Raw genomic sequence first — 57,671 nt, 5'->3', positions numbered from 1 at the left:
CTCATCGCTCCTTCATGAAATTCATTCATTTATGCTTCAAACCCAAACCTATTACATGAAAATCGTGGTGTTAAGAAGATCGCTACGGTGACGGATTATTCTTACGATCGCTGTTGCCCTCAGATTTCTTGATTGTATACCGCCTATAGCGGTTGAAATCCAAGGGCAAAGGCGAACGCTAGCGCTTCTACAGAACAATTCCGTCCTCTTCGCTACGATCAGCATCATCCATTCTTTTCTGCAATCACTTATATTGTTTTAGAGCCTCTTTATTCATATATTTATTCATACGCTACATAATTGCATGATCTCGTTCCAATCAAAAGCAAGGCGGACGATATCCTCTTCGATAAGCTCTGTTCCAGTCTGTATCTCGATAATGTCCATTTCTGTTTCCGCCCGCAGGCTATGCCTAGTGTCCTTGGATATCACCAAGACATCGCCTGAATTTACTGATAAATGCTTGCCGTTAAGAACCATTTCCCCATGACCGGATACGACCGTCCACACCTCATCCCTAAGCGAGTGGTATTGGTAGCTTAAATTCTGACCGGGTGAGACACAGATTCGTTTCGTCAACACTTCTTTTCCATCCGGATATTTCAAATAATCAAGCACACGATAACGTCCCCAGCGCCGCTCCTCATACATAGGTCTTTGATCCGAATGCTTCATTACTTCTTTGATCATTGGGCTTGATGCCTTGTCTGACACCAGAATGCCATCCGGACTAGCGGCTACGACCACGTTAGATAAATTAATCAGTGTAATCGGAATATCAAGTTCATTAATGACATGTGTATTGTGAGAGTCACCAGCAATAATCCCTTTACCGATTAGCGAAGTTTCGATCTCCTCCGTTAGCGTGTTCCACGTTCCAAGATCCTTCCATTCGCCAGCATAAGGTAGTGCTACAATATGACCTGCTTTCTCCACAACCTCATAGTCGAAGCTATTCTTCGGAAGCTTGCTATAATGCCTGGACATCTCGTCATAATGGATCGGGTAATTATTCTCAATCAATATGTTAATGAGGAAATCGAGCTTAAATGCAAAAACACCGCAGTTCCAAAGCGCAGCCTGCTGTATCATGGCTACCGCTTCTTCCTCGCGGGGTTTCTCTCTGAAGCTATGAACGGTTACATAAGGATCTTCCACTTGGGTACCCTTGTTCGGAACGATATAACCGTATTTCTCTGATGGATACGTTGGCTTCACACCCATAAGCGCCAAGTCCGCCCCAGATTCGTTCAGAATCAACTCAAGCTCCTTCGTCTTATGAAAGAACGATTCATTCACGTAAGGATCGACCGGCATAACGACAATCGTCTCATTTAAGCTGACTCCTTGTATTGAATATAAATAAGTTGCTGCCAGTGCAATCGCTGGAAAAGTATCTCTTCTTTCCGGTTCGACGATAATTTCAATCTCGTTACCTAGCTGGCTCTGAATCATCTCAACTTGTGGTTTACTGGTTGCGATATATGCATGCTCACTTAGGCCGGCCTTGGTTATTTGACCCCAAACTCGCTGTACCATCGACTCCCGCTCACCAACATCATTGCGTAGCACCTTCAAAAATTGCTTAGATCGTGACTCGTTCGACAAGGGCCATAGCCGCTTGCCTGAACCTCCTGAAAGAAGAACAATTTTCATGTGGAACCCTCCTAAAAGTTTTGTATAATGATTTACTTCCTGATATAACTTCATACAAAACTCGTTTCGGAAGCATATGCCTAAGTTTTGTTTAATGATATCGCTTCCTGTTATTTCTTCTAACAAAACTTGCTTCGGGAGCATATACCTAAGTTTTGTATAATGATTTACTTCCTGATATTGCTTCTAACAAAACTCACTTCGAAAGCATAGAGTTAACTTTGTTGATCAACGTTTCTTGATATATTTTTGATACAAAATTAACCTCGTGAGGCTTGGCTTCATAGGGTTGGTTATCCACGACAAGTTGAGCTGTTTTGATTCCGCTCGTCCAGGTGTAGTAGTAATTAGAATTTTTACCGTATGAATTATCCAATAGCGTATTGGGCTTGTCCATCAAGCAGGCTAGTATATGACCATGCAACCTTGATGTCTGCACGTTGTGATATCCGCTGAATCGTTTAACCGCTTTATTCACTAAATAATCTGAATAGTTCCCCCAAATAACTTGCATAGGAAGAGGTCCACTGCCTTTTCTCATCATTCGTACAATCAGGTTAATCGACTTTTTCTCGTATCGGTTATACAAGGACGTCCAATCTAAGTAATCTCCACGTCCGTTCAATTCTAGCTGCTCCTGCTCTTTCGTCTTCTCGATGTCAGTACGGAAGAAATATAATAGGTCCTTGTCTGGGCTACTCTTTGGCATAATCGGCCATAACTGGTGCGCCATATCTGGCGATAAATAGACACTGCATTCATGAAATTTCTCGGATGCCTTATCGTGGGATAAGGTGTCTCGAACATAGAGGTGGACATCCTTATGCTTGTTGAAAACTTCAGCCGTTCGATCGAATTCCGACTCTTTAGTATAAAAAATAGTCTGTGGTAGAATAACAACCCGGTTGTGAGGATAGTCAGTAATGATCTTCTCACGTAGCTTTTGATGCACAGGATATAGGTCCCCGAAATTCCCTCCGCCATGAAGAACGATAATGTGGTCTTTCGAAATCTTCAGTTTGTCTGGAAAATCTAGTACGCTGTAACGCGCTTCAACGCGGATATTGTATTCCTTAAAGAAAGCCTCCGTACCTTTCATGATCAGTAGATCTCCGCCGTTACTATGAACGGGATAATCAATATAATATATGCTCGAACCCTGTGGGATCACACTCAGAATCTGGCTAAGTTGTTTCTTCAATCCGTCCATGGGATGAACATTCGGTTTCATTTGCAAGTCAGCCCACTCCTTTACTTTTTGTTTTATCTTTAATCCGCTCTATTAGAAAATGAAAATCGTTCTTATCAAACAACATCCCTCTCATCTTCACCTGAAAGACAATTCGCATCGCCGCCATTGTGACCACCAAACGGATAATCGCACCAATTAGTAAAGCAAGCGCAATGCCGTTCAGTCCATACAGCGGAGTGAACACGAAGAATAACCCAATGGTTACTGCTAATGCGATAAGCTGTCTAACTAGTACGAGTCCGGGTCGTCCCATCGCATTAAACGAAGAGGCTAGTATCCAAGAACCGCCACCGAGAATGCACTCGAACGACAGCAGATAGAATGCTCCGCTTGCCTCGAGGAATGGTGCTCCGAACAGTACCCCCATTAGATAACGACCCACGAACATACTTGGTATGACGACGATCGTCATCAGAAGCATGGACAATCGAAATGCCCGACCGACTGTCGCAATAATCTTGTCCTTATCCATACCCGTTACCTTGGGGAAGATAACATTCGTAATCGCCGTCTGCACAACGTTGAATACACGAGACAAGGCATAAACAACGGTATATAGTCCTAAATCTCTTGCAGTCAGCATCGAAAGTATGATGAGTTTATCGAATTGAGAATATAATGTCCCCAGTAGTTCTACACCGAATACTTTACTTCCATACCCGAACAATGCCTTGGCTGCTATCCTATTCCCCAAACCCTTGAACCAGTTGATTCGAAGCTCATCTCTTACGCTATACAAGGCCCATAGTATGACAAATACACTGGTTATAAGAAAAACCAGTGCAGCAGAATGAAGACTTAAATTTCCAACAGTCCAAAGTACGAGAAGTCCCATAAAGTTCAGCAATGGGAAATATAACCGAACACCGTTGTATACATTGAATTTGCCTGTGCTCTGTGCCAGCGCCGAGATTAGATTGATCGCGAGCAATATAGGTAGCATCAGTACTGTATACCATCTAGCGGTTTGAATAACGGATTCCGGATAATTTCCAAGCCATGTGGGTAGCCAGATCCAAGCGACAATGCCGACAATCAGGCTGACGGGTATTTGGAACAGGAAGCCTGCCCTTACGAAATGAGCTCCATTATCTTTGTGTTGCTTCATATTATATATAAGCGAGGTAGGAAGTCCGAATCCAACGAGCCCTGCAAGTAGCGTTGGCCAAAATAATATGGCCGAGAACTCCCCTTTACCTACGACTCCGAACATCCGCGCTGTTACAATAGAGGTCAAAGTACTAATGACCATAACCAGGAGATTAGTCGCGCTTGTGCGAAGAATCGTTTGTAGAAGTCCATTCCCCCTCCATGCTTTTTGAAATGCGAGTTGTGCCATTGCTTATGTTCAACCCCTACTGTTATAGCGCAAGATGCCCATAAGCGATCCATTGCGGTAACAAATTTTCATGATCTGCCGAATACATGTTTTGAAATGGAAGATGGAAAGCAGAGATGATAGGATCGCCAACAGCATTCGAATCGTATGCTTCACAACTACCAAAAGGCTTGTATCCTGACGTTTCACCGCATCGCTTACGCCTTGCCAGAACATTCGTTTCAAGAACCACTTCTTGGTCGTTCGCTCCTTCGCAATTTTGTGCTGAACAGATGCAAACGGTGTGTAATACACCTTATAGTTCTCGCGAAGCCTTGCGATCAGCTCACTTTCTTCACTAGACAACAGGTTGTTTCCGACCCGTCCTAAATCCTCGCGAAATGGCTTCATATGATGGAATATACTTGTCCGAAAGGCCACATTCGCACCATACGGAATGGAAGGAGATGGCATTTCCTTCACTACATTCGAATAATCGAGAATCGTAAATACGGAACGGTACTCCTTCGGAACCCAGTCCGGTTCCTGACTCTCCCAGATTGGATCAATTCGTCCACCGACACAGCCAATAGTCGGATTGCTTTCGAATACGTCCACAATTTGCTGCACCCACTGGCTTGAGGCCAACGCATCATCATCTAGAAATAGAATATATTCTCCTTGTGCTTCCTTAATCGCTCTGTTACGGGCAACAGATAGTCCAAGCTTTTGTTCGAGAATATACCTTATCCTTGATCCGTGTTGATGACATAGATCATGCACCACCTCAGCTGTATGATCACTCGATTGATTGTCGATCACGAGAATTTCAATGTCACTTTTATCGAAGTTCTGAGCAAGCACGCTTTCAATTGCCTCTCCTGTATCCTTTGCGCGGTTATGAGTACAAATGGCCACTGTCACCTTCATCGTTCATCACCCTCCCCGATAAACGTTTTTGATCTTTTGCGCAATGGCGCTCCACTCTAATTCCTTTAGCACTTCATCATACTTTGGAGCTTCTTGTTTTCCCTTAACGTTTAAGGCCTCTTTCATTGCGTTACCAAGTCCGTTCTCACTCATCGGATCATAGTGGACAACCATGTTTTCTTTGAAATATTCATGGATGAAATCATTGTCTGGCATAACAATCAGCTTCTGGAAAGAGAGTCCAAGTATCGCCGAACCGGAAGTCGTAATTTCTTTATAGGGCATCACCATCACATCCACGGTGTTAATCAGATCCGCGATCTCATCATTGGGGACGAAACGTATGTCCAGAATGATATTCCTCGTGTCCTTCACCTGCTGCAAATAGGACTCCATCTCACTGTCCGCTTTTCCTGCTATGATCAGGTAGGTTTGCTTCGTCTTGATTGTATTAAAGGCTTCGATTAAATCTTCGACCCCTTTATACGCAATGATTGCACCAAGAAATAAATATATTTCTGCGTTCTCACTAATATTATATTTCAGCCGAAAGTCTATTCCCTTCGACTTATACACGCCCAAGTAATGACCATGCTTCACTACGAATAGCTTGCTTTCTGGAACATTGAACTCCTTCATGACCTTCCTCTTGATGGATTCAGAGGCAACGATCAACTTGTTGCAGAATCGGCATATGATCGTTCTTATGAACCTCTCCATTCTCGGATACTTCACATGATGCGGATACAGATTATGAATCGTCCATACCAACTGTACGTTCCTCAGCTTCAAATACAGCATCGTCCATATAAAGATGAATGACTTCAAGATGAACACCAGCAGATTTCGATTCTGGTAAGCATGATGCATCCAGTGAATGTGGACAATATCCCCGGACTTCACTTGACCGACCTTCAACATCAACTTACCATGCCTCAAGTCCATAATGTCCATACCTGCTTCACATAACGAATCGGTTAATAAATCATTGTAGAAATTCAACTTACTTGATTTAGGCCACATCCATACTTTCATCTCTTTACTCTCCTACCCTTTCTAGAATTAAGTCCACCGGATATTCCTTTTAATCACCTTAGCCGGTATCCCTCCTACAAGTGAATAGGGTTCCACATCCTTCGTTACGACGGACCCAGCGGCAACTACAGCACCATTACCAATCGTAACTCCTTTTAGAATGGTAGATTTACAGCCGATCCATACTTCATCGCCAATGACGATGGGCTTCGTCGAAGACGTTCCTACGATTTCATGATAATCCGTATCCGAAATGACCACGTCCCATGAGATCGCGCAGCTTTTACCTATGGTAACCGAAGCCTTGGACATGACTTCTGTCCGACGATTGATGTAAGTACAATCACCAATAATGATTTCTGCCCCCGGCTGATCCAGATAGAAATTCACTTTGTCATAGAGCATGACCCTGTTGCCAATAATCAGCTTCGTATTACTGCATTTCGAAATGATATGAGAACCGGATACCTGGAGATGTGAACCACTTTTTGTCGTTCTGAACCGAAAGAGGAACCCTCTTAGTACACGATCTACTCTCTTGATGACATGCTTCACCTTGTTTAAGCTCAAGCGGATCCTCCTTTCTTGGCATAACCCGCTATTCTATCCCACCTTAATACTTCAGTTGTATCTGCGAATCCATTCATTCGGAACATTGATCTCACGGATAACCTTGGCAGGTGTACCCCCGACCAGTACATTGGCTGGAATATCGCGCGTTACGACACTACCTGCTGCAATCACAGCATTATGTCCAATCGTTACACCAGGTAAGATAAGCACCCCCCTACCAATCCAGACATTATCGGAAATAACAATGTCTTTACTATGGGATCGATCCTCCGTATCTACGGGATGAAAGTTCGTATCAATAATGTTAACCATTGGGCCTATGATCGTATTGCTACCGATCACAATGGATTGCGTGCAGCCAATATCTAAACCGTAGTTGAAAAACACGTTATCTCCCACCCACAGCTTGGCCTGCTTATCGACAGAAATGGATGATGGAAATGGCTTAGCATGAAAGGATACATTCCGTCCAACTATGAACTCGCCTTTATTTCTCACCGTTAGCTTACCTGCTATCCGGCCTAATCGACCTACAGAATTGGTCATGATCGGCAGAATGGCTGCTCCCTTCAGAACAGCGAGTATCTTGCCGATACTCAATTGGTTGTATGAGAACCCCATAGAATCATCTCACCACTCCCGACTTCAACTTCTTCGCCATTAATAATTGGTAGGTGTACTCTACCTTTCGAGCGATTGTATTCATATTGAAGTCATTGATTACGTTCGTATATCCTTGAATTGAAAGCTCCTTATGGTTAATAGCTTTGTCATAGACACGCTGAATCGTCTGATACAGCTCGTCCACATCCCCATCCTTTACAATAAATCCACCACCCGTTAGATGAATAATTTCAGGTGCCCCGCCAGAATCTGACACGATGACAGGCGTTTGCACGAGCAGAGATTCGATAATCACTCTTCCAAATGGCTCATTCAACGAGAAGTTAATCGTCAGATCGCATTCCTTCATCAGATCAAGTGGCTTTTTACTGTATCCATAAAAGATTATGTTCTCTTCTAAGCCATATTCACTGACCTTCTGGACCATATCATTGTAATACTTCTCTGATCCATCGACAGAGGTATCACCCACAATCAGCAGTTTCCAATTATACTTCTTATGATCAGCCAACTTCTTCACAGCCTCGATCACAAGATCGTATCTCTTCCACTCTACGATGCGCCCGAATGTCCCCATAATAAGCGTATCGTCTTCCATGAGACTTCGGCTCTTCATGTTTAAGGAAAGTTCGGGATCAACACCGTTATATATAATCGTCTTATTCGAACCCTGAATCGAATTCGCCACAAAGTGGGAGATACAAATAACCTGATCGAAAAATCGCGGCAACACCTGGTTGAACATCCGCAAATGGGTATAATCACGATGATGCCAAACCAATGTGCAATCGGTTAGAAACTTGAGCGGTGCAGTATACCATGGTGCCCGCCAGCCATTGGCATGAATAATATCAATATGATGTTTCTTTACGAATGCCCTGATGCGAAATACAGTTTCCAAATAGCCAAAACCTAGTTTCTTCTTAATGCTATTTAGTTGGAGTGGAAAGTGCTCATACTTTGTTCTGATTTCGCCTAGATATTCGGCATTCTTGGGACTTAATAAGAATATCCGATATTGTGACGTATCCAAATAATTTATTAAATGAATCAAACTTTGCTCAGCGCCACCCTTTTTCTCCGCATGGGTAACAAATAAGACCTGGATTCTCTCTTTAACCATTCACAACACCTGCTCCATTTGAACACTGACATTCAACGAATTTATGTAGCCTGTTAGCACTTTTTTGTGATCATAATGATTCCTTATATACTTCTGGGACGACTCTAGCAGTGCTTGGGCCTGAGCAGGATTATCGAACAACTGCTTCATGCTGTGATAGAATTCCTCTGGCTTGTCGGCAACCATAATGTGCTTGTTATGAACAAGCCCTGTGCCTTCATAACCAATGGAAGTCGAGATGACCGGTAAACCATTCTGGATCGCTTCGATGGTCTTGAGCTTCACACCAGCACCATTGCGCATCGGATTAACGAATAGATAACCACTACTGTAAATATCGTCCAGACTCTCCGGCGTATCATGTACAACGACATTCGTCATATCATAAGACTCGAGCCAACTTAAACTCTGTTTCCGACTATTCCCAGCTATAATAAATTTGTAATCGGTCTCCTTCAACATCAACGGATGAATATGCGCAAGATACCACTCAATCGCTTCACGATTATTTGGCATGAACAATGATCCAATAAATATGACATTTTTACTTTGAAACGTGTTCGCAAGAAAGGCATCTCTTGTGACTGGTGGAGGTAGAAATAAGCTTTTTGTTGCAGGATGTAGACTTTGAAAGATTTCAAATTCTTTATTGGAGATAAACAAATACTTGTCTACCTTCTGTATCATTCTCTTTTGCAAAGTCTTGAACTTCCAACTTTCCATATGGTAATAGAGCTTGTGAATTCTATTCTTGGTACTTCTAGCTAGCGCCTTGAAGTAAACCGCCTCATCGTTATGAACCCGTAAAATCACATTATTATGATTGATATGCGGGTTACTTAGAATGGGATACACATAATCACCTTCGAGCAGCACATAATCATAATCCTCATCGATATTAACGTATCGAAGTACGTTTCTTGATTGCACCTGCATAGGGATAACATATAGCAAATCTACCAGTTTACTTCGTCTCTCACACAGCTTGATGTCTTCGACATAGCGATATACCACTTTCATATCCGCGTCCGAAGGCATTTGTTTGCCACAAACGACAAGATGGATCTTCCATCCAAGCTCGGCTAGCACCTTAATTCTCCCCCATGTATCCACCCTGCCGCCATGATCGGCGGGATATGGAAAATCACTGCATACAACAAGCATTTTCATTGGTTAACCCCCGACATATTGGATTGGTTTACTTCATTCTTTCCTAGAAAAAAGCTGATAAAGGCAAATAGTAGCCATACCTCATACTTAATCTCAAGTGCTACAAAGAGCAGTGATAATAGGATAAACACGAGTGACAGAAACAGGATAGAGTTCGATTTCACTTTAATGATCAGATCTTTGGCTAACAGATAAAAGAATACGATAGAGAAAACCCCACCAAACATCACCCATTGGAAGAAACCCGATTTAACACCCAAATTCTTAACCGAACCTGAGTATTGCAATAACTCTCCCACATTAATCTGACTCATACCGAAGACGTTATAATAGAAACGGGACATCAATTGAATAGAGTAAGCTACATATTCATTGAAATACATGAGGTAGGCCCCAGTACCAACCCCCAACGGATGATGAAAGACGGTAGCAAGTGCGATAATGATCGTACCCATCCGCGTGTAGGATGATGTGTAATTCTCAATATCGTTACTAAAAGAACTAAACAAACCTGCTGAGAAATAAGCAATAAACAAATACATTGCCACGACAACCGCTATAAGCACAATAAAGTTTCTTTTCTTCCTAAAATTGAGAAATTTGATCATTGTCACGACCAACGTTAGCAGAATTACGATCAAGAACCCTTTCGATCCTGTAACGAATAAACAAAACAGAAAAAAACTAGTAGCATATACAATGGACAGCGTCTTAGCAACCGGGTTTAAATATTGAGAAAGATAGATAAGAATCGAAGAGTACACGACGATAATAGATCCCGTTGTGCTGCTCTCTGAAGTGAGTAACCTCACCCTCCAATAGGGATGACTTCCAGAATGCAAGAAGGTAAGGGCATTCGGCATACTGACCAATTCCACAATCATAATGATTACCAGAAGGCTCATCACCACAAGGAAACAGCTATATAGTAGCTTAAAACTGTTGATTCTTGTGAAGACAAGCTGCATGTGCCTGACATACAGCAAGATAACAACGAAATAAGTTAACACCTTTATCGCCTTACCAAGCAGGTTCTCGGATGCAAAGCTGTAATTGCCCTGCAGGAATTGAATAAGAATATAGACCATACTGATAAAGCTTAAATAGATAATAAAAGCAAACAAGTACTTCTGGAGCTTGGTCACATTCATCAGCTTCTTATATTTAGATAGCATCGCAATCTCGCAAAATATAAAAAGAGGGAATAACAATATAATAGGCGATCTTCCTATCTCACCAATGATATTAACGAGTGGAAAATCCTGATAGACCGTTAGAATTAGTAAGATAATAAGATAACATGCGAGAAAAACCTGATTCACACCCGATTTCTCGGGTAACTCTTTATTTGTCTTAGCCTCATGATTGCCAATTAAACTTACGTTCATCATCCCTTTCATCCCCATAGTACTAGACATATTTATTGACGGTTACGGGATACAAATCGCCTTGTTTCTTCAAAGCGTCCGCATATATTCGCTCGATTTGTTTGTTCATCTTATCTGAATGAAATTTCTCATAAAAGATCTTCTCTCCCGTTTCCCCCATCATTTCTAGCTTGTTTTTATTCAGACCTTGAATTATATTCGCCAACTCTTCCTTGTTGTCGAAGTCAAAGATATACCCGTTCACACCATGCTGGATAATTTCAGGAAGTGCACCGCGGTTGCTTGCGATAACCGGCTTCTTATTCCGTAATGCCTCAATGGCAACGATACCGAATCCTTCCCAGCGTGACGGAACGATAACAGCATCACATGCCCTTATATAACGGTCGATCTCTGAATTGTCCACCCAACCGATCTTTACAGCATTACTCGGATAATCATAATCAAATTCCTTCAATACGGTATCACCCACTAAATACAGAGTAACTTCCATGAATTGATGATCGTTAAATACCTCGAGTAACAAATCAAAACCTTTTTGTCGATCAAATCGACCTACATAAAGTAGATTAATCTTGTCCTTATTGACATTGAACGGCAATAAATGATTATCTGGTGCATCAGATACCCCGTTATAGACAACGACCGATTTCTTGGAAGACAAACCGTAGTTCATCGACATCTGATATTCATACTGCGAAATGTTAATAATGCAATCTGTCCGTAGTGACAGCAACCTCTCTATCCCTGCAAATACCTTCTTCTTCCAAGGCTGTGTGTCCATTAGAAAAGCCCATCCATGTGAACAATAAATCACGATGGGACGTTTTCTTTTCAACAAAAACAACGTTCGTAGGAAGAACCCTGCAAACGTTCCATGCACATGTACGATCTCCGGATTAATCTCTTTGATCATTCTTTGAATACATTGCATGGTTTTGATAAAATATTTTGGACTTCTTTTATAAGGGTATATATGCAATCGATCAGGATCGATTGCAAGTGAATCTAAGTTCGAATCCTGCTGCGATGCCATGAGATAAATATCATGGTTATCACATTGGTACTTCAATACTTCATGAAGATGGGTCTCAATACCGCCCTTTGTAAACTCTGAAATATGAAGGATTCTTGCCATTCTCTCCCCCTCCATTTCTTAGTTAGAATGCATCCTGGGAGCCAACCACGGCCTTCACCGTTCGGAACATAATCTTAATATCGAACCATATACATCTTTTCTCAATATATGAAATATCGAGATCAACCATCTCTTTGAAGCATAGATTATTCCTTCCACTAACCTGCCACAGCCCTGTGCAGCCTGGTATGACGGACAATCGCTTCTTGTCATAAGACGTATATTCCGCAACTTCTCTCGTAAGAGGAGGTCTCGGACCTACTAATGACATTTCTCCTCTAAGTACATTGAATAATTGTGGAAGTTCATCAATACTCATTTTTCGGATAAACCTTCCGACCTTCGTCACACGTGGATCTTCTTTCATTTTGAACATAGCACCGCTTATCTCGTTCTGATGTAGAAGATCCTTTAGTTTTTCTTCGGCATCACTATACATGGAACGAAGCTTGTACATTCGAAACAATCTCTCATTCTTGCCGACCCTCGTCTGATAGAAGAATGCTGAGCCTGAAGGATCTTCCCATTTAATTAATATAACGATAAAGGCAATCAGCGGACTTAATAAAATTAAACCTACCAACGCTCCGATGATATCAATCGTACGTTTGAGCATCGAATACAACGATAGACCTTCTTGCTCAGCCCATTTATTCGAATAGTAATCCGAGACACCTCTCACATATTCATCTCGATATTGTGTATACGTCATCTCAATCTCTCCTTCCAGCAACCAATTTTTTACCAACCTCACGATCCATTACTTCCTGAAGTCCCGACAACAGTTCGTGCCTAAGCTCATTATTTCGGAGTGCAAAGTCGATTGTCGTCATAATGAAACCGAGCTTCTCTCCAACATCATACCGAGTCCCTTGGAAATCGTAGGCGTAGACACCTTTATCCTCATTTAGCTTTTGAATTGCGTCGGTAAGCTGAATCTCACCACCTGCGCCTAACTCGTGTTTGCCTAAATATTCAAAGATATCAGGGGTAAGAATATAACGCCCCATAATAGCCAGATTAGAAGGTGCTTGTCCCTTCGGTGGTTTCTCCACGAAACGATTAACTTGATATAAGTTATCAATTCTTTCACCCGGATCTACAATTCCGTAACGATGCGTCTGATCCACACCTACCGTCTGAACACCGATAACCGAACGTCCGGTACGCTCATACTGCTCTATCAGTTGCTTGATGCATGGAACCTCGGCTTCCACAATATCATCTCCAAGGAGAACAGCGAACGGTTCATTGCCGATGAAATTACGTGCACACCAGACGGCATGTCCTAATCCTCTCGCTTCTTTTTGCCTTATATAATGAAGGTTCACATTGGATGACTTTCTGACTTTCTCGAGGATGTCGAGTTTCCCTTTTTCCAGTAAAATATGTTCAAGCTCAAATGCGATATCAAAGTGGTCCTCGATCGCCCGCTTCCCTTTACCCGTTACAACGATGATATCCTCAACTCCCGATTCAATAGCTTCTTCCACGATGTACTGGATGGTTGGCTTGTCAACAATGGGGAGCATTTCTTTGGGCATTGCTTTCGTTGCAGGTAAGAAGCGTGTACCTAGTCCAGCAGCAGGAATAATAGCTTTCGTTACTTTTTTCATTTTGATTTCACCCTATCCTATTTTTTTTATTCGCATTGTATTGAGTTTCTAAAAGTGCTATGTACAAATAAAACATAAAGGGCATTGAACCCTTCCTCACATCACACCCTTGACGAAGAACGTCTAAGGTCGGCTGACCCACAGCATGACCGAGTGTCTCCAGTGATAGAGGTGCAGGAGACATTACCTTCCTATTTATCTCGCCTATCATTAGGATGAACTGACGCTAAGCGTCGTTTCCTTCTCCGTAATAATAGGTATAGGAATCTGAATGTTTTCGATTAATGTTATTAAGAACAACGCCGATCAACTTGGCGTTCACATGCATAAGGGATGCTTTCGCTTTAAGCACCATTTCTTTCTTCACTTTCCCCGATTCAATGACAAGTACAACGCCATCACTTAAAGTCGCTACGATTTGAGCGTCTGTTACGGACAAGATAGGCGGGGTATCGATAATGATCACATCGTACATTCCCCTAATCGTGTCTAGCAGAGTAGCCATTTGTTTAGAAGACAGTAACTCTGATGGATTGGGTGGAGTAGGTCCAGCTTGAAGGATGGATAGGTTCTCCGTATTGGACTGTTGGATGATCTCACTTAACTCCTTCTGTTTAAACAAAGCAGTAGTTAATCCAATCCGATTGGACTTCCCAAAGATATGATGCTGCGATGGTTTCCGTAGATCCGCATCAATGAGCAGTACTTGTTTATTAGCTTGAGCGAAAGACACGGCTATATTCGCACTCGTCGTACTCTTCCCCTCATTCGGATTAGAAGAAGTGATCATAATGACTTGTAACTGTCGATCTAATGTCGAGAACTCGATATTGGTCCGGAGCATTCGGTATCCTTCAGAGATTGGCGATATTGGATTACTCTCCGTAATAAGGTTCCATTTAGGAATCAAGTGAGACATTGTTTTCCCTCCCAGTCGGTATCGGAGCGTTGTTGTTCCGATCCTCGAAGTCACTTTCTTTAAATCTTGGAATTGAAGTTAATACAGGAACCCCAAGCAGATTCTCAATATCTTCCTCCGTCTTCACCGTGTCATCCAAATAATCGAGTAGAAAGGAAATCCCTACGCCAAACATCAATGCCAACATGAATGCTACAGCAATATTGAGCTTCGCATTCGGTGCTACTGGGTCATGTGATTCTGTTGGATCGGCTTTATCCAAGACTGAAACATTGTCGACCTTCATCAGTTCAGGAATCTTCTGTTGAAATACGACTGCTACCGCGTTGGCGATATTCGCTGCCTTCTCATAGGAATTATCCCTGACAGATATGGACATGACTTGCGTTTCATTAACGGAACTCACGCTTACTTTGCCGATAAGCTCACCATGTGTCACTCCAAGCTCTGGATATTCCTTGACGACAATCTTCATCAATCGAGGTGTTTTGATAATTTCTTTATAAGTTTTAATCAGCCCAATCGTCGTGTTTATAGAGCCAAGGTCTATACTCGGTATCAGTGAGCTACTGTCCTTAGTCTGGTTGACGATTAATTTAGCGGAAGCATCGTACTGTGGTGTAATGAAGTAATAGGAATAGATGCCGATGGACAGACAACTTACCGCAATAATCAATACAATCAACAGCAACCTTCTTTTGACGATTAACCAGTATTGTTTCAATTCCACATTATTTCCTCCGAACTCATTCAAATTTGTATGTATTCTCAATACACTTTATTCATTTCGAATAACCTATTATATTTATTATTCATTTCGCGAACACGAAGGCGTGTTTTACCCATAGATGTATAAATCTCTATGAATAACTATTCCTGATGAATTGGTATAAGTATGTAGTTATTCAATTCGCGAATATTAGGGCACAGTTTTTCATAGAAACATTTAGAACAATACAATACCAGATGATTGATAACTATTTAGCTTCTTACTTCCATGTGTTCATGAAATGATCGATCGACCCGCCCTTCATGACGGATTCCATCAAATCTTCTGAATCGGCTTGAAGACCAATCCTCTTCAGTAGCAGCGATACTAGTTCTGCCATATCAATAGGTCCATCCTTCGGGCGATAACCTGTTAATATCAGATATTCAGATAATGATCTAGATTCTACAACATTATCCTGATTCAATAGTGTAGGATCTTCCGATAGTTTTTCCAAAAATCTCTTCAACTTGATCTTCTTCTGATTTCGATTCGTATCTGTATTCATTTACATCCTCCATTCATCAAATGGCGTTTATCTACATTGATTAATGGAACTTAGCCTTTCTTGTCTGCTACAATTTCAACATATGACAAAATCTTAACTATTGTATAAACAGTATGCCACAAAATGAATTAATTCTTGAGAGAATAAAGACATAGGAGCATTTAGATAATCTTACTCATTTTCAAAACTTTACCATAGGTATGTATTCCTAATCGTTGTGAAAATATGAAGATGTTTTTTCTGTTTTTAGCTCATAAAATGGGTAATGTTGTAATAAATTTGTTTTATTTAGTTTTTTTTGGTAGTTTACTATTTAGACTAATTCATATGTCACCAAAATCCGCTTCAACCCTTATGATATCTAGGATGTTTCATCATTAATGTTCTGTTGATATTTAGAAATATGGAGCAAATTAAGCTCTATTCATGTTCACTTTAGTTATTTGTAATACCCAAAACAGGGACTATTGGCCACCGTCCCAAAAAAAAAGAATGAAATGATATTTTTCGACATATTCCGCAACTTTTTTAGTCAAAAAAAGACCATGAATGTCCGAAAAAATCGGTTTTCTTGGTCTTAAAACGTTACTTTTTTGTGAAAAAGGGTAATAAACGATGCATAATTCGCTCCGACGAAGGCTTTAAATCTGGCATTGGACCAAAAGACTTATCTTCAATCACACACTGCGCGTTGTTTAGAAGATAGTTCTCCCATGGCTCCCCCATACGGTCCCGGATAACATCATAAGCTTCGCGTAGTTGAAATCCTCTGCGTACTACATGATGAGCATCCGATGAAACGATATGAATGAGTCCACTTCTGCATAACGACCATGCTGATTTCTCAATTTGTTTGCCAAAGCTACCAAGTAAGGAATGCGTTGTAACTTGCGCGAAGGCGCCTCTCTCAATGAGCTTGGCCAGCCTTTCTGGATGCTTCACAATTTCCGCATTTCGTTCAGGGTGAGCAATGATAGGCTTTAACTTCATAATATTCAGCTCGTGGATTAATTCATCCATCTCCTTCGGAATGACAGAGGATGGCATCTCAATCAGTACATAATTAGAATTACCCAGCGGAAGTAATTCCTTTCTGAACCAAGCTTCTACTAAATCGCTATGTATCCGAATTTCTTGTCCGGTCACAATAGTAACTGGAACTCCCTCAGCTATTAACCTCTCATTAACTTGACGGGTATGCTCCACAACTTTCTCTGCCACATTCATATATTTCCCATTGGCATGATGCGGTGTTGCAATGATCGTAGTAATACCCTCAGCTACAGCCGCTCTAGCCATATTCAATGTATCATCCCAGCTCGCAGCCCCATCATCAACGAAGGGGAGTATATGTGTATGAATATCTATCATATCAGCCCTCACTTCCTATAAAGGATTCGTACTTTTATCTTAAACGTATTTCATTAAGTATATCTAGTCAAGCGCTCCCTAATAGATCGCATGAGATATACCAACACTTTTAATAAATTTCATTCAAGATACATATTCACTTATTCTTTGGACATCATAAAGTTGATGTGAAATAAAATAGAAGGTGCGTGCATACATGGGTATTTTGAATGGCAATCCAAAAGATGAACCTCTGCATTACGGTGAGATATTTAGCATTTGGTCTGCTTCGATGGTTGCTAAAGGAGCTGTATCCTGCTACCAAGCCTATTTAAATCATGCTGGAGACAAGGATCTTAAGAAAGTGTTAGAAGCTCTAATTGATCAAGCCAAGCTGGAAATTAAGGAATGTGATAAATTGCTCACAGACAACGGAGTTGCTCCCGCTCCAACTATGCCAGATCGCCCTCAAGTGAAGATCGAAGACATCCCTGTAGGGGCAAGATTTGCTGACCCAGAAATAGCCGCTAAAATTGCAGCAGACACTTCTATTGGTTTGGTCGCTTGTAGCCAAGCGATGGGACAATGTATTCGAGAGGATGTCGCCGCATTATATGCCAAATATCATCTTACTATGGCTGCATTAGGAGCTAGAATACTTAAAATGAATAAAGAAAAAGGATGGCTCATTCCTCCCCCACTACAAGTGAACAAACCAGAGTAATCTCCAATTGGATACCATACAAGAAATCCCGCTCATTGAGTGGGATTTCTTGTAATGATTACTCTTGATGTTCTGCGCGGATTCGCGCTTCTAGGAATTATCTTTATTAATATTGAGCAAATAGTTCATGTGAACACAGACATGAGTCCCTTAGATCTCATACTATTCAAAGTGTCAGCTGTCGCGATCAGCCATTCTCATTCTTATCGCTCAAATGATTGGAAGCACACTCTGGTTACGACACTTCCCAATGGGACCTGTTGAATATATATGGCGTGTGGGAACATACGGTAGGATTAAATTGTAGGCAACTTGACTGGATTCTAGAATTCTGAAGACTTAAGAAATACAATCTTCACACCGACAATCTGATTCTGCTGATTAGTGGTCATATATGCCCCATAGGCACCGTCCCCCATACCTGTATGTGACACGACCCCGCCATCTAGAACTCCAGCTTCATGACCACTCTCGGTCATGTCACAACAAGATAAATACCAATCACTATCTGTATCCGCACTTATCTCCGGAGCATTGGAATCAGGGATTCGATACTTGTTAATATCAAAGATCCCTGCTTGCCCACTATCCACACCAACGATAAATGAACACTTTACCCATTCCAAATATTCTTCTTGTTCCGCAACCGAACTATGACAGGCTGTTAATTTGGAACAAGCTTCGCCCCAATCTCTCACTTCCGTCTTCTCCACTTGACCGACCCAAGTTCCATTTAACACATTGTCTAACACACCCATAATAATGGTTGCCGTATCTAGTTCATAACAAGGATCCGATACTACCAATTGGCCGGACGTAATTTCAAAATTACCTAATTGAATTAACATAAGAGTTCCTCCGATAGCTGTATGAGTTTTTTATAACTAGTAAAAACGGCTATGGTGTCCTTTTTCAAGGACGATATCCGTCTCTGCGGAAATATAATAATCGACCTTTTTAATCATACTATAAAACTAACAAAACACGCCTGTTCACTAACTGGATAATGGTGATCTTCCATAAACGTAATTACCAATGCTCCTTAAACTTAATAGTTGAATAGTTGCAGAAAGTACATTTATTTAGAAGAAAAGGTGAGGGCGAAAGGGAATAGTTGTAAAAAGTACAGTTATAGTTGGGGGAAAGGCGAAAAACGAGGTTTTCCCAGTAATTAGATGTAGGTTTTGCAATTAAAATAAGCTGCTGAGTCATTAAGTCGAATTTAGTTGTACTTTATGCAACTGGGGCGAGTAGATAACCCATAAAAACAGTAATTAACAGGCTTACTAATTTAAAACGGATTGGAATCCAATCCGCCTTAAATAGAACCTATTTTCACTATTATCCTTCATATCAACCTGTTCACTTCGATATCTCCAGTAATTTATATCATCTCATTCTGCTTCCTTCTTCTTGATTCTAATCACCGCACTCTGAGGAATCCGTGCATCGTGATACACGACGAAGGCTTCGCTAAAGTGTTGTAGGTAATCAGTTTCATGTGACTTGGGAGACAAGATGATCATCTTACGGGTGAGTTCTTCCTCATATAGGAGGAACGCATTGGATTTCCTGCTCTCATCTAGAGCTCTATCGAATTCATCCAAAATAATATACCCTGGATTGGCCTGAATTGTCTTCAGTAGTGCCAGTGCAAACAACATTGAACTAAGCGACTCCTCGCCGCCAGAGACACCTTTACCTACTCGCCCACCGCGTCCCTTTATGCTAACTTCCTCTAACGATCCCTTATGACCTTGCTTTCGTGCCCTAATATTCAGGAAATACTTCACACTCCCCTGTTTGCCTGATTACATATTCCCTACCCGTTTCCGCAGTCTTGAAGAGACTCTCATTATATTAATCTCGTAACCATGTTCCAACTCATAGAGTGTCTCATGTTCGAACACACAACCTTTATTCAAATAAAATGTAACAAGTTATTAATAGCTGAAGTGTCAAAAAACGCCTTTCGGCGCCATTGGTGAAAGAGTTCATACAGTGGAGAAGTTTACGTTTACGGTGATAGTGATAGTGATACATTGTATCGCTATCAGGTATGAGCTGCAACACCATCACAAATAATCACCTTCCGCCTCCATCATTCACTATTAGGTGCATAAAGTACACTTAGATATGGTCAATCCCCTTTAACACTAATTTTAGTTGCATACAGTACATCTAGATTACTTGAATCCTTGCTTATTACCGTTTTCACCACTTTTAGGTGTAGGTTTTACAACTAATTCCTACTTCATGAACCTTTCCTACTATTTAAATGTACTTTATACATCTATTCTAGCCTCACCTTCACTACCTTCATGCGAAACATTGTTCGTTACTCTAACGTCGTCATTTTATGCCTATTCCACTAAATTACATCTGGAATTTAAGATCTTTCATGGAATATGGATCGAATATGGTCGGTACCGCGGCTCAAGTGATTGATATGTAATAATCTTTAAGGTTTTGCTATTCCATCTGATTCTGGTAAATGTCCGTTTGGGGACTACGAAGCCGCCGTTAAGATCAGTATGATTATCTCCACGTCATTAGGATAAACTCCCAATCCTCTGGGAATCCAATTCTCTTCAACTCAACAACTCCGTTATGTTCAGTAAGTAATGCTTCCAAACGAGTCACAAAATTTGTCCACTTATTTCGATCAGGAATGACTTCTTTCAATATATACAGTAGCTACCCAAACAGGTACTTGTCCCATAAAAAATCCTCCATCAATAGAAAGGCCCACCTTGGTACGCATTGTTAAGAGGCGTGGTGGGAACTGTTAACTTTAACATACAAGGGACGTTGACTATAGTCAACGGGTTCCAACCTTATTACAGACCTTTCAAGTTCCTGTTCTTTAAGACTCCTTCTTCCGCTCATCTAGTCCACGTTCTAACGATTGAATCGTACGCATATTTTCTTTCGATAAGTTACTACAAAGATTGAATACATGAGAGATTCCTCATCATTTAGTAATGGCTATGCTGTAGCACTCAAGTTCATGTTATCATCTTACGTTGGTAGGGTGGCTGCGCCCTCCAGCAACATAAGACCACTGAGCTGAGCACTCAACTGAACGGGTAGTTGCGGTTCCTTCTCCCAAGACGGCCCGCACAGACCGATCTGCTTATTCAAGCCTTCATCCCATAGTCGCTGGGCATTGACCAGAATCACCTCTTTGATCCGCGCACTCTCCGGGCATTGCTGATACAGCTGCACGAAATATCTAATCAGGATGCCTTTGAACAATCCGGTATCGTCAATACCTTCATCGGGAAGCATCAATGTGACCGGATCGCATAGGCGCTTCATACAGGCTTCGGCGGTTCGCTTCGCATCCTCAAGATACTTGCTGTCACCCGTATTTCGATACAGCTCCAAGCCAGCTCCTAGGAATACCCCCTGGCAGTAAGTGAATTCCCAGTCGTAATCAATCTTGCCATCACCAGCTCTGTTCATCCCGTCCCACACAAAACCTGTGGCTGGATCAACTAGATTGGCTTTGTTCCAATCGTAAATACGTATCGCCCATTCTAAATACTCTTCTTCATGAAGTATTCCATACAAGCGGGCGGCAAGAATGGCAGCAGGAGCATTGGCCGGGGTATTCTTATAATCGATCTGATCCTTCTTCCATGCCATCCCACCCCCACAATGATTGTTCCAGGCGGTCTTGATATCAGCCCATAACTCCAGTACATCGCGTTTGTATTCCTCAGCGCCCGTTGCCTTATAAGCCCGCAATAGTGCAAGGGCTGTCCATTCCATATCGTCATAGTAATTATGCAAGAAGGTTCCTTCATTATAGGCACGAAGGCTTCTACTGAGATCCTGAATTCTCTGAGCATATGCTAGTTCACCTGTTCGTTCATAAGCATCGACCAGAACATCAATAACATGGGCTTGCCACCAGTAATAGAAGTTATCAGTCGCCTTATTGTTCTCCTGGGGGTACCATTGGTTCATGATACCAGTCACATCGTTGTAGTAGTTATGATGCAGACATTGCTGAAACCACTCAGCGCGTTCCTTCCAACTTTCCGTTTCCACTGCTATTATGCTGTTTGTCATGGTCTGCACCTCTCTATACTTAGAATGAAGACTCACTTTTATCTATCTTCAGATCGCTTACATCTCCTGGGTTATGATCCTTCATTCCATCCGTTTGCTTAGCTCCGCCATCTTCTCCAATAGCTTGATACCACTGAGCTGAGAACTTAGCGAGATGATACCTGTAGTGGCCGAAGTCCAATCTGTTCCAAATAGGGCCTCATTCGCGGATTTCCCTCTCTCCCAGAGATGCTTGGCATTCGCACCTAGGAATGTGGTAAGCTCCGCCGCTTCAGGATCTACTTTCACCAACTCAGCCATATAGCGGATCAGAATTCCTTTAAAGAGTCCAGCATCGCCATTTCCTTCATCCGGCAGCACACCATACTGTGCATCAGCAAGTTCTCTTACGGCCGCAGCAAAGGTTCTCCGGGCATCCTCTAGATAGACCAATTCGTTCGTGATTCGATAGAGTTCCACAGCTGCTCCAATATACACCCCTTGGCAGTAGGTATACTTCCAATCCTTGTCGATCGATCCATCACCTGTACGGTTCATTCCATCCCATACAAACCCCGTCTTCGCGTCTACCAGATGCTCTTTTTGCCAAGTATAGATGGTATGCGCCCATTCCAGGTCCTTTGGATCGCCGAATGCTTGATACAGACGTGCTGCCAGAATAACTGCGGGCGCATTGGCCGGAGTATTCTTATAATCTAGCTGTGACTTCTGCCACGCAATGCCGCCGCCCATATGTTCGTTCCAGCCGGTCTGAATATCCTTCCACAATACGATCGCCGTTTCTTTATAGGCTTTCAGTCCTGTTGCCTGATAAACACGAAGCCAAGCAAGAGCCATCCACTCCATATCGTCGTACAGCTCATTGGGCCACACCCCGCCATTACGCTGAAGTAGCCCTTCATGAAGAGCTGCAAGTTGCATCGCATAGCGTTCATCGCCTGTTCTTAGCAGACCATCTACCAGCACATCTACCGCATGCGCCATCCACCAATAATGAAAGACCGTGTTGCACTCTCCGTTTGGACAAGGGGTCTCGATGTTGTACATACCGATCGATTCATTCCAAAACAATGTATCCAACGCTTCCTGCGCCTGATCAGCCCGTGTCTCCCAAATGCCAAGTTCCAATAGATTCATATGCTCTCTCTCCCTAGTGTCTAATCTACCGTCTCTCATCCATGCTTCAAGAAGGTAATCTTGCTTAACTTATAACCCCGTCATCTTGTCTATATTCAAATAATTGCCGTTACCCTTGCCCGTATCATAACCAAGCTCAATCGAATTGTAGCCCGCGTTCAAAGCGACGTTCAACGTAACCGTATTCCACGCGCTCCAGCTACTTGTTCCCGTAAAGGATAAATTATTACTGACCACCGTACCATTCACTTTGACATAACGTCCTGCATTACCCGCAGCAGCGGAATACCGGAAGCTGATCGTCTTGGTACTTGTACTATTCTGGTTAACGTTAAATACGATCCGCGTATTATTCGTATTCCACCCGCCCGTGTAGCCTCGCCCAGTAAAACCTGGATGTGTCGATTCATTATTGATACCATACAATCTCGCATTCTCAGCCTCGTATATCCCATTGCCGGCGATGTTTCCGATGTAATTATCGGCAGGGACAAACTGCAGAATCGAAGCCCCAGCTGCCGCAGCTATACTTTGGATATACCCGCTCCGTGCAGGTGCTGTCCAGTCACTGTCGATGATGTCGTCAGACGTACGACGATGATTGAAGGCTTGTGTGGCATTTTGCTGCAGAAAATTCAAGTATGAGGCATTTCCAGTGGCGATTCGCAGCTGGTTCAAGTTACGGGCAAAAACCATCTTGAAGCCGGGTGCGTCATTTTCGCCCTCATACAGTAAGGAATAAGACAACGTCATCTTATCAATCACGTAGTTCGCAGCGTTATTAGCATCGCTCAGATAAGAGCTCGTGCCAGTTGCCTGATTCATAGCCAATGCAGCGCCGAGGAATGTTCCATAATTATAGGTGAAGTCCCAATCCACAACAGTCCCTGAGCCCGTTCCTTCAATATGATCATTCAACTTGCTACCGGAGACAAGCTTGCTTTGGATCCAGGTATACATCGTCTGTGCCTTCGTCAAGTAGTCGGAGTTCCCCGTCGCATTCTTCAACTTGATGGCGGTCATGATCATCGGCGCGTTCGTGGCCATATTCTTCTGTGGTGATGTACCGTCTCGTTTCCACCAAATACCTCCACCATAAGTTGTGTCCCAGTCGCTCCATATTTGATCGAAAAGGAATGACGCGCGGTTGCGGTATTCATCGGTACCTGTCAACTCGTATGCCCGCATACAAGCCAAAGCCCACCAGCCCAAATCATCATTAAAATCATTAACCATCATATCTGGATATTTCGCGTTGAACCCAGTATAAATATCATCGATCATCGTTCGGTATGTGCTACTACCGGTTCGTTGATACGCATCCATCACCGTCTCCCACAGTTGAGCCTCCCACCAGAAATCAGTATATAACCCACCATCCGGACCACTTGCATGCTCAGAATGGATGAGATGGTCGCTGTTGGTATAGAAATATTTGGCTGTCGAATCATAAAAGGTATTAATAAATCCGTTCATAGCCGTATCGGCATTTGCCGCTGTAAAAGCAGATGCGCGGTGATGCCCGCCAAATGGCGTTACCAGAAGTGCAATGGCCAGCATACTGCTTAAGAATATCGATACTTTCTTACTAGACCTTATCAACTCAATCATCTCCCTGATTGGTATTGGTATAAGAATCGTTAGCCTTTGGTACCACTGAACGCAATACCTTGCACAAAATAACGCTGTAGTGTAAGGAACAGCACAAGAATTGGTAGAACTGCCACAAGCGCACCAGCCATCATTGGCCCGTAATCAGTCTGAAAATTATAAGAGAAAGCTTGTAGCCCCATCTGGATGGTTGCCTTTTCCGGATCATTCAGCACAATCATCGGCCACAGAAAGCTGTTCCAGCCCGCCTGAAAAGTAAAGATACTTAGTGTTGCAAGCGCTGGCTTCGTCAAAGGCAAGTAAATACGCCAGAAAATCTTGAATTCTCCACAACCCTCGATCCGGGCCATTTCCATCATGTCGCTGGGCAGTGTCAGGAAAAACTGTCTCATGAAGAACACTGCAAACGTCCCTGAAGCACCTGGTAAAATAATGCCCCAGAACGAATTCATCAGCCCTATGCCACCGCTTCCGAAGATATCATTACCCCCTAAGAGCGGAATATGGCGCATGACGAATACCGTAGGAATCATTGTCACAATGCCAGGAATCATCATAGCTGCCAGTAGCACGCGAAAGATCGATTTGTTTAGCTTAAAATTCAACTTCGCAAAAGCATAGCCACTGAGTGAGCCGAAGAATAGATTCGCCAACACGCCAGATACGGCGAGAACTAGCGAGTTCCGGAAGAACAAAGCGAACGGAACCGTTGTAAATGCCTTGCGATAATGCTCGAATGTCAGATGCGTAGGAAACCACTTGATAGGCATTGCGAATATTTCCTCATCTGGCTTTAGCGATGTCATTACACTCCAGTAAAACGGTAGGAACATAACGATAGCGATGGCGACACAAGTTATATAATAAATGGATGTGCTTAGCCTCCGCTTCAGCTTATAATTTCCTCTAATGTCCATTCCTTTGAGCCCCCTTCTCCTTGGCAAGCCTCTCTATACAATTGGCTCTTCCGCTTTCGTTATTCGCATATTAATCAACGAAAAGATGAGAATTGCCACAGCAAGTACAAATGCCTGCGCGGATGCATAACCCATTTGAAGCTGATTGAATCCCTGCTGATATATCAGGTACACCGGCGTCTTAGTCATATTGGCCGGTCCCCCCTGCGTGAGTACAAACGCCTGATCAAATAACTGTAGCGCCCCGATAATTGCCATTGTGCTCACCAGAAATGTTGTCGGCCGAAGCTGTGGCCACGTAATATACCTGAAACAATCGACTTTATTGGCACCATCGAGTCGTGCCGATTCATAGAGATAATCTGGGACTCCCTGTAGCCCTGCCAAATAAATAATCATATTAGAGCCGACCGACTGCCATAAAGTAAGCATAATAATCGACAGCATTGCTGTTCCCGTCTCCGACGTCCAAGCTGGACCTGTAATTCCAACAAAGGACAACATTCCGTTGACTAGACCAAATTCCGGATGTAGCATCCAGATCCATACCGTTGCTGCCGCTACAGCTGACGTAAGCGTGGGCAGATAATTTAGTGTGCGAAACACCTTAACCCCACGCCATGCCCTGTTCAGTAAGCTTGCTAGAAGCAACGAAATAAGAATATTAAATGGGACAAATATAACGGCATACAGAAACACGTTTTGGAATGTTTTCCACAGCAGGTCATCCTCAATCAACCGGCGGTAATTATCAAACCCAATCCAATCGAATCTACTGAGCACATCGTAGTTCGTGAAACTTAAATATAGCGCCATCACAACGGGGATCACCGTAAATACCGCAAACAGCAGCACTGTAGGCGTGATGAATAAATATGCTGTCCTGGCTTGATGCCTCTCAATCTTTCTGATAGAAGCCATCCAACTCCCCCCTCTTTATCAATACAGTTGTTGTTTAAGGTTAATTATCTCCTGTCCGCTTGCAAAGGGGAGGTGCAACCTCCCTCATGGCTTCTTGCGTATTACTTCATAACCTCATTATCCTTGAGCATTTTGTCGCCTTGCTCCTGAGATTTCTTCAATGTGTCTTCGATGCTTAGCTTATTTTGTTGGTTAAGCTGAAGATTCGGTGCTAGCGCATCCGTCTCCATAACGGAGTACCCTGGATGAGCAGGACGGATCTTCGCGAACTCCAATGTTTCCATAAATGGCTGCCACTGCGGATCATCCTTGAAGAATGGATCTTCTAGGGCAGGCTTGAAACCAGGCATATTAAGACTAGTCTTAGCCCATAGCAAGGCGTTATCCTTGTTGGCTGTCCACCATTTGATAAATTCCCAAGCTTCGTCCTGATGCTTCGAACCTTCCGGAATAACCAGACCAAATCCGCCCATTACGCTACCTTTATCACCATTCGGACCTACTGGAGGCGGAACGATACCATAATCTAGGTCTTTGCCGTACTTATTGTAGGTGCTGAGCATCCACGGACCAGAATATAGCATGGCGACTTTACCAGTGACAAAGGCATCCTGCCCTTCGCCAAGTCCCGACTCAAAACCGACCTTGTAAACTTTATCCTTGTTCATGAGCCGATCCCAGAACTCCAACACCTGCTTACCTTGCTCATTATTGAAATTGGTCTTGCCATCCTCAGTCAACATTTGACCGCCTGCCTGTTGAAGATACATATTGAACAATCCGAGATCACCTAATGAGAAGCCAGCTGTCTCGAGTTTATTACCATTCCACTTCGTCATCTTCGTGGCAGCTACCTCGAGCTCATCCCATGTCGTTGGAGGCTGAAGTCCAGCGTCCGCCAGTAGCTTCTTGTTATAGAACAGGGCCCGAGCATCAACCGTAAGCGGCAATCCGTATAATTTATCATCATAGGAGAGTTCCGTCAGTGATTCACTATAAAAGTCCTCTTTAGAAATGTTATCACGAGTCAAGTATTCATCAACTGGATGAAGCACGTTCTTGGGTGCATAAAGCGAAGTCCGCCAGCGATCCCAGAAGAGAACGTCAGGTGCTCCGCCATTGGTGGCTGAGGTCAGGAATTTAGTTATCATATCCTGCTGAAGCACATATTTAACATGAATTTTATCCTGCGATTTATTAAAAGCATCGACCATAGTCTCGAATTGCTTCTGACCTTCTCCACCCCAGTCACCCCAGAAGGTGATTTCCGTTTTCTTGCTGTTCCCACTACTTCCAGTCTCTCCGGTGTTTCCTTTACTAGCAGCCCCATTATTACCACTGCATCCCGCTACAACAGAAGTAATCATAACCAGCGCAAACAACGTAACCAGCCATTTCTTCATTTTTTCATCCCCTTAAGAGTTTTTTATGATTCTTGATTGTTACGAAACTCAGCTTCGTTTAACGCTAATTCCACAGTGCATCAATAAGAACTCGCAGAACATCATATTTGCCCAGGAAAACCAAGGTCTCGTATACTTCCCTGGATCATCCACATGGAAACCTTCATGCATAAAGCCCGTTCCTGCATCGGTCTGTTCCATCAAAGTAATTAGATTCCCCTGCTCTTCCTCGCTTGTCGAAGTCATCCCCTGAATCGCCAAAGATATATGCCAAATGTATTGACTTGGCGTGTGAGGACTGCCAATCCCTGAAGCTACCGTGCCTTCATAGAAATAAGGGTTCGTTTTACTAAGGATAAGCCTGCGGGTGTTCTTGTAAATAGGGTCATCTGCACTCGTATAGCCTAGATAGGGAATGGAGAGCAGACTCGGAACGTTGGCATCATCCATAACATTCACATGTCCAAGCCCATCCGTCTCATAAACATAGACAGATCCAAATTCCGGATGATCTATGATGCCATACCGCTGTATCCCCTCATCGATTTGCTCCGAGAGCCGCTTCGCAGTTACTTCCAATTCACGATCACCCAGAATCTCACGAGCGATTTCACACACATACCGCAGAACAACAACCGCAAACATATTGGCAGGAATCAGATAACCGTATTCGCAGGCATCATCACTAGGGCGGAAGCCTGACCAGGTCATCCCCGTGTAAGCTGTCAAAGTCCCTTTGCCTTCACGAACCAGCGTATCCGTAGGTGGACAATCCATTCGCTGAAAACGGTAATCCGAATCGCTCTCATGATTCTGTTCTTTGATCCACAAATCTATAATTTTCTTTACTCCAGTCACGAAGGTCTCATTAAATTGACTAATACGGCCAGTATTTTTCCAGAGTAGATAGCTCAGCTGAATGGGATAACAAAGTGAATCAATTTCATATTTCCGTTCCCATATCGATGGTTTCATCTCAGTTTTATCCTCTTGGTGTCCCATTCCGTTGGCTGTCTCATTGAATGCATTGGCATAAGGATCAAGCTGGATACATGCAAATTGACGCTCCACAAGCCCTTGAATCATATCCGCTATCTCTTCATCCTCTGAAGCAAGCATTAGGTACGGTCTAACCTGAGCTGCAGAATCACGTAACCACATCGCCGGAATATCTCCGGTTATGACGAATGTCGTACCATCTGGATTACGTTTTATGGTCGCATTCCATGTATTCGACAAGCATTCCTCCAACATCCCTACTAATTTCGGACGATCGACCAGCTTATCACGAACGCGGGCCACTAGAACATTTATAGTTCCTGATATTTCTCTCGTTGAATTCAGCTTGAACCCCCCAATCTTCATTTTATTATGAAGCGCTTTCAAAAGTTAGTATATTAGTATGGTGTGTATATGTCAATATGTTTTTCAAATAATAATAATATACTATTATGATATCTGTTAGAGTAATATGACAACACAAGCAAATGAGAAAGAAAAAAAACCTATCGATGAAGACAGGTTTTTTCAAAACGAAACGGATCTCGATTTATCTTCATAGCGCAACAAATAGTTAAATGTCGCGTGATTGCTTGGCTGAGCCAGTCGATTCACCAGGTATCAGCTTGGCTTCAAGCATTACTTTGTTGGGGACGGTATGCCCGTTCATAATACTAAGCACATTCTCCACAGCAATTCTACCCATTTCTTGTTCATTCTGCCACATATGGGTAAAGGGGTAACCTCCCCCGAGATGCGTGGGCGGACTGTCGAAGCAAATAATCGAGATATCATCCGGTATCCTTAAGCCAAGCCGTTCCACAGCTGTCTTCGCCAGTAGCGCAATGTTGTATTCGATAGCAAACAGTGCCGTTATCGAGGGGTTATTCTGCAAATGGGCAACAAGCCGCGAGATATCACGCTCAATATTCTCATCATTAAAGGAATTCGGCAGAGTTGAGGTCAAATCACTGACCCAAAGCTCCTGATCAACCACGATTCCCCGCTTGGCATGAGCCTGTATAAAACCTTCTATTCGATCCTCAACCGCCGTCGTATCCACAGGTGGCGGCGAAAGAAATGAAATATGCGTATGTCCAAGATCGAACAAATACTCCGTGCCTTTGAGTGCAGCTGTCATATTATCGGAACTGATTGAAGCAGCCGCAACTCCTTTCAAATGCCGATCCACCAGGACAAGCGGGAAACGCCCGATAACCAATTTAAGGATTTCCGCATTGAAATACTCGCCCTGCGCGGGAAACACAATCAGCCCATCCACTCCCAAGTTGAGAAGTTTCTGAATGGATTGTTCCTCATTCTCCGGGATGCCGAATGTTCTTCTCAGCACTAGGAAGCAGTCATTATCACGTGAAGCCTGCTCCATGCCATAGATCAATCCTGTTCCATAACTGTTGCCAAAGTCTGTAATGATCAGCCCAATCATCTTCTCTTTATGATTCATCGAGGTCGAAGCCGTCCTACCAGTATTTATGGCTAATGGAGACGCTGATTCTATATAATCGATACTAGGATCGGCAACAAACGAGCCTCTTCCCGGCTTTCGAACAATCAATTGTTCGGTAGCAAGCATCTCAAGTGCTTTCTTACTGGTGATGCGGCTTACACTATAGGCTTCAGCCAGCTCTTTCTCGGAGGGAACGCGCTCTCCAAGCTTATAGGCTTTGGTAACGATACGCTGCTTCACTTCGTCAAATATTTTCTCATACATCGGTTTAGAAGACGTTGTCTCACCCATGATTGTCATTACCTCCTGACTCTCATTTTTCATAATATACATAATAATATATCATGATATACTATAGTTGTCGACACCCACTAGAAAAGACTCCACACAACCTTTATTTAAATAAAATGTACTAAGAAACTCGGTGACCTCTGTCTTAACAACCAATCTGCTAAATTACTATAAATACAGTAATAGTGTTTGATTCCATCCTTACTAGGAATTATACATGTGTCAAGGGCGCCATTTAATACATAAAAGAACGGCATCACAGCCGCATTCTAAAAAAACCAGGCTTTTGAAGAAGGTCATTTTATTTATCGAGCATCCTATCACCATACACCAGCTACTTAACATATAAACCTGACTATATTTTTTAGCTTGTATTACGTGACAACGGCTTGAATCAGTTGGAACTTCCCTTCTGCCCTTATTTTGAGTTCTTCCGCATCATTCTCTCTGCCAATTCGATCTTTTTTAGTAATTCATTCTCAGCTTTGAGTAAATCATTCCAACAGTATGTCTTTTCTCGTTATACAGAAAATTACCCTATAGAATAGACATTTTAAAAATGTCTATTCTATAGGGTAATTTTTAAATCAAGATCGTCTTTTTATTGAAAACATTCACGCGTATATAACGCGGGATCATCTTTGTGAAACCCTCCCATGTCATATCCGACTTAACTTGCGCTTTGTATTATTTATCCTGCGTGGTTGACAGCGGAATAACCATGTTCCAAGTATGATCGAAACGATACGGTCCTTCCCCCGTGCCTGTAGCGGCAAATAAGTGCGTCGGAACGCCATCTTCGAATAATAAATACGGTCTTTCCAAATTACACATCTCGCTTTGCGTGCCATCATCCCACTTCACCATACGCGAGTATGCTTTGGGACTCGGATGGATGCTCCAATGGATGCAATCTTCGCTTGTCGCATACACCCCGGCTCCCCATTCTCCCGTCAGGCCGCTGCTGCCGTTCTTTAGATCATCCTTCATAAGGAGATGGAATAAACCATCGGCATGCCATAAATAAGGATCTTCGACATGCAGATCTGGATCGGAGAAATTCAAGATTGGATCATCTGTCAGACGCCGGAATGGCCCTTCGGGATGATCTGCTATGACAACGCCCAATTGTAGCGTAGAACCGGCATACTCCCTTGATTTGTATATCATATAGGTCGTTCCATCTGGTAGTATCGTGACCGCAGGATTCGTGGTTATAGTGCAATCCCACTTCCCCGGACGAGGCTCCAGCAAAGGTGTACTCTTTCTTCTCCACGGTCCGTATACGGATTGTGATACGGCTAGACCAATTCTCTTATTATTCCAAACTTCGGCTCCTCGTTCAGATGGGATCGATTCCCCCGGACCCGGAATCGGTCCGCCGTAGGTAGTTCCCATATAATAGAGATAATAAGTTCCGTTCCATTGCTGGATATAGGGATTATGCTGGTTCATCCCATCGAAAAAAGCTCTATCTCTCCTTCCAAGCACCGTCTCTTCGTATCGATAGGGCCCTTCGGGAGTCTCGCTGGATGCCCTCACGATCTCGCAGTTAAACAGCCAGTTCACACCAAATCCTAGCTCTTTACTCCATCGGGAAGCAAACAGATGATAGCGTCCATCCTCCCCCCGCACACAGGACCCGCACCAGATATAATGATCATCCTCACGATAGCCCCCATTTACCGGAGCAGGCAGCAATCTTTCATAAATCGGATTAGTCATACGTTATCTACCTCCTTTACCTATTTTTATCCTTCCTATTACGCTACTCTTGCTCTAATTATTCTTTTTCATTTGTCTAAACTGATTGGGGGATACCCCATGTCTTTTCTTAAAAACGGTAATGAAATAGGTACTATTCAAGAAACCGATATTCTCACTTATTTCCTTAATTCTTAAAGGCGTATGAAGGAGCAACTCTTCTGCCTCATTCAACCGTAAGTTTGTTACATAGTTTGAGAATGTAACCTTCATGTTCTCATTAAATAGTTTACTGAAATAGGGAACCGAGATTTGGAGTGAAGCGGCTACTGCATCAGCGGATAGATCGCCTTTCCTGTAATTATTTTGGATGAATTCACAAGCATTTTTGACGATTACATTGCTGTCTCTATACCTGTTCCCTTTTAATTCGCGAATAATAAAATCAACCAGCTCTAGGTAAAATTCGTTTACTTGTTCGATATAAACAAAGCTAGTCATAATGTCTACCAGCGAATCCTTCTGAAAACTTACATACAGTGGAGAAAAGTCTACGATATCCTTGAACTCGGTATCCAATTTCTCGCCTATTCTTCTTAATATCTCGAATATTTCCTTAATCGAGCAGCCTCTGATCTCCTTGAATAATTCGCCAACTTCCTCCTGAGCACCTTCCAAGTTGTTCATCTTTAGCTGGTTCATTAGAGCCTGTTCGAGTTTCATGGGATTAGTTACTTGTTTCTTTAACCGTGCTTGAATTTCATCATAGTAAAATACACTTTCATTGCTTCTTACATACTTATACTGTAGTGCTTCTTTTGCCGTCTCAAAAGATCGCGATAAGGATTGGGCCATATTGACATGTATGCCCACCCCTACCTTCACTTGAATGCTCATGAATTTCTCGACTTGATAGATAAACCCGTTTAATTGATCTTCTATCGGATTGCCTTCATGATCATTCATTAATAGAACTAAGGAATGATTGCCTATTTCTATTCTCTCCAGTCCATTATCGTTATGAGCAGGGAATATCCGAAGTGCCAGTTCATACATAGCATCCTTTACAAGAGCTCTCCTAGCGTCTATTTCCCCCTCAACTATTGCGCCTTCCCCTTCCATCCCTATCACAAGAATGCGAAGATGAGTAGGCTTCAGTTGAACGCCCAGCTTGCTAAAGTTATTCTCCAGCTCGCTTTGATCGATACGGCCTTCATTATTGAGCAAGTCTTTGAGAAACCCTTCCTTCAGCTTGTTGCGATCCTTCACAGCTGAATCTTCCAGCGTAGTCACTTGACTAATCAGTCCCTTGAAAACCTCACTAACATATTGAACATCGTCGTAATGGTCGGCCTTGGGCTCATAGGGATGACTGAATCGGATCATCCTAATGACCTGACCAAAGGGCATATAAATTTTATTAAGAATAAAAATAGTTGCAGCGATACTTATAAATAGAATGATGATAGCACCGATAATGATATTTTTCAGCACGTTGAAGCTGTCCTTGGAAAGATAGGCATAGTCAGTTGTATGAATCAGATACCATTCCAGTTTGTCATTGTAAATCGAAGTGATTAATGACTTTTCACCCGATATGTTAGCAATAAAGTTATTGGTTTTTTCAGTAGAATGAATAACCTTGTTAATAAATGTCTGATCCTTACTGTCTTGCATGAATAGATCTGGATGCTTGCCGTTAATAATATTCAGCCCATGTTTATCTACAATAATAAAGTTTGAGTAATCGGAGCCTTCCATTTTATTGAATAGATCCCGAATGGCGTCCAGTTTCAAGTTTATAAAGATCGCATTGCCATTCTTCGCTCCCGAGTAGGTAAATATTAAAGAAAGAATATCGTCGTTATAGACTTTGGATCGATAGGTATATCTCTGTGTATGTGGGAGAAATGTCATTTTGTTCATCGTTTTGCGTACATCGATTAATGCCAGAGCTTCTTTATCAATCGTTCGGATATCGATGTCCTTAAGGATCGAGTGGATAAACCTCCCCGTAATTCCATTGTACAAATAGACCGAATTAATAAAAGAGTTCAAATTCACTACATCATTTATTCGCGTGGCAACCTTTATGGAATCAGCTGGGCTCAGTTCATTCGAATAAAGTCCCTTAATGATTTCCGTGTCATTGAGAAACTCTTCGCCGATTTGAAAAACTCTCTCATATAAGGTCTCGATATTATAATCGGTTTGCGAAAGCAATTGCTGGTACGTATCCGACGTGTGCTTATCGATAATCTGCGTATTGTAATAATAACTAATGACGGAAACCATAATAATCGTGAAAATAAAAACAACGACGTTCGCCACTATTATTCGACTAAGGAAACTCCCTCTCGACTTCATCAACATAGAATCATCCTTGTCATAGGTATACTAGTTTCACCGCTTTTATTTGAAAGCGGTTTCAAATCATATGAAAGTAAAAATCACTACCCACTTCTATTTATCACGAATATACTCCTTTTTTCTTCCGATCGTCAAGCTCCGTTATTTCTAGGACTTTCAATACAGAAAGTGGAACGGTACACAAACCTAAAGCGCCTGAACATCTGCAATTGCAAGAGCCAGGCGCTAGAGATTTGAACCATCCGTCTACTTTACTCTAATACATTTGCAATAACCTGAACGCTCTCCGCTCGATTTGTTACACCTTGGGGTATAAACTGATTGCTTCCGCGACCTTTAAGAAGATCCAGATCAAAGGCAGCTTGAACAGATCCCCTTGCCCATCCACTGATAAGTTGATCATCTGCGAACTGGCTTTGTTTGGATGTTATATCCACCTTCTTTCCTGTCTTCACTTCATAAGCACGGATAATCATAACGGCCATCTCTTCGCGGGTAATCGTAGCGTCAGGTGCAAATTGCGTTTGACTTCGTCCCGTTACGATACCCGCTTTATAGGCAGCCTCAATCGCTGAAGTGTACCACTCATCTTTTTTCAAATCCGTAAATGGCGTTGTTCCTGTCGATTGCAATCCCAGAGCTCGAACAAGTATCGTTGCAAACTCCGCTCGAGTCACATTCGCTTTCGGGGCAAACTCGGTATCATTCACTCCTGTAACCACTTGGTGAGCGGCCATCCTTTTGATTACATCTGATGCCCAGTGCTGATCGGAGACATCTGTAAAGGTCTTATCATACGTCAGTAAGCCATATTTGCTGAAATGATGAATTAGCGCTTCAATCATTCCGTTAGATGTGCGACCTCCGACATACTCAAGTTTTCCGTTGTCCTTCACATAGTAGATGCCTGTTAGGTTCTGATTAACAGCTCCATTAACCTTTAGTTTTAATAGGATCGGTTCCACGAATTCAGTTAATAACTTCACCGTTTTTCCATCCGAACCGACGATTCCAATAGATAAATCATAGACATTTCCAATGGGTGTGATAGCAGCGTGTGCATCACTTGCAGCCTTATTCAAAAGTCGTTCTGCTTCTGTCTCGGCAACTTTGGTGAATTTAAATGATACATATGCCTTCTTCCCTTCACTCGCTAAACTGATCAATTGAGCAATAACAGCACCAGGCAGCTCCACGGAGATATCCTCGCCTTGGAATACTATCTTGCCTAAGCCTTTCAGTGCCTCAGATGGAACAGGAATCAGCACTTCAGTGATCCCCTTCTGTAGGGTCACAACAGCTTCTCCATTTGTCACCTTCAGCTCATCCACAACCTGCTGTTCTTTGGAAGGCCACTTAGGTTCCCCCGTCGTTCCACCTGAAGGATTGCCACCTACAGGATTACCACCTACAGGGTCGGTCGTGCCATCTGGAGGATTACCGCCTTCAGGATTGGTCGTTCCAGGCGTGACTGTGAAATAAATCGTGTAAGTAAATATGGTTATACCATCTTCCGCCGTCACTTCGATCGTTGTCGTTCCAGGCAAAGCTATCGCTGGAGTTACCTTAAGAGCCGCATTGGAATCTTCAACAGTAGCAGATACGGACGGAACAACTTGTGTCCCAGCTGGCAAGGCGACATTATACGCAAATTTGTCCTTTTGGAATCCGACTAGGGATTGGCCGTCGATAACGATACCGTTTAATGTTGCATCCGTGCTGGGAGCAACTACGACTGGAGATTTAAACAATTTTGCATCAACCCAATCGGCATCATCGCCGCTCGATCCGTTACCACCATCGGTTACAATCAGCTTCAACTCATGCTTACCTGCAATATTAACACTCACCTTCTGTGCTGCGGAACGAATACCCATCTTATCGCTTTCAAACAACTTTTCCCCATCTGCCCAAATCTGAAAAGTAATCAGCCCTTGCGTACTTTCCTGATCAACGCCTACATAGGACTCAAATATCTCGTATCCTTTTCCGTCCAAATCATAGACGATCTCAGAGCTAGCATGGGTTCCGATTCCTTTTTCATACGACTTGCTTCCCATTCCGTCGAACACAGTCAGTACATTTCCTTGGATGCTGGCGTTTTTCTTCACCTCGCCCCACCCTGTCGTTGCACTCACCCAGTTCAGATCACTCAAGTAGGTTGCGGCATCGGAATAGCTTACCGTATAATCATCATGGTCATCGAGTCTCATACTTACGCTATTCGTATACGTAGCAGCTAGTGTTATAGGTTTACTGACTGAATTTGCTTCTAACCAACCAGGGTACGCCGCTGGATGCGACCATATATTATTGATTGCCAGCCTGACGGTTCCGTCTGCTAGTAGAGATCCTTTTACCGAACCATTACCGTCCCCTTGTACGGTGAGTCTCTTGCCAGATTCTCCTAACAACAAGGAGGCGAAATTGAAATTGTTCTTGGAAGCAACAAAATCATTCGTTCCTCGCTGCCCTTTATCATTCTTACCGTACGTGTTGAAATCCTTCTCATCCTGCGACCATGCCCGTGTCGGCTTAACCCCATATAATTCAACACCTTCACTACTCGTCTTGAAGGCCATTCCTTCATTTCTGCCAATCTGATCTTCTGGGTAGTACGACCACTGGCCATTGCGGTTCCATGTGATCCGATCTGCTGCAGCAGAGACGTCGAAGGCTACACCTATTGCATCATAGGTAGTAGGTAAATGGGATACTGTGTAGTTCGTCTTAATCAACCCAGCCCCGTCCACATGAAGAGTGAAAGTCACACCTGTATTCCCGTAATTTCCAGCTATGTTCACGATCGCCTCATTATCTGTGCTCGTGCTGGTTATGCTGGATAACTTCCAAGCATCCAGAGAGGAGGTGAATCCCATATTCAAGTAAGGGCCCCCGATCAGAATCGTTTCTCCTTTATAAATGCCTGTTTGGATCATGCCCGTAGCTTTGTCGAAAGTAAGGCTGAAATCCTCCCCTGTCAGGGTAATGGCAGAATCATTATTCTGAATATCGGGTGCTTGCCCTTGCGCTTCCTTGAAATGGAATGTCTTCTCACCAATGGTGAGGTTATACTCATCTACCAATCGGTCCGTTTTGTAGCGATCGCTCTGATAGAATTTCAGATGGACCGTATCTCCAAGCTTCCATGACCTTGCAGGAATAACCAAGCTTCCGCTGCTCATAGGTTCAATAGCGGGTCCGGTCAATATTCCCGATTGTCCGTTCATGGTCCATTCGACTTTGATCTCATTCAGATTGGTATGGTTATACCGATTCTCAATAGGGATTTGGAGTTCATTTCCCTTGCCAGGGTTAGGCAAGGTATTGGTCTCGATGCGGATAGGCGAGTAGGCCTTCTTCACATTCCAGTACTCCGGCTTCTCCCGATTCCAAGAATCCATAAGTCCCCATTTCGCATTGAATCCGCATACTTTCTCTTCACAGAAGGTGGCTATATCACGAGAGTGCCAAATCGCGCCTCCCAGCGCTCCTTCTGAATCATCAATATGATCCCAATAGCGTTTGATCGACTCTCCATAGAAGTCTTGGAAGGAAGGATCATTACTATTCCAGCTACCATAATACATGAATAAATGTGCGTACTCATCACGAATATCTGGCTTATCACCGCCGCCGAACTTCAAACCGTTCTCTCCATAATGAACACTAAAAAGATCATTATATTGGCTAGGTGCATTGACGCCAAAGCTAAATTTGACCGGTCTTGTTGGATCGATTGCTTTCACATAGTCGTGAGTAGCAGCCACATTACTTCCCCAGCTGCTTTCATTCCCAAGCGACCAAATGACAAGGCTTGGATGACTGCGATCCTTCTCGATGGTCTCTGAGAACTGCCCCATGAAATAACTCAAATAATCAGAATTACTCAATCGTGAATCATTTATGAACATGACTGAATTTTCCTGCTCGACATACAAGCCGATCTCATCCGCATAATCGAGAACATATTCGAACTGCGGCCAATGCGAAGCCCGGATATAATTGATGTTGCCATCCTTCAGCTTCAGCAGTGACTCTTTATCATGCTCAATATCAACGGCAACACCAGCCAAAGGAGACGATTGATGCCAATTGACTCCGCGCAGTTTGACTTCCTTTCCATTTACAAGCATTTTATTCCCATCGACCTTAATAGATCTAAACCCGATCTTTCGAACAACCGTCTGCACGATTTCCCCATTTACCATTACGTTGGCAGTCAGCTTATACAGGTTCGGATGCTCCGCGTCCCACTTTTGAGGATTTTTCACGGGTATGCTGATCATGCTATCTGGACTGTCTGCGCTTAATGGGATGGCACCAGGCGCAATCGGCACCGTATGTCCATCGGGATCGACAAGCTCAAGATTGACAAGAGACTCTTGTGAGCTGCCGAAAATCATACCTGCAGAAACCTTCAAGGTTGCATCAGTATACGTAGAATCGAACTCTGTTTCAGCTTGCAGCCTAGTCAAATAATTGACAGGCAGTGCAAACATTTTCACTTCTCCTACCAGTCCCCGAACATGCTGGTATTCAACAAAACCTTTCTCTGCGGTAATACCCACCGTAATCCAAGCACTCTCGCCAGGCGTCACATAATCCGTAATATCACAATCGAAGGTTGTAAAGCCACCTCGATGCGTCCGAACCAAATGCCCGTTAACCCAGATTCTTGCAACATCAAAGGCAGCTTCAAATCGCAGCATCGTTTTTTGCCCCTGATAATCCTCAGGTATAAAAATAGATTTCTTGTACACATTCTCAACATTTCGGTCTGGAAACCAATCTCCGCCCTGCTGCGAACGAATATCAAACCCAATAACTTCTAAGTTGGCGGGTACTTTAGCATCTGCCCAAGCAGAAGGCTCTACGTTGTTCTTCCAGAACCCTTGCGCTGGTGCCTGTGTGAATTTCCAAGTTCCGCTCAAATTGATAATCGGATTTTGTACGCCTGCCACCGTAAGCGGCATAGGAGCAATGACAGGTCTTGCCCATCCATTGGTTGAGGGCCCAACAGGCAGAGTAGGCATCGCTTCACTTGGATAGCCGAGCACCTTAAACTCCTTAATGCCTGCCTTACTACCAAGCTCAAAGTCAGTCACGGTAATACGTACGTATCTCCTTGCCGCATCAAGGAAAGAATCGGCAAGGACTCCACTGCGTCCTGCATAACTCAATCGATCTACCGCCGGATACCAATTCAAGGCATCGGAAGATACTTCAATTTTATACTTGTAATTCTTGTTGTCTTCTTTCCATGTCACTTCGGTACCCGTTAATTCATAACTCTCACCTAAGTCGACTTGAAGCCAGCTGTTCTTGTTTGAATTATTGGAAGTCCATGATGTCTCTAGTTGGCCGTCTACCGCATGCGATGCGGGATTTACTGCTTCCTCGGAAGAAGCAGTAGCCTGCTTTCCAAGAGCAGCATTCGTTACTGACTTAGTTAGGCTGAAAGGAAAAGTAAGTACTTTGCTTGCTTGAGAACCAACAGCCACATAAGCTCGAATTGCTAGGTCATTCCTAACCACAATCGGATTACTATAGGTCTGTTTCGTTGCGGAAGTCTTTGGATCTGTCCCATCTGTCGTGTAATGAATGACAGCATTCGCAACAGAGCTTAGCAAAGCAACTTCCGTGTTCTCCTCAACGGTCCCAGTAGCTGGATTTGTAGACAGAGCCACGACTTGATAGGAATAAGATGTGACGATGCTGTCCTCTTTTCCATCCACCTTTGCATATGCTTTGAGTGTAACAGCAGTTTCAGCATCTACTCCATTGCCTATTAGAGGGAAATGTCCTTCATATAACTTCCTGCTGTCGGATGTGAGAGGATCACTTCCATCGGTCGTATAGTAAATCGAAGCATTAGGCTCTGAAGCTGATAAACCAACCAGAGTGCCCTCTGATACATCTTTGGTCAGCATGTCGATTTGAACTGGCATCGCATTTGAAGTGTTATAAAGCTCGAATTCCCAGATTGCTGCCGCTCCTCCTACGTGAGCGATTTGATGCAATCGGACATACCTCGCGTTCTTTGCAGGGAAATTATACATTTGATCATCGGTATCCTTATTGCTGTTTTCCGTTACAACCGTGGTCCAGTCATTCCCGTTCTCCGATACGTCAATTGTAAATTGCGTTATATAGTTTTGATGATCAGGGTTTTTACGTAAAACAGCATAATTGACAGGTTGCAGCTTCCCGAAATCGACGATCAGATCCCATAGACCGAATTTCTCCGGTTGAGCATACGTACTCAGGCTTCCATCGATAGCTCTTCCTGCCACATTGCCCCATCCCGCTGCTGCAGTCATCGTTGCAACGGCGCCGCTTGCAAGATTAGGATAGTCCTTTACATCCTCCACTACCTGCACCTTGTAAGTTAAGCTCTGCATCTCCCCCTCGTTCCCACCGATCTCATCAATGGCAACAGCGTTGATGCTCACATCGTTATTAATCGTAAGTGGTTCCGAATAAAGTAATCTGCTAGGCGATATTCTCGGGTCGCTCCCATCAACCGTGTAATATATGGAAGCCGAAGGAAGGCTGCTGCTAAGCGTTACCTTCTTCCCTTTTATCACCGTACTCGACTCTGGAGAAGCCGTTAACTTAGGTATAAGAACTGTAGACGTATACAGCTCCAACTCACCTATTCGTACAGCTGGCCAATCCGAACCTTCTGCAGCTTTCTTCGTCACGTGAAGCCGAACATACCTGGCATGAATGGGCGTAGCAAGTACCCGATCCGTGACAATAATCGTGTTATTGATTACGGTGTCTGCAGTAAGCCAAGGTCCATTCCCACCACCTGAGCTGTATTCCAGCTGAAAATCTTTCGTGTTCAAACTGCCGCCGCCTGCATGCTTGACAATCCATCTGGCTATATCATATTGATCTTCGAGATCAACAACGGCCCACTCATCCGTAATGGGATTTGTTCCAAAGCCAGTATCGCTTGTCGACCACATGGTACTTGTAGAGCCATCTGTCATAAAGCTTGGCGAATGCTGAGGAAGTGAGCTGCTGGCGGTCACGCTCTTTCCGAGCGCTAGATTAACCGCCGACGCTTCTTCTTTAGCTAGTCTGTACGTGAACGTCTTGGTTTCGCTTTGAGCTCCGGTCGTCTCATCCGTCGCGACTGCCATAATTGTGATATCGCTTTCAATTGTTAGCGGTTCGCTATACATAAGCTTCGTTAGCGATGTTGTCGGATCGCTGCCATCCGTCGTGTAATAGATTACCGCTGTAGGAGGTGAAGCGTTAAGCTTCACCAATGTCCCCTTCACTACCGTGCCAGAATCTGTATCTGCCGTTAACACAGGGATATTCACAGCAGTGGAAGTGGAATAGAGCTCGAATTCACTTATCCTTACAGCTGGCCATTCCACACCATCTGAAGTCTTCTTCGTCACATGAAGCCGAACATATCTTGCATGGATGGGCTCCGTTAAATTTCGGTCTGAGAATTCGGCTGTATTGTCCGAGACCGTGTCCGCAGTTTGCCAAGGCTCGCCCTCCTCAGCCATGCTGTACTCGAGTTGGAAATCACTCGTCACTAAAGCACCAGGGCCACCACTCTTGACGACCCATCTAGTAATATCTTTGTCTTCGCCAAGATCGACCGTTGCCCACTCATCGGTAATCGGACTAGTCCATTGGCCGGTATCGCTCGTTGACCACATCGTATCTATAGAGCCATCTACCATATAGCTAGGCGAATGTTGTGACAGCGAACTGCTCGCTGTCACCGTTTTACCCAAAGCTAAGTTCACGTTTTCGGTATCCACAGCTGCTGAAACTTGGTTAGTTCCAATGCTCCACGTTACAAAGCTGCTCGATATCATCGCGAAACATAGAAAGAGATTCAGATATTTCCTTCCTCTTCTCATAATAGATTGGCCTCCTCAGGCTTTAAATAGATCATTCTTTACTTGCTCTAACCACTATTTCGCAGCATTTTTTGCTTGAAATTCTATGAATTGCTTTTGTACCTCAGCAACCACTTTATCGATGCCAGCTGACTTCAGTTTACTTTGGAATTCTGGATAAAACTTCTCATAATCGATAAACCCAGCATAAGCAGCAACAACATATTCTTGCGCCACTGCATCAATTTGGGCAATCTCCGACTTTACAGGATCTGCATTGAACCGGAAACCAAGCATTGGAGCTACAATGGCATCTGAATCCCAGTTTTTCAAATTTTCAATATAGCTAGTCTCTACATTTTTACTGAAATGCTTCAAACCAATATCATCCCAAGCCCAATAAACCTGATTGTAAGTGGCGTTATCTGCGATACCTTCAGTCGACACAGCGTTACCATCCAGCTTATAGTTGACATCCTTGACCCCATAAGAGAACAGATCATAGTTCTCTTGATTGCTTCTGAACCAGTTAATAAAAGCCATAGCCCCTTCACTGTTCTTGCTTGTTGAGAAGATGGACAATAAATTAGAAGCTGCATCGAAAACGTACTTCGGTCGCTCAGGATTCAAGAAAACATCCTCCAACTTTCCATTCGGCATCGTTTGTTTGAAGGCGTCGATACGCTCGGAAATCTTAAGGACATTAGACCATATCGCTCCGATTTTCCCATTGTTCAAAGCCGCTTCGGGATCTTTGATTTCTTGGGCATCTTTTGGTAGCCAACCGTTCAAATACCATTTCCTTTTTGTGTCCACAATGTTTTTGAAAATATCAGACTCGTAAAAGTTTTTCACTTCAAGATTCGGATCCGTTGGATCGATATAAGCAGGTCCCGCACCGGTATCCCCGATTGGGAGGTAAACATCGCCGAATTCTCTCAAAAGACCACGGTTACCATCATTAGCGATAGGCACCATATCCGGTTCATTTTTCTTAATCGCATCCAAGTAATTCTCGAAATCTGCTAACGTATTGATGGGTCCCAGATCGTATTTCTCTCTTAGGTCTCCGCGAATGGTAAAGAAATTATTGTTTTCCGCGGTAGGAACAAGAGTTGGAATGCCGTAAATTTTATTATCAATGGATGCGCTCATGAAGTTAGCAGCAGGTATGTTCTCTTTAAGCTGCTGGCCTTGCTTATCAAGTAAATCATTCAGAGGAAGGACGACGTTCTTAGCTGTAATTTGGGATAACCAGCTTACATGTGTCCAGGCAATATCATAGTCCTCTCCTGATGCTGCAATCAGATTGAGTTTGTTGGAATATTGGTCCCATGGGAAGTAAGTGAATGCCAGTTTGATATTTAAACCATCTGCTTGAAGCTTCGCTTCTATCGCAGCTTTTACACCTGCAATATCCTTAGGTGCATCGCCAGGAAGAACGATTTTGACAGTTCCCTCCACTTGAGACACGGCCGTTTCCGGTGTTTTCGCATCATCATCTTTTTTCTCTGCCGTATTGGTTGGCTTTACGGCTGGCGTATTCCCCCCATTCTGTGAACAAGCTGCTAGCATACTTAGTAATAGAATTAAAACCATGAAGATACCCGTTGCTTTTACATGTGCTTTTTTCATACTTTTTCCTCCCTCTATTATCTTTACTTATCTATGTTGAACCCGTTATCAGGCTACAACCTAATCTAGCCTTTTACGGCACCAATCATAATACCTTTGATGAAATACTTCTGTATAAATGGGTAAATGAGAATGATAGGTCCAATGGTAACAAGAACCATGGCCATTTGAGCGGTAATAGAAGGCAAGGTGCTGCTTCCAACTCCGTAGCTGCCCTGAGAACTCATATAATTAATCATGGATTGAATCTTGAATAGCATGAACTGCAAAGGATATAGTTCACGGGAATCGATGAGCCACAAGGCTAGATTCCAATCATTCCAGTAGGCTAGCGAATAGAACAGCGCAATGGTCGCAATGATAGGTGCAGAGAGTGGAATAATAATTCTCCAGAAAATGTACAGTGGATTAGCTCCTTCTATCTCCGCGGATTCAATAAGCGCTGGCGGCAGTGATCTAAAATAATTACGGACTAAAAATACATTAAAGGGACTAACCAGTATCGGTAAGATCAAGGCCAGTATGGAATCCTTCAGATGTAAATACTTCGTGATGAAGATATACCAAGGGACAAGCCCTGCGTTAAAAATCATCGGAATAAATACGCAAAGTGCTATGAAGTTTCTATACTTTACCTTTGGAGCCGCTATGGTGTAGGCCAACATCGTCGTGACTAGCAAGCTCAGTGCAGTTCCCAAGACCGTCACTACTATAGAAATGCTATAGGCGTTAAGGATTGAGCTTCCTGAGAATATCAGCCTATACGCGTCGAATGAAAACTGTTCTGGAATAAATCGATAGCCATGTTTGACAACCGAATTCTCATCAGTCAACGATACGATAATGGTCAGAATAAAAGGAATCGTCGTAAAAATGCAAAATGCGATAGCTATGACATGAAATATAACTTGCGATACTTTACCGTTGTTGTTCACCACTTCACCCCTATCTAAAACAATGAATTTTCATTGTTATATTTCTTCACTGCCCAATTGCATCCGATAACAAAGATGAAGCCGCAGACGGATTGATATAATCCAACGGCAGCAGGCATGCTGATGTCGCCTACCGTTTTAACTGCCCGAAACACATAAGTATCGATAACATCCGTAGTAGCGAAGAGTAATCCATTATCACCGACGATAGAATAGATCGTTTGGAAATCTCCATAAAATATTTTCCCAATCGATAACAGAGTCAGAATAGTGATCGTCGGAACCAATAAAGGAAGGGTAATATACCGAATCTTATGCCAACTGCCTGCTCCATCAAGAGCAGCTGCTTCATATAATTCGTCGTCTATTCCTACGATTGTTGCTAGATAAATAACTACGGCGTACCCCGTGTTCTTCCAAATAAATACGCCAACGAGTATAGAAACCCAATACTGCGCATTCGAATACCAATCAATCGGAAGAAGATGGACACTGTTCAACAACTGATTGGCAATACCGAATTTGGAACTGAATATCAAATAAACAAAGTTTCCTACAACGATGGCAGAGAAGAAGAAGGGCAAGAACATGAGACTTTGATAAAGCCTTTTAAGAAGCCCATGCCTAATTTCATTTAATAGAATGGCAAATGCAATCGCAAAAAGTGTACCGAAGATGATGTAATTTGCATTAATGAATAACGTATTAAAGGTCGTTCGCCAAGCATACTCCCCATTAAAGAAAAATTTAAAGTTATCAAATCCTACCCACTTGCTTCCGAATATGCCATCGCGAAAGTTATAATCTTTGAATGCAATGATCATCCCTGGCAATGGCATGTAACTGAATACTAAGAAAAAGATCAACCCTGGAAGCGCTATCATATAATACCAACCGTTTTTCCATAACTCTCGAAACAGACCTTTTCTTGCTTTGTTCTTTTGATAATCTTTTCTTGTTGTTACCATAAGCTGACTCAATGGAATTGCTCCTTCCTGCTGAACTTCATATGTAAACGCTCTACATTTACAATGTGATCATAGATGTTTTAACCAACTTTGCATATTTCCCTTTTCACATAAAGGTTAAAAAACGTATGATTTTTCATTTAAAATTTTTAATATGATACTAATTTCATATGTTTTCGTTAAAAAACGGATATAACTGAATCCCAATCTTTTCGGATTTCATGGGTGAGTCAACAAAAAAGGACATAAGGAACAAGATCATATCGCCGAGGAACATTTGACGTAGCGGGCATATGTCCAAGTTACTTTAAAAATATACTAAAAAGTTAACCAATATGTAAGCTTTTCCCTTTAAACCAAAACAAAAAAAGAGGCTTCGCAAAAGTTCAGAGAACTCATGCAAAACTTCTCATTTTATTTTACAGCGACCAATAACAGATGCGCTATTGTTATATCATGACGAATATTTTAATCATCATTCTTGTCATCATCATGATCATTGTCGTCGTGATCATCATGGTCATCCGAATCTTTTTCAACAGAAATAATCTCAGCTGTCTTCGCATCTACCTTAACTTCAGCTGTTCCTTCAGTGGTTTTCAGTTCGACTTCATAAACAAGTCTACCGTCATCACGATCAAGATCAACTTCGATAACTGTTCCTTTGAGATAATTCACTGCGACAGCACTTGCTTTACTAACTCCAATAGTGGAATCACTCACAGTAGATGTAGCATCCGTATATTTATAATCATCATCGTCGTCATCATCATTGTCATTTCTAACCCCTAGGGACTTACCAGTATACGCCTCGATTAATACGTCAACATCCTTCTGTCCTTGATCAATCTCAACCTCGTAATACACCTGATTATTCTTCTTCTTAAGTTCAATACTCTCTACCTGACCCTTAGCTACTGCAAGTGCTTTTTGTTCCGCCATCTCAATTCCAATCACTTGCTTCTGTGTGCTGTTACTTGTGCTAGATTTAGCAGCTTGTACACTACCTACTCCGTATACTCCACCGATTGCAATAATAGCTAGTAATGCACCAGCACCTATCTTTTGTTTCATCTTCATTTCATGTTCCTCCTCATATGTTACTTTCTTTCATGTTCTCAATATACCCTTACTAAATGAGAGCAAAGAGATAGCAACATTAGAATCTGATGAGAATGGAGTGTGTATTCATTATAGATTGATTGCTCTTCTAATCATTATGGCTATCCTTGTCGTCATCGTCATCCCAAGTCACTGACATGATAACACCCGTGATCCCATTCACTTGTACTACGGCTTCACGTCCATCGTCTGTGTCAATCTCCACAAGATAATACCCACTTTCATGCTTACCTCTGAACTCCACTTCCTCAACAGTACCGGGTACCTGCTTCAGAGAAATGGCGATGGCTTCGTCACGAGTAACCACAGCTGTTGATCCTTTATCCGTATCTGTGGTAGGTTTCTTGGTTGGCTCAATCACATCAGGAACAACAGCTTCCAATCGTTTAATCGATGTAATTGCCCCACCGTCCGCATCTACCCTCAGCTCATAAAGACCCTTCACCATCTGAACCTGTACGACATATGCATCATTCTCAAGAGAAGTACTCATAACCTCACCAGGATACTCGGCTAACACCCCCTGGACGACTTCCCCCTCTGATAAAAGAACAGGTGTGCTAGCCCATGACCTCCACACTACTCCAATTGTTACTAATCCCAGAACAATCAGCACAACGACCGATATTCGTACGATCTTGTTGTTCATTCGTGATCACCTCCGTTGACATATCCTTAATATAAAGGCACTAGGTTAGAATACGGTGAGAGTCAGCATGCTAGCTGATCTTAAATACTTCTCTTGGTATCCATATCTCTGCGGTCGTCCCTTCCCCTTCCACACTATGAAGCTCAATACGTACTCCGATCGCTTCTGCTATCTCTACAGCTAGGGAAAGACCAAGTCCTACGCCCCCGGCCTGTCTATTTCTCGCCTCATCCACTCGGTAGAATCGATCAAACACAAAAGGTAGCTTATCGTTAGCAATCCCAATTCCATGATCAACGATACGAATATAGCCCTCACCTTCTAATGATCCAACTTCAATCACGATGTCATCATCACTATACTTCTGAGCATTGTCCAACAAGATAAACAACAGCTGCTTCAATTTCTTCTCATCACTATAACCGTACACTTCCTGTTGCCCATCTACATGGATCTCCCTACCATAAGCATTGCGGAATGCTTTAGCTGACCCCATTGCTACTTCCGAGAGGTTCAATGTTTCCATGCTGATATTCCATTGCTCCTTATGCTTAGCAAGTAATAGGAGTTGCTCTGTCATTTCTTTCATACGAATCGCTTCCGAATGAATGGCTTCAATGGATTCATTGAATAATTCTGGGCGATCGAGCCCTCTTCTTCGCAAAAGATTGGCATAACTCTCGATAATCGTCAGCGGTGTCTTAAGCTCATGCGATGCATTCGCTACAAATTGTTCTTGCTTCTTATAATTATTCTCAAGCAGCTGGATCATATCATTGAATGTCATACCCATTTCCATCAGCTCGTCTTTAGATTGACCCTGTAACTCCAAACGCTTGAAATGCCCACTACGTCGAATTTCCTTCATCGTCAGCGTCATGGCACTAATCGGCTTCATAATAACACGACTTAGCAAGCGAATGGAGAACAGTACAGGGATGAGCGCAATGCAAGTAACGACGATGAGCACGACTCGCAGAACCTGAAGCGTGTCCATCGTACTTTGCATACTTTCCGTCACTTGAATATTCATCACCTCGCCATCCGACCAGATCACGGGAATGGACACTATGACATATCTCTGATCGAGATCGTCTATAACTTGAACTCGTTTGGTTGTGTCATATACGGCCTTCTGCTTACTGAGATCTTGTTGAGACATTGAAGTAACGGGAGCAAGACTCGTCCCATTGGGTCCTATCATTCGAATCATCCCGTCAACGGGTACATACCCACGCAATAAATCTTGTGTGGGAATCTCCCCAGCTACCTGACGCATCGCGTTAGCAATTTGTAGCGTCTGAGCTTCTGCGCGATCTAGTTCATTATTAACTGACAATGTACTAAACATATAGTAAGTTGATACATTCATGACGATCAGTAGGATAGCAAACAGAACGGACGAATATAAATGTATTTTGCTGCGTAGTCTCATGGACTGTCCTTCAGTACATAACCGACACCACGAACCGTATGAATGAGATCAGGCTCGCTAGCACGATCAATTTTTTTGCGCACATAACGAATATATACATCAATCACATTTGTATCTCCGAAATAATCGTAACCCCATACGGCAGACAATATTTGTTCCCTGCCCAACACCTGCCTTTGGTTCTTAAGAAGATACACCAGTAAATCAAATTCACGTGGGGTTAGATCAATCGTATCATTCCCTCTAAACACTTCCCTCGTGCTTTCGTTCAACTTCAAATTTCCAACACTCAGCCACTGCTCTGGTATCTCTTGCTCGGTCTTAAGAGAACGTAATCTTAAAGCAGCACGTACACGTGCGAGCAGTTCTTCAATGACAAACGGTTTGGTAATATAATCGTTAGCCCCTAGATCAAGCCCCGATACCTTATCTTCAATGGAACCTCTCGCCGTCAGTAGTAAAATAGATATTTGTGAATCATTCACCCTAATTTTCCTTAGCAACTCAATCCCGCTCATCCCTGGAAGCATCACATCTAACAGAATGAGATCTATCCCACCTGCACGGTATATTTCCAGAGCATCTAATCCATTGCCGGCCTTAGCCACACGATAACCTTCAGATTCCAACTCGATTTCAAGAACCCTAGCAATTCTTTCCTCATCCTCTACAATCAGTATGTATTCACTCAATGCTAACGCCCCCAGTTCTGACCATCTGGAGAACGGTGAAAAGGCTCCTTCTCACAGAAATTTTCGAGATGGTCTATATTTCAAATCCAACCTTGCTCATGCGCTTTCTCGGTGGCCTGCTGTCTGGTCTCTACATCCAATTTTTGAATGGCTAAAGACAAGTAGTTTCTGACTGTTCCGTCCGTTAGAAATATTCTCTTTGCGATTTCCTTTGTCGCCAGCCCCTCCTGTGCCATACGCAATACTTCCATTTCACGCTCGGTTAGCGGATTTTCTTCCATTAGAAAAAGCGCCGCTGCTAATTCCATGCTTACGATCTGCTCACCAGCCATTACCTTACGAATGGAATCAATTAAGAACTCAATCGGTTCATCTTTTAATAAGTAGCCCTCTACCTTCAATGCCATTGCTTTTTGCAAAAAACCAGGGCGGGCATAGGTAGTCATAATAATTATTTTCGATGAGTTCCCCTGTTGTCTAAGGTTCTCGGCAATTTCAAGACCTGTGAGTAAAGGGATCTCGATATCGAGTAAACAAACATCCGGTTGATATTGCTGGATAGCCTCCCATGTTGCTTGACCATCCGCTGCTTCTGCTACTACTTCAATATCATCTTCTAAAGATAATAAAGACGTTAATGCCCCTCGAAGAAGTTTCTGATCTTCTGCTATGACTACACGTATCACGCTTACTTCACCTTCCTATTCCTCATCAGTGGAACTTTTAAAGTAATCGCAGTTCCATGGTTCGGATGAGCCGCAATATGTATTTCTCCTTGCAGCATGGCCAACCGTTCTCTAATGGATTGAATACCGTATCCATGCCCTTCCATTAGGTTTCCGTTCCCATCATCGCTCACTTGAATATGATAATGCTCATCTTGTTCGTATTGTGTGATTGTACATTGTTTGGCTTCGCTATGTTTAATAATATTGGTAATGGCTTCTCTGACGGAAAGAGCCAACATCGTTTCAGCCACATTGGTTAGCAGAAGCTTGGAGTCATTATTGTTTACGATCAATTCAATCCCAGCCTGTTGAAAAATTTCACTTGATAATTCAATTTCATTCTCAAGTGATACAAATTTCATATCGGTGACTAGCTCTCTCACTTGCTTTAAAGCAAATCGGGAAGTGTTCACAATATCATTCAGCTCATGCTTAGCTTTGTCTGGATTCTTTTCCAGCAGTCTTAAGGTCAACTCGCTTTTTAGTTTAATCATCGTCAACGTTTGTCCCAGCGTATCATGAAGATCCCTTGCTATCCGGTTTCTTTCCTCCTCTTGAATATAACGCTCAAGCTGAGCGTTAGCTACATCCAGCTTTTCTTTCAATAAGTTAGCCTTGGCTCTTGTATAAATAACAATTGGCGTGACCAGCTGGCCAATAAGGATTGGGAAATACTTGGGTGTAAACATTCCAATCGGACTACCTTCATTGATCCAGCAGAACACCATAAACATAACTATGATTCCAGCCATCCCTACACTGATAATCCACTTTTGATACGCTCTGCCAAGCAGATTTGCAAATACAAAGCCATACAGTAATATCCAACTATCGACGTACATACTAAGTGCTACAATTAACAGGCATCCCCCGAGACTGGAAATGAGTAAACGCCAATCCCGATGCCATAAGCCAATATAATAGCAAGCTACAAATAATGCGATGAATAATAGTTTGACTGTAAAATGAATGGCCCATTCAGAAATGACAACGCGATAAATTAGAAATATAACAGCGATCAAATCAATAAGAAGATATTTTTCAATCTGATCTGTGGGGTAAATCTTCTTCAACATGATTAGATGCACCCCTTATTTGTTTAATATTATTGCTTACTATTTGCTTAATAGATTAGAAGTAAACCTTCGTGCTGATTCCATCGGACCATACTTAAACCGCTTCAGCCATAGGGATGCAAATATAACCTGAAAGTAGCTTATGGCCACCCCTATAAATACAATCGTTATGGAATCAACTTTGCCGCCAAGACCGAAGCCCCATCCATAGAAAATCACCGTAGCGATCACATTTTGAAGTACATAGCAGCTGAGTGACATCTTGCCGACCTGTTCAAGTCTACCCCACAGCCAAAGCTTCTGATTGGCTTCTACTAATTTAGCAATCAATGCGATATATCCGAGCGAAAGAATGGGTGCAAATAAATAACGGACGGGTAAATCAAAGTAGCCACCCGGTACAAATATAAGTAAATTCAACGGAATACCAATGTATAGTCCAAAATGAAGTAGTTTCTTTCTTTTCTTTTTCCCATTCTCATCAGGAGCAAACGTCCCAGATCTCATTAGACGAATCCCTAGTAGAAAAAGAAAAATGTTCATTGGAATAACGAAAATGACTTCTAAACGCAATATAACAAAATTTGCAAACCGTTCCTGCACTTGCTGAAGCCAGCTGCCATCTCTATATAATAATATAGTCTCATTCATATCTCCTAAAGAAATATTGGCTCCGGTTAGACCAAGGTAGATTCCAACAACCAATACAATGAGCATGATACCCCCATGCAGTCCGCCAACAATCTTCATCACGCGCCGCATGATGGGATCGCCGCCTTTTATAATAAAAGCTGCAATGATCGCTGTTACGCCATAGCTCATCAGAATATCATATTCCAACACGAGGATGAAGTGGATGAATCCTTCCACCATAAGTATAATGGATGTCCATATATATACACCAGGCCAAGCGGTTCCTCTTCTTAATGCCTGCTGATACTTCATCTCAAGCCCAACTCCGAACATGATTGTCAACAAGCCAAGGAGCTTTCCATTGACTAAAAACAACACAAAACTTCTTACAAAATCTTGGATTGAAGCCCACCACGCATTTTGATTAAAGGAAAATACATAGTTCAAATCCCCCATGTGAGCCAATATCCAAACATTTGTTCCAAGCGTACCTAGAACAGCAAAACCTCTCAGTATATCTAGTAAGCGAATTCTTCTGTAGTCCCTCTCCATTGCGTCAATCATCCCCTCGTTCAGTACGTATCTTCAGTATATCTACGAACCGATGGGTACGATATTCACAGCAGTCAGTGTTTTGATATGACAGTGTCATATCAAATACTCGGTCCCAATTTTTCATCCATTCAAATCACGATAAAATATATTGTGAACGCACCAAATTCTCCACTGTTTATACAGCGAGCACCGCGGTCAAGTATTCATGTCTGAAATTAGAGAAAATTCGATGATTCAATTTCCGGGGATCGAAGTGTCCGAACCATTGTATGCACATTATTGCAAGAGAATCGATGTACATGTCTGGTCTATAACCAATATAGAAGAATACCTCTCGAAATAAAAAAGGGATTTTACTGTTTAATGTCTGATATGCCGAACTTTGTGTCGGTGATGAGTATGTCTTCATCCCCATATTGTTTGCCATTAGAGTTGCACGTTTCATATGCAATGGGTCACTTACGATCGTGAATGTCTTCAAGTTATGTTTGGGGGCCATATCATAAGCGTATTGCGCGAATATTCTCAAGTTCCGCCCAGGTAGATGAGTGTTTGTCCAAACTATATCTTTTACTGCTGTATACTCATAATTCCCTTATGTAATTATATCATTACGCTCCTATTCTTTCAGACAATGAGCGTAGTAATTCCTCTATTCTCCTAATGATCATCAACACATGATCTTTATTAAGGGTTGTTACCAATGATATATTTTCTAGACTAGTTAGAAAAAAGACTTTATTTAAGAAAAGCTCTGCGTCCAAATCAATAACGTCATGCTCTCGTACAAGTGAAAGTAGTTCCTCGAATACAACGCGCTTCATATCTATGAATCCTTCCCGATCAACTTCCTTCAAATAAACCGCATTAAGCATAGCCTTAACCGACATTTGGCCAACAATTAAGCAAGCATGGTTCAATCCCTCTTCCAGAAGCATCGTGGCTAAGTTCATATAAGCGTGTGAGAGGGTACAATAACCTTGAACTTTAACTGGTAAGTGTGACTTTAATTCTGAACTTTTGGTAATACTGTTCATGGAATCACCTTCTTGAATTATTTCACAAATAAAACCTAATATTAAACTTTTGTGGTTTCCAAACATATATCATCAAATACTTGTTACTATTGATAAAATTTAGCATTACCATCATTATACACTTTAATGATACCTATGGATATCAACAATATTCATAACACTATGTTTATCACTTCAAAACTTGACTACACTTTTGATTATAGAGGGGTGTAGTAAATGAAGGAGAAAGAAATTCTTAAACTAGTTGGTGCCCGAATTAGAGTCTTGAGAAAAGAAAGAGGTATGTCACAAGAATCCCTTGGAGAAAAAGGAGGGTTTCATTTTTCATATATAGGACAGATTGAACGAGGAGAAAAAAACGTAGCATTGTTGAATCTAGATAAAATTGCAAACGCATTAGATGTAAATGTTGCTCAGCTGTTTACATACGTAAATGAAGAATACGAACAGACAGAATCAGATGCAAATGTTAATGAAATTATAATGATGCTTCGGAAATCGAATCCTCAGCAGATTGCTATGGCTAAAAATGTGTTGAGAGAGATATTTAATAATAAGTGAACACCAAAATGCAGCTTATCCTACATTACGAGGATAGCTGCATTTCTTATGACTCCGTTTACGTTAAGCATAAAGCTCATTGAGCATTTATATACGGTAGCAATTCACCCGTTGCGCCCATATCCCGGTGATAGTACCACTTTGGATATAATGATTCATTCGTCGTGTTCGACTCATCTGCTTGATAAATGGATGTATATTGGACATCATATTCTCCATCATCATTCACGTCGAAGAGTATCGCAATAATAGGGTATCCGCCGGACTTATATTTTTCAGAAAATGTCGAAATGAGCTCTGTAATTAATACTACGACGTTGACCCCAAGTCGATACGGCAATCCATCTGCTATCTGTTGAATCTCGATAATACCCCGTTATGGTCATCCAATGCCATTCATATTTATAGTTAGACCACTTAGAAAGATTCAGTGTCGCCACTGGAGAATTGATAGCCAATCCAGCCTTCACATAATTAGCCGTATTCTCTAAAGTGAATGATTCACTATTAGCCACTCTACTTAGCTCTACCTTCTTGTCGGCTGCATACCTCTCCACCGCTGGCATCATACCCATCTTCCCTTGCACCCAATGTTATATATCCAATCTCCTGTTCTCCTTCTAATAGTGGAACAATATATGCGACAATGTCGTTATCCAAGTTATACAAGTTTCAGTGGCGGAATTTCTTTTTTTTGGGCTGATTCTATGCAGTACATTACCCTTACATGCCATTTGTAATCAAATCAACAATTATACAAATATTCCTTATAAGATACGATGCTTTCGGTTGTTCATTGGATTGCACTGATCATAAATAAGAGAGGGTTCATATGAGGTAAACTTACAAACTGGAATTAGCAGAGGTGGGGAGTTTATATTCTCCCCAGAAAGGTGTGGATTTTGTCTAAAACTTCTTGTGTAACTGAAATGGGAGCTTGACCAACAATTTCGCACCGTCTTGCTTTCCAATCCAAGGTTTTTATCTGATCGCTCAGAATGACTCCGGTTAACTTATCCTCTTCAGTCAACTTAACTTCGAAAGGATATCCCTTTTCCTGATTGGTAATGGGACAAAAAGCAGCAAATCCAGTAGCTTGATTAAATGCCTTTGGGGATAAAACAATACCTGGTCTTCTTCCTGCCTGTTCGTGACCTGCTTGTGGGTCAAAATTTAAATACACCAAATCTCCACGGTCTGGAATACTCAAGATACTTCATTCCCCTCTGGTTTTCCAAAATCAATTTCTTTGTGACGATTTGTTGGAGTAATTTGTGAAAGCAGTTCTTCTAGTGTGGGCTTGTGGTGCATAGGAACCAGAACAAGTCCACCTTTACCATCAAAATCCAGTTGCATTTCCGTTCCTTCACCAATACCTAATTTCGAGGTAAATTGGACTGGAATTCGTAAAGCTAAACTGTTTCCCCACTTTTGTACCTTAACAGACATTGCACTCACCCTTTTCACTTCATTTGATAAATCCACTATATCACTTCCCCTTCACCATGTATATACATAGTATACACATGGTGAAGGGGAACTATTCCTTATTTATTTTGATCACAATTAACTTGGAGCGTCATCATTGTCATTTCTAACCCCTAAGGATTCACCTGTATACGCCTCAATTAATACGTCAACATCCTTCTGTCCTTGATCGATCTCAACCTCGTAATACACCTGAGTATTCTTCTTCTTAAGCTCAATACTCTCTACCTGACCCTTAGCTACGGCAAGTGCCTTTTGTTCCGCCATCTCAATTCCAATCACTTGCTTCTGTGTGCTGTTACTTGTACTAGATTTAGCAGCTTGTACACTACCTACTCCGTATACTCCACCGATCAATACGGGTACTTTATACGTGCCTGTTAAAGATCTACTATTATTAATCAAGGGTAGTCTCACTTATTCAAATAAACAATATAAGATCGATCGCAGGCACCGATAATAAGAATATTAAGGAGATCTTGTTGAGTGAATAGGAAGTGATAACAACATAGCTAGGATGGTCTGTAATCATAATCCTTCCTTAATTCCATCGCGGACCTATTGATATCCGTAGAAATCTATTTCCAAAATTCATCTAATATTATATAATTACCTAGTTAGTAACAACATCGATTAATAGACATCTCTCAACTATAATCTCTAACGTCACGTTAGGGATTTTCTGTCTATTTTTGGGTATAGAACATAATGAACGTTCCCATGACCCGAGGCGCAACGGGAGCACTACAACTATCGGAGGTTTATGTTAATGAAGATCAGAAAGACCACATTTGTAGCTACAATAGTAACCTGTAGTATGTTATTCACAGCAGTTGGGGTAGGAGCATCAAACGGTATTCAGAAGATTCAAGCGGCACTTAACCACAATATTACGTTTAAACTGGATGGTTCGGATTGGGTACCAAAAACTTCTGAGGGCGATAAGCTATCCGCTCTAATATATGACGGTACGACCTATGTACCCCTTCGTGCAGTATCAGAAGGACTTGGTGCAGACATTGCTTGGAATAGCAGTACACAAAGAATCTCGATCAATAGTAGCTCTAGTGTAGTGTCACCTAACAACGCTGTTGAGATTACCACACCAACGCCATCCATTACTACAGAGACACCCTCCAGCAAGGGGTTAATGTATCTGAGTGGGACTACAGCAGAAATGACCAAGAAGATGAAAGAGCAAGCAGCGACTATAATAAAATTATATGGAGAAGCACTATCTTCTGGAAGCACTGCTAAGTATGATACATATGTAGATACTTATGTTT

51 protein-coding genes and 1 pseudogene (1 of these 52 cut by a window edge) are annotated in these 57,671 nt (G+C 42.5%); 4 read left to right on the top strand and 48 right to left on the bottom strand.

Annotated elements, in window-relative coordinates:
• Positions 1-285 precede the first annotated feature (285 nt).
• From ACP8HI_RS02085 to ACP8HI_RS02005, 17 genes are all read right to left on the bottom strand, one after another.
• Positions 286-1,656, bottom strand: a complete 1,371-nt coding sequence (locus tag ACP8HI_RS02085) for a sugar phosphate nucleotidyltransferase (RefSeq protein WP_438349497.1) — start codon at positions 1,654-1,656, stop codon at positions 286-288.
• 196 nt (positions 1,657-1,852) lie between these two features.
• Positions 1,853-2,887, bottom strand: coding sequence for a polysaccharide pyruvyl transferase family protein (locus ACP8HI_RS02080; RefSeq protein WP_438351680.1), 1,035 nt, complete (start codon positions 2,885-2,887; stop codon positions 1,853-1,855).
• Positions 2,888-2,894: 7 nt separating this feature from the next.
• Positions 2,895-4,247 (bottom strand): oligosaccharide flippase family protein, encoded by a 1,353-nt coding sequence (locus ACP8HI_RS02075; protein ID WP_438349496.1) that lies wholly within the window; start codon positions 4,245-4,247, stop codon positions 2,895-2,897.
• A 9-nt stretch (positions 4,248-4,256) separates the two neighbouring features.
• Entirely contained in the window at positions 4,257-5,156 is a 900-nt protein-coding gene (locus tag ACP8HI_RS02070; protein WP_438349495.1) for a glycosyltransferase, read from the bottom strand.
• Between the two features lie 6 nt (positions 5,157-5,162).
• Positions 5,163-6,191 (bottom strand): glycosyltransferase family 4 protein, encoded by a 1,029-nt coding sequence (locus tag ACP8HI_RS02065; RefSeq protein WP_438349494.1) that lies wholly within the window; start codon positions 6,189-6,191, stop codon positions 5,163-5,165.
• Positions 6,192-6,218: 27 nt separating this feature from the next.
• Entirely contained in the window at positions 6,219-6,761 is a 543-nt protein-coding gene (locus tag ACP8HI_RS02060) for an acyltransferase (protein WP_438349493.1), read from the bottom strand.
• A gap of 51 nt (positions 6,762-6,812) precedes the next feature.
• A complete protein-coding gene (locus ACP8HI_RS02055; RefSeq protein WP_438351679.1) occupies positions 6,813-7,076 on the bottom strand; it encodes a DapH/DapD/GlmU-related protein in 264 nt (87 codons plus the stop codon).
• A gap of 313 nt (positions 7,077-7,389) precedes the next feature.
• A complete protein-coding gene (locus ACP8HI_RS02050; protein WP_438349492.1) occupies positions 7,390-8,511 on the bottom strand; it encodes a glycosyltransferase in 1,122 nt (373 codons plus the stop codon).
• On the bottom strand, positions 8,512-9,681 hold the full coding sequence (locus ACP8HI_RS02045; RefSeq protein WP_438349491.1) for a glycosyltransferase family 4 protein: 1,170 nt from the start codon (positions 9,679-9,681) through the stop codon (positions 8,512-8,514). It abuts the gene before it with no gap.
• Positions 9,678-11,072 carry a hypothetical protein gene (locus ACP8HI_RS02040; protein ID WP_438349490.1) on the bottom strand — a complete coding sequence of 465 codons (1,395 nt, stop codon included), beginning with the start codon at positions 11,070-11,072 and terminating at the stop codon, positions 9,678-9,680. Before ACP8HI_RS02040 ends, ACP8HI_RS02045 begins: the two co-directional genes overlap by 4 nt.
• 19 nt (positions 11,073-11,091) lie before the next feature.
• Positions 11,092-12,207: a glycosyltransferase gene (locus tag ACP8HI_RS02035; RefSeq protein WP_438349489.1), complete on the bottom strand. Its 1,116-nt coding sequence runs from the start codon at positions 12,205-12,207 to the stop codon at positions 11,092-11,094.
• Between the two features lie 22 nt (positions 12,208-12,229).
• Complete coding sequence (locus ACP8HI_RS02030; protein ID WP_438349488.1) at positions 12,230-12,919, bottom strand: sugar transferase; 690 nt, start codon at positions 12,917-12,919, stop codon at positions 12,230-12,232.
• A gap of 1 nt (position 12,920) precedes the next feature.
• Positions 12,921-13,823: a UTP--glucose-1-phosphate uridylyltransferase GalU gene (galU, locus tag ACP8HI_RS02025; protein ID WP_438349487.1), complete on the bottom strand. Its 903-nt coding sequence runs from the start codon at positions 13,821-13,823 to the stop codon at positions 12,921-12,923.
• A gap of 226 nt (positions 13,824-14,049) precedes the next feature.
• Entirely contained in the window at positions 14,050-14,742 is a 693-nt protein-coding gene (locus ACP8HI_RS02020) for a CpsD/CapB family tyrosine-protein kinase (protein WP_438349486.1), read from the bottom strand.
• Positions 14,723-15,472 (bottom strand): YveK family protein, encoded by a 750-nt coding sequence (locus ACP8HI_RS02015; RefSeq protein ID WP_438349485.1) that lies wholly within the window; start codon positions 15,470-15,472, stop codon positions 14,723-14,725. Before ACP8HI_RS02015 ends, ACP8HI_RS02020 begins: the two co-directional genes overlap by 20 nt.
• Before the next feature lie 259 nt (positions 15,473-15,731).
• On the bottom strand, positions 15,732-16,019 hold the full coding sequence (locus ACP8HI_RS02010) for a hypothetical protein (RefSeq protein WP_438349484.1): 288 nt from the start codon (positions 16,017-16,019) through the stop codon (positions 15,732-15,734).
• Positions 16,020-16,604: 585 nt separating this feature from the next.
• Positions 16,605-17,390, bottom strand: coding sequence for a tyrosine-protein phosphatase (locus ACP8HI_RS02005; RefSeq protein ID WP_438349483.1), 786 nt, complete (start codon positions 17,388-17,390; stop codon positions 16,605-16,607).
• Between the two features lie 196 nt (positions 17,391-17,586).
• Here ACP8HI_RS02005 and ACP8HI_RS02000 point away from each other — a divergent pair, with 196 nt between their 5' ends.
• Together ACP8HI_RS02000 and ACP8HI_RS01995 are read left to right on the top strand one after the other, a co-directional pair.
• Complete coding sequence (locus ACP8HI_RS02000; RefSeq protein WP_438349482.1) at positions 17,587-18,093, top strand: DUF3231 family protein; 507 nt, start codon at positions 17,587-17,589, stop codon at positions 18,091-18,093.
• Between the two features lie 154 nt (positions 18,094-18,247).
• Complete coding sequence (locus ACP8HI_RS01995; RefSeq protein ID WP_438351678.1) at positions 18,248-18,400, top strand: DUF418 domain-containing protein; 153 nt, start codon at positions 18,248-18,250, stop codon at positions 18,398-18,400.
• A gap of 16 nt (positions 18,401-18,416) precedes the next feature.
• Here the strand turns inward: ACP8HI_RS01995 and ACP8HI_RS01990 are convergent, their stop codons facing one another.
• The 26 genes and pseudogenes from ACP8HI_RS01990 to ACP8HI_RS01865 form a co-directional block, all read right to left on the bottom strand.
• Entirely contained in the window at positions 18,417-18,941 is a 525-nt protein-coding gene (locus tag ACP8HI_RS01990; RefSeq protein ID WP_438349481.1) for a DUF4241 domain-containing protein, read from the bottom strand.
• Positions 18,942-19,487: 546 nt separating this feature from the next.
• Positions 19,488-19,898: pseudogene (locus ACP8HI_RS01985) on the bottom strand (chromosome segregation protein SMC); the annotation flags it as partial.
• 733 nt (positions 19,899-20,631) lie between these two features.
• Entirely contained in the window at positions 20,632-20,778 is a 147-nt protein-coding gene (locus ACP8HI_RS01980; protein WP_438349480.1) for a hypothetical protein, read from the bottom strand.
• Between the two features lie 336 nt (positions 20,779-21,114).
• Positions 21,115-22,173 carry a glycoside hydrolase family 76 protein gene (locus tag ACP8HI_RS01975; RefSeq protein ID WP_438349479.1) on the bottom strand — a complete coding sequence of 353 codons (1,059 nt, stop codon included), beginning with the start codon at positions 22,171-22,173 and terminating at the stop codon, positions 21,115-21,117.
• An 81-nt stretch (positions 22,174-22,254) separates the two neighbouring features.
• Positions 22,255-23,310 (bottom strand): glycoside hydrolase family 76 protein, encoded by a 1,056-nt coding sequence (locus tag ACP8HI_RS01970; RefSeq protein WP_438349478.1) that lies wholly within the window; start codon positions 23,308-23,310, stop codon positions 22,255-22,257.
• Between the two features lie 69 nt (positions 23,311-23,379).
• Positions 23,380-24,912 (bottom strand): glycoside hydrolase family 76 protein, encoded by a 1,533-nt coding sequence (locus tag ACP8HI_RS01965; RefSeq protein WP_438349477.1) that lies wholly within the window; start codon positions 24,910-24,912, stop codon positions 23,380-23,382.
• A 38-nt stretch (positions 24,913-24,950) separates the two neighbouring features.
• Complete coding sequence (locus tag ACP8HI_RS01960; protein ID WP_438349476.1) at positions 24,951-25,838, bottom strand: carbohydrate ABC transporter permease; 888 nt, start codon at positions 25,836-25,838, stop codon at positions 24,951-24,953.
• A 33-nt stretch (positions 25,839-25,871) separates the two neighbouring features.
• The gene (locus ACP8HI_RS01955; RefSeq protein ID WP_438349475.1) at positions 25,872-26,759 is read right to left on the bottom strand and encodes a carbohydrate ABC transporter permease; all 888 of its coding nucleotides are present in this window, start codon (positions 26,757-26,759) and stop codon (positions 25,872-25,874) included.
• A gap of 101 nt (positions 26,760-26,860) precedes the next feature.
• Positions 26,861-28,162, bottom strand: coding sequence for an ABC transporter substrate-binding protein (locus ACP8HI_RS01950; RefSeq protein WP_438349474.1), 1,302 nt, complete (start codon positions 28,160-28,162; stop codon positions 26,861-26,863).
• Positions 28,163-28,210: 48 nt separating this feature from the next.
• Entirely contained in the window at positions 28,211-29,527 is a 1,317-nt protein-coding gene (locus tag ACP8HI_RS01945) for a glycoside hydrolase family 125 protein (RefSeq protein WP_438349473.1), read from the bottom strand.
• Positions 29,528-29,735: 208 nt separating this feature from the next.
• A complete protein-coding gene (locus ACP8HI_RS01940; protein ID WP_438349472.1) occupies positions 29,736-30,920 on the bottom strand; it encodes a GntR family transcriptional regulator in 1,185 nt (394 codons plus the stop codon).
• Between the two features lie 687 nt (positions 30,921-31,607).
• Complete coding sequence (locus tag ACP8HI_RS01935) at positions 31,608-32,645, bottom strand: glycoside hydrolase family protein (RefSeq protein WP_438349471.1); 1,038 nt, start codon at positions 32,643-32,645, stop codon at positions 31,608-31,610.
• Between the two features lie 54 nt (positions 32,646-32,699).
• On the bottom strand, positions 32,700-34,991 hold the full coding sequence (locus tag ACP8HI_RS01930; protein WP_438349470.1) for a helix-turn-helix domain-containing protein: 2,292 nt from the start codon (positions 34,989-34,991) through the stop codon (positions 32,700-32,702).
• 254 nt (positions 34,992-35,245) lie between these two features.
• On the bottom strand, positions 35,246-42,892 hold the full coding sequence (locus ACP8HI_RS01925; RefSeq protein WP_438349469.1) for a discoidin domain-containing protein: 7,647 nt from the start codon (positions 42,890-42,892) through the stop codon (positions 35,246-35,248).
• Between the two features lie 54 nt (positions 42,893-42,946).
• Entirely contained in the window at positions 42,947-44,506 is a 1,560-nt protein-coding gene (locus ACP8HI_RS01920) for an ABC transporter substrate-binding protein (protein WP_438349468.1), read from the bottom strand.
• Positions 44,507-44,571: 65 nt separating this feature from the next.
• A complete protein-coding gene (locus ACP8HI_RS01915) occupies positions 44,572-45,441 on the bottom strand; it encodes a carbohydrate ABC transporter permease (RefSeq protein ID WP_438349467.1) in 870 nt (289 codons plus the stop codon).
• A gap of 14 nt (positions 45,442-45,455) precedes the next feature.
• A complete protein-coding gene (locus ACP8HI_RS01910) occupies positions 45,456-46,421 on the bottom strand; it encodes an ABC transporter permease (protein WP_438349466.1) in 966 nt (321 codons plus the stop codon).
• Positions 46,422-46,877: 456 nt separating this feature from the next.
• Positions 46,878-47,489, bottom strand: coding sequence for a PepSY domain-containing protein (locus tag ACP8HI_RS01905; RefSeq protein ID WP_438349465.1), 612 nt, complete (start codon positions 47,487-47,489; stop codon positions 46,878-46,880).
• Positions 47,490-47,619: 130 nt separating this feature from the next.
• Positions 47,620-48,180, bottom strand: a complete 561-nt coding sequence (locus ACP8HI_RS01900; protein ID WP_438349464.1) for a PepSY domain-containing protein — start codon at positions 48,178-48,180, stop codon at positions 47,620-47,622.
• Positions 48,181-48,250: 70 nt separating this feature from the next.
• Entirely contained in the window at positions 48,251-49,615 is a 1,365-nt protein-coding gene (locus ACP8HI_RS01895) for an ATP-binding protein (protein WP_438349463.1), read from the bottom strand.
• The gene (locus ACP8HI_RS01890; RefSeq protein ID WP_438349462.1) at positions 49,612-50,307 is read right to left on the bottom strand and encodes a response regulator transcription factor; all 696 of its coding nucleotides are present in this window, start codon (positions 50,305-50,307) and stop codon (positions 49,612-49,614) included. Before ACP8HI_RS01890 ends, ACP8HI_RS01895 begins: the two co-directional genes overlap by 4 nt.
• Before the next feature lie 80 nt (positions 50,308-50,387).
• On the bottom strand, positions 50,388-50,993 hold the full coding sequence (locus ACP8HI_RS01885) for a response regulator (RefSeq protein ID WP_438349461.1): 606 nt from the start codon (positions 50,991-50,993) through the stop codon (positions 50,388-50,390).
• A 2-nt stretch (positions 50,994-50,995) separates the two neighbouring features.
• A complete protein-coding gene (locus ACP8HI_RS01880; RefSeq protein ID WP_438349460.1) occupies positions 50,996-52,111 on the bottom strand; it encodes a sensor histidine kinase in 1,116 nt (371 codons plus the stop codon).
• 39 nt (positions 52,112-52,150) lie between these two features.
• Positions 52,151-53,296 (bottom strand): DUF418 domain-containing protein, encoded by a 1,146-nt coding sequence (locus tag ACP8HI_RS01875; protein ID WP_438351677.1) that lies wholly within the window; start codon positions 53,294-53,296, stop codon positions 52,151-52,153.
• 178 nt (positions 53,297-53,474) lie between these two features.
• A complete protein-coding gene (locus tag ACP8HI_RS01870) occupies positions 53,475-53,798 on the bottom strand; it encodes a hypothetical protein (protein ID WP_438349459.1) in 324 nt (107 codons plus the stop codon).
• Positions 53,799-53,910: 112 nt separating this feature from the next.
• On the bottom strand, positions 53,911-54,336 hold the full coding sequence (locus ACP8HI_RS01865) for a hypothetical protein (RefSeq protein ID WP_438349458.1): 426 nt from the start codon (positions 54,334-54,336) through the stop codon (positions 53,911-53,913).
• 216 nt (positions 54,337-54,552) lie between these two features.
• On the opposite strand from ACP8HI_RS01865, the gene ACP8HI_RS01860 reads away from it, so the two are divergent.
• Positions 54,553-54,897: a helix-turn-helix domain-containing protein gene (locus ACP8HI_RS01860; protein WP_438349457.1), complete on the top strand. Its 345-nt coding sequence runs from the start codon at positions 54,553-54,555 to the stop codon at positions 54,895-54,897.
• Positions 54,898-54,973: 76 nt separating this feature from the next.
• Here ACP8HI_RS01860 and ACP8HI_RS01855 read toward each other — a convergent pair whose 3' ends face one another.
• From ACP8HI_RS01855 to ACP8HI_RS01835, 5 genes are all read right to left on the bottom strand, one after another.
• Entirely contained in the window at positions 54,974-55,126 is a 153-nt protein-coding gene (locus tag ACP8HI_RS01855; RefSeq protein ID WP_438349456.1) for a hypothetical protein, read from the bottom strand.
• A gap of 46 nt (positions 55,127-55,172) precedes the next feature.
• Complete coding sequence (locus ACP8HI_RS01850) at positions 55,173-55,484, bottom strand: hypothetical protein (protein WP_438349455.1); 312 nt, start codon at positions 55,482-55,484, stop codon at positions 55,173-55,175.
• Positions 55,485-55,771: 287 nt separating this feature from the next.
• Entirely contained in the window at positions 55,772-56,107 is a 336-nt protein-coding gene (mazF, locus tag ACP8HI_RS01845; RefSeq protein ID WP_438349454.1) for an endoribonuclease MazF, read from the bottom strand.
• Complete coding sequence (locus tag ACP8HI_RS01840) at positions 56,104-56,346, bottom strand: AbrB/MazE/SpoVT family DNA-binding domain-containing protein (protein ID WP_438351676.1); 243 nt, start codon at positions 56,344-56,346, stop codon at positions 56,104-56,106. Before ACP8HI_RS01840 ends, mazF begins: the two co-directional genes overlap by 4 nt.
• A gap of 117 nt (positions 56,347-56,463) precedes the next feature.
• Positions 56,464-56,802 (bottom strand): PepSY domain-containing protein, encoded by a 339-nt coding sequence (locus ACP8HI_RS01835; RefSeq protein ID WP_438349453.1) that lies wholly within the window; start codon positions 56,800-56,802, stop codon positions 56,464-56,466.
• A gap of 352 nt (positions 56,803-57,154) precedes the next feature.
• Between ACP8HI_RS01835 and ACP8HI_RS01830 the strand changes: the two genes are divergently transcribed.
• Positions 57,155-57,671, top strand: partial view of a stalk domain-containing protein gene (locus tag ACP8HI_RS01830; protein WP_438349452.1) — the 5' portion only. 317 nt of this gene lie beyond the right edge of the window; only the first 517 of its 834 coding nucleotides appear in the window; the start codon lies at positions 57,155-57,157; its stop codon lies beyond the right edge, outside the window.

It is taken from the genome of Paenibacillus sp. FA6 (assembly GCF_051550225.1).
Classification (GTDB): Bacteria; Bacillota; Bacilli; order Paenibacillales; family Paenibacillaceae; genus Paenibacillus_AQ.
The sequence above is the reverse complement of the archived record's forward strand: the minus strand, read 5'-3'. Positions and strand labels throughout refer to the sequence as shown.

Coding starts and splice junctions, on each gene's coding strand:
- ACP8HI_RS01870 (WP_438349459.1), bottom strand. CDS start 53,798: ATGGCCCCCAAACATAACTTGAAGACATTCACGATCGTAAGTGACCCA.
- ACP8HI_RS01840 (WP_438351676.1), bottom strand. CDS start 56,346: ATGTCTGTTAAGGTACAAAAGTGGGGAAACAGTTTAGCTTTACGAATT.
- ACP8HI_RS01935 (WP_438349471.1), bottom strand. CDS start 32,645: ATGACTAATCCGATTTATGAAAGATTGCTGCCTGCTCCGGTAAATGGG.
- ACP8HI_RS01945 (WP_438349473.1), bottom strand. CDS start 29,527: ATGAAGATTGGGGGGTTCAAGCTGAATTCAACGAGAGAAATATCAGGA.
- ACP8HI_RS02020 (WP_438349486.1), bottom strand. CDS start 14,742: ATGTCTCACTTGATTCCTAAATGGAACCTTATTACGGAGAGTAATCCA.
- ACP8HI_RS01860 (WP_438349457.1), top strand. CDS start 54,553: ATGAAGGAGAAAGAAATTCTTAAACTAGTTGGTGCCCGAATTAGAGTC.
- ACP8HI_RS01895 (WP_438349463.1), bottom strand. CDS start 49,615: ATGAGACTACGCAGCAAAATACATTTATATTCGTCCGTTCTGTTTGCT.
- ACP8HI_RS01970 (WP_438349478.1), bottom strand. CDS start 23,310: ATGAATCTATTGGAACTTGGCATTTGGGAGACACGGGCTGATCAGGCG.
- ACP8HI_RS01880 (WP_438349460.1), bottom strand. CDS start 52,111: ATGTTGAAGAAGATTTACCCCACAGATCAGATTGAAAAATATCTTCTT.
- ACP8HI_RS02000 (WP_438349482.1), top strand. CDS start 17,587: ATGGGTATTTTGAATGGCAATCCAAAAGATGAACCTCTGCATTACGGT.
- ACP8HI_RS02050 (WP_438349492.1), bottom strand. CDS start 8,511: ATGGTTAAAGAGAGAATCCAGGTCTTATTTGTTACCCATGCGGAGAAA.
- ACP8HI_RS02010 (WP_438349484.1), bottom strand. CDS start 16,019: ATGAATACAGATACGAATCGAAATCAGAAGAAGATCAAGTTGAAGAGA.
- galU (WP_438349487.1), bottom strand. CDS start 13,823: ATGAAAAAAGTAACGAAAGCTATTATTCCTGCTGCTGGACTAGGTACA.
- ACP8HI_RS01950 (WP_438349474.1), bottom strand. CDS start 28,162: ATGAAGAAATGGCTGGTTACGTTGTTTGCGCTGGTTATGATTACTTCT.
- ACP8HI_RS02045 (WP_438349491.1), bottom strand. CDS start 9,681: ATGAAAATGCTTGTTGTATGCAGTGATTTTCCATATCCCGCCGATCAT.
- ACP8HI_RS01930 (WP_438349470.1), bottom strand. CDS start 34,991: ATGAAGTCGAGAGGGAGTTTCCTTAGTCGAATAATAGTGGCGAACGTC.
- ACP8HI_RS01955 (WP_438349475.1), bottom strand. CDS start 26,759: ATGGCTTCTATCAGAAAGATTGAGAGGCATCAAGCCAGGACAGCATAT.
- ACP8HI_RS01990 (WP_438349481.1), bottom strand. CDS start 18,941: ATGTTAATTCAATTAGGTAATTTTGAAATTACGTCCGGCCAATTGGTA.
- ACP8HI_RS01960 (WP_438349476.1), bottom strand. CDS start 25,838: ATGGACATTAGAGGAAATTATAAGCTGAAGCGGAGGCTAAGCACATCC.
- ACP8HI_RS02005 (WP_438349483.1), bottom strand. CDS start 17,390: ATGATAGATATTCATACACATATACTCCCCTTCGTTGATGATGGGGCT.
- ACP8HI_RS01920 (WP_438349468.1), bottom strand. CDS start 44,506: ATGAAAAAAGCACATGTAAAAGCAACGGGTATCTTCATGGTTTTAATT.
- ACP8HI_RS01940 (WP_438349472.1), bottom strand. CDS start 30,920: ATGGGTGAGACAACGTCTTCTAAACCGATGTATGAGAAAATATTTGAC.
- ACP8HI_RS01900 (WP_438349464.1), bottom strand. CDS start 48,180: ATGAACAACAAGATCGTACGAATATCGGTCGTTGTGCTGATTGTTCTG.
- ACP8HI_RS02070 (WP_438349495.1), bottom strand. CDS start 5,156: ATGAAGGTGACAGTGGCCATTTGTACTCATAACCGCGCAAAGGATACA.
- ACP8HI_RS02075 (WP_438349496.1), bottom strand. CDS start 4,247: ATGGCACAACTCGCATTTCAAAAAGCATGGAGGGGGAATGGACTTCTA.
- ACP8HI_RS01975 (WP_438349479.1), bottom strand. CDS start 22,173: ATGACAAACAGCATAATAGCAGTGGAAACGGAAAGTTGGAAGGAACGC.
- ACP8HI_RS01865 (WP_438349458.1), bottom strand. CDS start 54,336: ATGAACAGTATTACCAAAAGTTCAGAATTAAAGTCACACTTACCAGTT.
- ACP8HI_RS02085 (WP_438349497.1), bottom strand. CDS start 1,656: ATGAAAATTGTTCTTCTTTCAGGAGGTTCAGGCAAGCGGCTATGGCCC.
- ACP8HI_RS02065 (WP_438349494.1), bottom strand. CDS start 6,191: ATGAAAGTATGGATGTGGCCTAAATCAAGTAAGTTGAATTTCTACAAT.
- ACP8HI_RS01905 (WP_438349465.1), bottom strand. CDS start 47,489: ATGAAGATGAAACAAAAGATAGGTGCTGGTGCATTACTAGCTATTATT.
- ACP8HI_RS02055 (WP_438351679.1), bottom strand. CDS start 7,076: ATGGTTAACATTATTGATACGAACTTTCATCCCGTAGATACGGAGGAT.
- ACP8HI_RS02040 (WP_438349490.1), bottom strand. CDS start 11,072: ATGATGAACGTAAGTTTAATTGGCAATCATGAGGCTAAGACAAATAAA.
- ACP8HI_RS01925 (WP_438349469.1), bottom strand. CDS start 42,892: ATGAGAAGAGGAAGGAAATATCTGAATCTCTTTCTATGTTTCGCGATG.
- ACP8HI_RS02080 (WP_438351680.1), bottom strand. CDS start 2,887: ATGAAACCGAATGTTCATCCCATGGACGGATTGAAGAAACAACTTAGC.
- ACP8HI_RS01875 (WP_438351677.1), bottom strand. CDS start 53,296: ATGGAGAGGGACTACAGAAGAATTCGCTTACTAGATATACTGAGAGGT.
- ACP8HI_RS02035 (WP_438349489.1), bottom strand. CDS start 12,207: ATGGCAAGAATCCTTCATATTTCAGAGTTTACAAAGGGCGGTATTGAG.
- ACP8HI_RS02030 (WP_438349488.1), bottom strand. CDS start 12,919: ATGACGTATACACAATATCGAGATGAATATGTGAGAGGTGTCTCGGAT.